The sequence below is a fragment of the Streptomyces sp. 5K101 genome, assembly GCF_046506645.1.
GTDB lineage: Bacteria > Actinomycetota > Actinomycetes > Streptomycetales > Streptomycetaceae > Streptomyces.
In genome coordinates this window covers 1-57,061 of sequence record NZ_JBKFFO010000027.1, presented here as the reverse complement: position 1 = coordinate 57,061, position 57,061 = coordinate 1, and the positions used below count along the sequence as shown (strand labels likewise).

Sequence of the window (57,061 nt, the reverse complement as noted above, 5' to 3'; positions counted from 1 at the left end):
GGGGCCGGCTTCAGGTCGAGGTTCGGACCGAGGGCCGCAGCGAGATTGTGCAACCGGCGGGTGAGCTGGATCACCACACCGCCGACCTGCTGCGTGCGCCCTTGGACGAGGCGATCGGACGAGGTCGTGTACGCCTGGTGATCGACTGCTCACGCCTCGATTTCTGCGACTCCACCGGGCTCAATGTTCTGCTGAGTGCCCGGCTCAAGGCCGAGGCCGGTGGGGGAGGGGTCCATTTGGCCGGGATGCAGCCCGTGGTGGCGAGGGTTTTCGAGATCACCGGAGCCGAGGCGGTCTTCACCGTGCACGACTCCCTCGAAGCGGCCCTGTCCGACTGAGTCCGGGCCGGCCGTCCGCCCCTGTAGTCGGCGTCACGTATGACGTGCCGACCCAGGGGGTGTTGTCACGATTCGGCCGGGCAGGAGAACCCCGCAGAATGTTGAACGTCTGACACTCTGCGTACTGAATCCATGGCGAACCGGTGAATCGGTGAGGTGAAGCGCTGATGAGCACCACCCGGCAGGAACAGCCGGGCGATCTCGGCCCCGAGCCGGGAGCCGCCGCCGCGGCGCCGACCGTGCCCGTGTCCGGCGCACCGGTCGGCGGTGCGCTGCGCAGCCTCGCGCTCGGCAGTGCCAGCGGGATCGTTCCGCTCGCCCGCGACTTCACCCGGCAGGCGCTCCACGACTGGGGCTGGCTTCCTGCGGGGACGGCGGATCGCCGGGCGGCGGCCGAGGACGTGCTGCTCGTCGTCTCCGAACTGGTCACCAACGCCTGTCTGCACGCCGAGGGCCCCGAGGAGCTGCGCATCGGCTGCGACGGGAAGGTCCTGCGCCTGGAGGTCACCGACCGCGGCACGGGCCAGCCCGCGCCGCGCACCCCGCACCGCGCGGGACGGCCCGGTGGTCACGGAATGTTCATCGTCCAACGACTCTGCCTCGACTGGGGAGTTGTGCGGAGGCCCGGTTCACCGGGGAAGACGGTCTGGGCCGAACTCGCCGCGCCCGCGTGAGCGTTCGCGGGCCGTAGCCGCATCTCTTGTGGAGCACGCCGATACGGCGTGCTCTTTGTCTTCCCTCCCCAGGGCCCCCGGCGTACCTTGAGCCCCCCGATCTGATGTGCCGTCAGTAACGGCGTCAGTCCATGTGCGCACGAGGGGAACCGAGGTGTCGTACCGGAACCGCAAGCGGACAGCTCTCGCGGCGGCAGCCGCCGTGGCGGGCTCGGCGGTGCTGATCGCCGCCCCCGCCGCGCAGGCCGCCGTCGTCGACGTCGACTACCAGTGCCGGACCCCGATCGGCCCCAAGGGCGCGGTCTCGCCGATCGACATCAGAGCCGAGAAGAGCGGCAGCGCCTACCGGCTCACGATGTCCTTCCGCAAGGGCGTCTCGTCCAGCCCGATCGAGCTGGGCAAGGGCGCGATGAACCCGAGCGCGGTCATCGAGGTGGGCGGCGCGGACCCCGGAGAGGTGCGGGTGTCGGGTCCGGCCAACGCCGCGGCCATCCCCGCCGAGACGCCCATCAAGATCAACGATCTGTCGGGCACCTACACGCCGCGCAGGAGCGGCAAGGTCACCTTCACCGCGGGCGTGCTGACGATCAAGGCGCTCGGCACGACGACCACGTGCACGCCGCGCAACAACCCGGGACCGTCACTGGAACTCGACGTCACGGCGGCGGGCGGTCCGGCGTCCGCGTCCTCGCAGCTCCCGAGGACGGGCCCGCTGGACTCTGCCATGGCGCTCGGCACGCTCGGCGGGACGGTGCTGCTCACCGGTGCCGCGGGAGTCCTGTGGCTGACCCGGCGCGGCGGCGGCCGGGCCGCGGGCTGACCGTGCGGGCCGCGCTCGCGCTCGTCCTCGCGCTCACGGCGGCGCCGCCACTCGTCCCGGCGGCACCTCCGGTGGCGCTTGCGGCCGCACCGTCCGCTGCACCTGCTGCCGCAGCTCCGTCCGCCGGACCTCCGGGGACGGCGGCGTCGGAAGCACCCCCCGCGACGGCGGCGTCCACCGTACCTCCCGCGACCGCGGCGTCCGGGGCATGGGCGCCGGACCGCGCGTACCTGTACCTGGAGGGTGCGCCCGGCGCCGTCCTGGAGGACCGGCTCGCGGTGAGCAACCGGGCCGCCGAGCCGCTCACCCTGCGCCTGCGGGCCCACGCGGCCGGGCCGTGGATCGCGCTCGCCGCCCGTACGGTCACCGTCCCCGCCCGCACCCGTGCGGAGGTCCCCTTCACCGTCACCCTCCCCGCGACCACCCCGCTGGGCGGGCAGACGGCGACGATCACGGCGTCCGGCGCCGGGCGCGAGGAACCGGTACTGCTCCATCTGCGGGTGCAGGGGCCCCTGTTGGCCGCCCTCACCGTCGAGGACGTGTCGTACGAGGAGGGCTCGATCCGCTACGCCCTCGTCAACAGGGGCACCACGCCGCTGAGGCCACGTGTGGCGTTCCGCGCGGACGGGCTGTTCGGCGAGGTCCTCAGCCGCCCCGCCCGCGTACGGGCCGAACTGCCCCCGGGCCGCCGGGTCACCCTTTCCGAACCCTGGTCCGACCCGCCGCGCCTGGACGCGGTGGACATCCGCGTGACGGCGAGCGCGCCGGGAGCCGTGCGGGCCGAGGCGACCGCCTCGCGGACGTTCGCGGCCGGGCCGGCGCCGGCGGCGCTGCTGACGAGCGCGGTGACGGCGGCCCTGGTCCTCGGACGCCGCGTGCTGCGCCGCCGCCGTGGCCGTACCGACCCCGAACGCCGACCGGCGGGAGCAGGAGCCTGACCATGCAACGTGCCGTGCCCACCGCCCTGTTGGCCGCCCTGCTCCTGATCCTGCCCGCCGCCCCCGCCCTCGCCGCCCCCGCGCTCGGTGCGTCGACCGTGCCCACGCCGACCGTCGAGCTGTCCGCGTCCCAGGCCGGCAAGGGCGGGGACCTCACCGTCAGCGGTGCCGGGTGGCCGGCGAAGACCCTGCTGATCCTGCTGATCTGTGGAAAGTCGTCGCCCGGCACGGGTGTCATCGGCGGCACCAACTCCTGCGCCAACGCCGACGGACGCGCGGTCACCACCGACTCCGAGGGCGCCTTCGAGAAGAAGCTGCCGGTCGCCGAGCCGCCCGAGCCGTGCCCCTGTGTCGTGCACGTCGCCACGGTGACGGGTGAACAGCGGGTGGTGGACGCGGAGTTCGTCGTCGCGGGCCACCCCACCGCACCGCTTCCCGAGCAGACCGGCGACGGCCGCCTCGCCGTCCTCACCCCCACCGGTCTGCGGGGCGCATCGGGCCTGCTGGTCCTCTTCGGCGCACCGCCCTCCCGCACGCTCGAGTTCACCGTCGGCAATCTCGGCACGACGCCCGTGAAGGACCCCGTCTTCCAGGTCGGCACGGCCCACGGGGTGTTCGCGCCCCAGTGGGAGGAGCAGCAGTGGCGCGGCACGATCAAGCCGGGGGAGAAGGCGCGGATCGAACTGCCCGTCCAGCTCGCGGCAGGTGCCCACGGCGACTACGCGGTCTCGGTGAAGTACGGCGGCAAGGTCGTCGCCGAGCAGCCCTGGGGCGTCGGCCGGCCCTGGGGCGTGACCGTCTTCTGGGTCCTGCTGGCACTGGTGGTGCCCACGGCGCTGTTCCGCATCGGCATGGCGGTCGTCGACCGCGTCCGGCCGCCGGGCTCGCGGCACGCCCGCCGCACCGGCCGGGCCCATCCGCCTGCCGCCCCCTCGACCACCACGGCGGCCCCGCCGTGGTGCACCGCTGACTCCGCACCGTCAGAGAACCGGACCGACCGGCCCACGACGAAGGGACATTCGTGAGTACGCAACGGAGGATGAGCGCGGCCGGGATCGCGTTGATGCTCGGCGGCGCGGGGATCCTGCTGGCCGCGAGCCCCGCACAGGCCGCCGAGGTCTCGTACGCGACGGAATGCATTCCGCCGCCGATCTCCGGCCTGCCACCCGTCCAGGGCACGACCACGGTGCAGATCACCGCGCCGGCGGAGGCCAAGGTGGGCGACCAGGTCGAGGTGATCTGGAAGACGGTCCAGGCCGCCTCCAAGAACCCGGACGTCCTGGATCTGGAGAAGGACACGGTCAAACCGACCGGCACGATCACCCTCGGTGGCGCCGCCACGGGCGAACTGGCGATGGAGGGCCCCCGGCAGAACCCGCCGATCCCCAAGAACAGCCCCATGGTGCTGCCCGAGATGAAGGGCACGCTGAAGCTGGAGAAGGCGGGCGAGGTCACGCTGACACCGGGGCCGTACGCCATCAACGTCTCGAAGCCGATCCCGACGGACACCACGTGCGCGCCGAAGGAGACGGTCCAGGTCGGAGCGACGATCACGGTGTCGGACGGCAGCGGCTCGACATCGGGCGGCACGAGCTCCGGCGGCACGACCTCCGGTGGCACGACCTCCGGCGGGACGACGAACGGCGGAACGAGTTCGGGCGGAACGAGCTCCGGCGGCACCACGAGCGGCGGAGACTCCGGCGGCTCCGGCGGTACGTCGGGCGGCTCCGGCGGTACGTCGGGCGGCTCCGGCGGTACGTCCGGCGGCGGAGGCGGTGGCCAGACGGACTTCGAGGGCAAGGAGGTCCAGGTCGCGTACGAGTGCAAGACCCCCATCGGCGACAAGAACGCCGTCTCCCCGGTGCGTATCAACGCCGAGAAGAACGGCGGCGACTACGGCATCACCGTGAAGTTCTCGAAGTCCGTCATGGACAGCCCGGCCGACATCCCCAAGGACTCGGTCAAGCCGTCCATGGAGGTGAAACTCGGCGGCGCCGACAAGGGCTTCGTCCATGTCGAGGGGCCGACGAACAAGGAGCCCATCAAGGCGGGCGACCCGATCGAGATCCCCGACCTGACGGGCACGTACAAACCCGGTGCCACGGGCCGGACGACGCTGAGTCCCGGCGTCCTCACGGTCAAGGCGCTCGGCACGACCACGACCTGCACCCCGCCGGCCGACGTGCCGTTCTCCCTCGAACTCGACACCTCGGCCCAGCCGGGCGGAGCGGCCGGCGGCGGCTCCACCGGTGGCTCCGCGGGCGGCGGCACCAGCGGCGGGGGCGGCACGAGCGGCGGCCTGGCCCAGACCGGCGCCGAGGACACCGCGACCCTGCACGCCCTGGGCCTGGTGGCCGGCACGGTGATCCTGCTGGGCGGCGCGGTGTTCACGTTCACGCCGTGGCAACGCCTGCGCGGCGCCCGCTGAACGACGGAGGGCCGCCGCACCGAATCGGTGCGGCGGCCCTCCGTGCGCGTACGGGGCGTGTCAGTGCACGCCGCCCATGAGCGGCTGCACCTTCCTGCGGTACATGAAGATCGCGACACCCGCGAGCACCGCGAGCGCACCCTGGCTGGCGAACCACCACTCGGTGTCCGTCGGCGCGCCCAGCAGCTGGAGCAGGGCGATGACCGAGTCGCCGGCGGTGACGGCCAGGAACCAGACACCCATCATCTGGGACGCGTACTTGGCGGGCGCCAGCTTCGTCGTCAGCGACAGGCCGACCGGGGAGAGGGTCAGCTCACCCACGGTCTGGATCAGGTACACGGAGCACAGCCACAGCGGGGTGACCATGACACCGCCCGCGGAGGCGGCCTGGGCCAGCATCATCACGAAGAACGAGGCGCCGATGAGCACCAGGCCCTGCGTGAACTTGACCAGCGTGCTCGGCTCCTTGGAGCGGCGGGCCAGGGCGACCCACAGCCACGCGAAGACCGGGGCGAGCGCCATCACGTACAGCGGGTTCAGCGACTGGAACCAGCTGGCCGGGAAGTCGAAGCCGAACAGGGTGCCCGAGGTGTTGTTGTCGGCGAACAGGCTCAGCGTGGAACCGGTCTGGTCGTAGATGCCCCAGAAGACGGCGGCGGCGACGAAGAACCAGACGTACGCCGACATCCGGGAGCGCTCGACGGGCTCCAGGTCGGGGTCGCGCTTGACGCGGAACAGGTACCAGGCGGGCAGGACGAGACCCAGGATGGTCAGCGGCCACAGCACCCAGTCGATGCTGAACGAGCCCGAGAGGCCCACGACGCCGTAGGCGGCGGCCGCGACGGCGAGCCAGATCAGGGCCTTCTTGATGATGCCGGCGCGCTCGGCGTCGGACAGCGGGGCGGGCACCCGGCTGGACTCCGGGGCCAGGTTGCGGAAGCCCAGGAAGAAGAAGGCGAGACCGAAGGCCATGCCGATACCGGCCATGGCGAAGCCGTAGTGCCAGTTGATCTTCTCGCCCACGTAACCGATGGTCAGCGGGGCGACAAAAGCACCGAGGTTGATGCCCATGTAGAAGATCGTGAAGCCGCCGTCACGGCGCGGGTCGTTCTTGTCCCGGTAGAGGTGGCCGACCATCGTCGAGATGTTGGCCTTGAGCAGTCCGGAACCGGCGGCGATGAGCGCCAGGCCGATGAAGAACGAGACCTGCATGGGCAGCGCCAGCATGAAGTGGCCGATCATGATGATCGTGCCCGAGACCGCCACGGTCTTCCGCGCGCCCCACAGCCGGTCACCGAACCAGCCGCCCGGCAGGGCGAGCAGGTAGACCATGGCGTTGTAGACGGAGTAGATGGCGACGGCGGTAGCCGTGTCGAAGCCGAGTCCGCCCTTGGCCACGGAGGCCGACAGGTAGAGAACGAGCAGAGCCCGCATGCCGTAGAAGCTGTAGCGCTCCCACATCTCGGTCATGAAGAGATTGGCCAGACCGCGGGGGTGGCCGAGGAACGTCTTCTCGTAGCCAGCGTTACTGGCCGAGTCCCTCGTCAGGCTGGACGCCATGTCGATCCTTGCTTGCTCGGGACGCGGCGCTTCGTGAGCGGGGACGCGCCCGGTGAGGTCACTTCTCGCTGCCGTCAAGGCGGCAGAACAACCCTTTGCAGAATTGAGACCTTTGGCACACGGGTGATGCCAAAGGTCCCCAGTCGCTACTTCAGGCGTCTCGCCACCATACGGCACGACAGTGTGGCATATGGAAGGACTTGAGAGATGGATCACAGGCGAACAGGGAACCATCTGCCCTGAATCGAAGGTCGCAACCAGGATCGCATCCCTGAGTCGGAGCCCTTGTGGATCACGCCCCGGCGGCTGCTCCATGCGGACTACCATCACCTTCATGACCCGTGTACTGCTCGCCGAGGACGACGCATCCATCTCCGAGCCACTGGCCCGAGCCCTGCGCCGCGAGGGCTACGAGGTGGAGGTGCGCGAGGACGGTCCGAGCGCGCTCGACGCAGGACTCGCGGGCGGGGTCGATCTCGTCGTGCTCGACCTCGGACTGCCCGGCATGGACGGCCTGGAGGTCGCCCGGCGGCTGCGCGCCGACGGGCACACCGTGCCGATCCTGGTGCTGACCGCGCGCGCCGACGAGGTGGACACCGTGGTCGGTCTCGACGCGGGCGCCGACGACTACGTCACCAAGCCATTCCGCCTCGCCGAACTGCTCGCCCGGGTCCGGGCCCTGCTCCGGCGCGGCGCCACCGAGCCCGCGCCCGCCCCCGCGACGCACGGCGTGCGGATCGACGTCGAGTCGCACCGCGCCTGGATGGGCGAGGAGGAGCTCCAGCTCACCGCCAAGGAGTTCGACCTGCTGCGCGTCCTCGTGCGCGACGCCGGCCGGGTCGTCACCCGCGACCAGCTGATGCGCGAGGTCTGGGACACCACCTGGTGGTCGTCGACCAAGACCCTGGACATGCACATCTCCTGGCTGCGCAAGAAGCTCGGCGACGACGCGGCCAACCCCCGGTACATCGCGACCGTGCGCGGCGTCGGCTTCCGTTTCGAGAAATCCTGATACGCAAGACTCCATGAGTCCTGACCCGCAGACACCATGCGCCGCCGTCTGATCAACTCCACGCTCGCCGTGGTGCTCGTCGTCATCGCCGTCTTCGGCGTCTCGCTGGTCCTCGTCGAGACCCGCACCATCAGCAGCAGCGCGCAGGAGAGCGTGGACTCGGAGGCGCTGCGTCTGGCCAGCATCGTCGACAGCAGGCTGGTCGGCGGCGAGCCGGTCAATCCGGACATCATCGCCCAGCAGGGCGATGTCACCCGCTACGCCGTGATCCGCATCGCGGGCCGCGACCCCATCGAGATCGGCAAGCGTCCCGGCGGCAGCGTCATCCGCGGCACCGCCGAGGGCGAGCGGAACTTCACGGTCACCGTGGAGGAGTCCCGCTCGGTGGTGACGCGCGAGGTCGGCCGGTCGCTGCTGATCATCGGCGCCGTCGCGCTGGTCGCCGTCGTCGCGGCCGTCCTGCTCGCGGTACGGCAGGGAAACCGGCTCGCCGCGCCCCTCACCGATCTCGCCGAGACCGCCGAGAGACTCGGCTCCGGCGACCCCCGGCCCCGCCACCGGCGCTACGGCGTCCCCGAACTGGACCGGGTCGCCGACGTCCTGGACGCCAGCGCCGAGCGGATCGCCCGCATGCTCACCGCGGAGCGCAGGCTCGCCGCGGACGCCTCCCACCAGCTGCGCACCCCGTTGACCGCGCTGTCGATGCGGCTGGAGGAGATCACGGTCACCGACGATCCCGAGACCGTGAAGGAGGAGGCGAGCATCGCGCTGAACCAGGTCGAGCGGCTCACCGACGTCGTGCAGCGGCTCCTGACCAACTCGCGCGACCCCCGGATCGGTTCCGCCGTCGCCTTCGACCTCGACGAGGTCGTCAAGCAGCAACTGGAGGAGTGGCGCCCGGCCTACCGCAGCGCGGGCCGCGCGATCGTCCACTCCGGGCGGCGCGACATGCGGGCCGTCGGCACCCCGGGCGCGGTCGCCCAGGTGCTCGCCGCGCTCATCGAGAACTCGCTCATGCACGGCGGCGGCACGGTCGCGGTACGGACTCGGGTGACCGGCAACCAGGCCGTCGTCGAGGTGACGGACGAGGGGCCCGGCGTCCCGGCGGACCTCGGGGCCCGCATTTTCGAGCGGACCATCAGCGGCCGCAACTCCACGGGCATCGGCCTGGCCGTGGCACGGGACCTCGCGGAGGCGGACGGCGGCAGGCTGGAACTGCTCCAGCTGCACCCGCCGGTCTTCGCCCTGTTCCTGAGCAGGGTCGCGCGCAACCGCAAGGACGAGGGCAGACCGACGGTGCGGTGACGCGGCCGGACGGTGAGCCGGATCGGACGGTGAGCCGGGGCCGGACGGTGCGGCGACGCGGCCGGACGGTGAGCCGGATCGGACGGTGAGCCGGGGCCGGACGGTGCGGCGACGCGGCCGGGGGTCAGCGGGCGACGCGGTCCGGCACCGGGTCCGCCACGGGCTCCTGCCCGCTCCGCGCCGGCCGCCGCTCCACGAGCGCCCCGGGCTGCTGCACGGGCAGCGCCCGGAAGACCCAGGTGCGGTACGACCAGAACCGGAACAGCGTCGCTATCCCGATGCCGAGGAACTTGAACAGGTTGTTCTGCAGCGTGGTGTTCCAGCCGAAGCCGTACGTCGCCGCGTACAGGATGCCGTGCTCGATCACCAGGCCGACCCCGCTGAACGCCAGGAACAGCGTGAGCTCCCGGGTCCGGCCGCTCCGGTCGCGGTCACGGTAGGTGAAGTGGCGGAAACCCAGGTAGTTGAAGCAGATCGCGACGAGCGTGGCGATGATCGACGCCCGGACGACCGGGATCTCGGTCGTGCTCCGCACCAGGTTGAAGACCCCGAGGTTGACGAACACGCCCGCGCCGCCCACCGCGCCGAACTTGGCGACCTCACGCGCGAGCTGCCGCACCTGCCCGCGCAGTCCTCCGCCTCGTTCACTCATGGGGGGATCAGCCTCATCGGATCGGCAGCGTCGAGCGGCAGCGTCGACACCGCCATGCTAACCAGCGGCTCCCCGGGCCGCCCGGGAGTCCTGAGAAGGGTGTGACGGCCGCTACACCGGTTGTCGGAACATACGGCGGACAGGGCCGGTCGGCTCGGCGGATACCCTGAAGGGGTGACGTTCCCGGTAGTCGGCATGGTCGGCGGCGGTCAGCTCGCCCGCATGACCCACGAGGCGGGTATCCCCCTCGGCCTGAAATTCAAGCTCCTCAGTGACACTGCCCAGGACTCGGCGGCCCAGGTCGTCAGCGATGTCGTCATCGGCGACTACCGCGACCTGGACACCCTCCGTGCGTTCGCGCGCGGCTGCGACGTGATCACGTTCGACCACGAGCACGTGCCCTACGAGCACCTGCGAGCCCTGGAGGCCGACGGCATCCCCGTCCGGCCGGGCTCCGAGGCGCTGGTGCACGCCCAGAACAAGGGCGTGATGCGCGCGAAGCTCATGGAGATCGGCGCGCCCTGCCCACGCCACCGCATCGTGACGGATCCCGCCGACGCGGCCGCGTTCGCCGAGGAGGGCGCGGGCTTCCCGATCATTCTCAAGACCGTGCAGGGCGGCTACGACGGCAAGGGCGTGTGGTTCGTCCGTACGCAGGCGGACGCCGAGGCCCCCTTCAAGGCCGGTGTGCCGGTCCTCGCCGAGGAGAAGGTCGACTTCGTCCGCGAGCTCGCGGCGAACATCGTCCGCTCCCCGCACGGCCAGGCCGTCGCCTACCCCGTCGTCGAGTCGCAGCAGGTCGACGGCGTCTGCGACACGGTGATCGCGCCCGCCCCCGGCCTGTCGGACGAGCTGGCCGGCGAGGCGCAGCAGCTGGCGCTGCGTATCGCCACGGAGCTCGGCGTCGTCGGCCATCTCGCTGTCGAGCTGTTCGAGACGACGGACGGGCGGCTGCTCGTCAACGAGCTCGCGATGCGCCCGCACAACTCCGGCCACTGGACCCAGGACGGCGCGGTCACCTCGCAGTTCGCCAACCACGTCCGCGCCGTGCTCGACCTGCCGCTCGGCGACCCGCGCCCGCGTGCCACGTGGACCGTGATGTGCAATGTTCTCGGTGGCGACTACCCCGACATGTACGCGGCCTATCTGCACTGCATGGCGCGGGACCCGCAGCTGAAGATCCATATGTATGGCAAGGACGTGAAGCCCGGCCGCAAGGTGGGGCACGTCAACACTTACGGCGACGACCTGGACGACGTGCTCGAGCGCGCCCGCCACGCCGCCGGCTACCTGCGAGGAACGATCACCGAGTGAGCAGCATGAGCCCCGTCGTCGGCATCGTCATGGGATCCGACTCCGACTGGCCCGTCATGGAACTGGCCGCGCAGGCCCTCGACGAGTTCGAGATCGAGTACGAGGTCGACGTTGTCTCCGCACACCGCATGCCCCGCGAGATGATCGCGTACGGTGAGGAAGCCGCCGGCCGGGGGCTCAAGGCGATCATCGCGGGCGCCGGGGGTGCGGCCCACCTGCCGGGCATGCTCGCCTCCGTCACCCCGCTGCCCGTCATCGGTGTCCCCGTTCCGCTGAAGTACCTGGACGGCATGGACTCGCTGCTGTCGATCGTGCAGATGCCGGCCGGCGTCCCCGTCGCCACCGTCTCGGTCGGCGGCGCGCGCAACGCCGGCCTGCTGGCCGCCCGCATCCTCGCCACGCAGGACGAGGAGCTGCTCGGCCGGATGCGCGAGTTCCAGCAGGAGCTGAACGACCAGGCCACGGAGAAGGGCAAGCGGCTGCGCGCCAGGGTCGGAGGTGCGGAGTCCTTCGGCTTCGGGAAGTAACAGCCCATGGACACCCCCACCGACCACCTCCGCCGGGCGCGGGAGCTGCTCGCCGCCCACCCCGTCGTCGACGGCCACAACGACCTGCCGTGGGCGCTGCGCGAGCGCGTCCGGTACGACCTGGACCGGATGGACATCGCCGGTGACCAGACGGGCCGCCTGCACACCGACATCCCGCGGCTGCGCGCCGGCTGCGTCGGCGCGCAGTTCTGGTCCGTGTACGTGCGCAGCGACATGGCGGGCGACGAGGCGGTCAGCGCCACGCTGGAGCAGATCGACGTCGTCGACGAGCTGATCACCCGCTACCCGGCGGACCTCGTGCGGGCGCTCAGCGCCGAGGACATGGAGATCGCCCGCGCGGAGGGCCGTATCGCCTCCCTGATGGGCGCCGAGGGCGGCCACTCCATCAACAACTCCCTCGCCACACTGCGCGCCCTGTACGCGCTGGGCGTGCGCTACATGACGCTCACGCACAACGACAACGTCGCGTGGGCGGACTCGGCGACCGACGAGCCGGGTGTGGGCGGCCTGTCCCCGTTCGGCCACGAGGTCGTCCGCGAGATGAACCGCCTCGGCATGCTCGTCGACCTCTCGCACGTCGCCGCGACGACGATGCGCGACGCGCTCGCCACCTCGGCGGCGCCGGTGGTCTTCTCGCATTCCTCGTCCCGCGCGATCTGCGACCACCCCCGCAACGTCCCCGACGACGTGCTGGCCCTGCTGCCCGCCAACGGGGGCGTCGCGATGGCCACCTTCGTCCCGAAGTTCATCCTGCCCGCGGCGGTCGAGTGGACCCGGGCCGCGGACGAGAACATGCGGGCGCACGGGCTGCACCACTTGGACACCACACCCCAGGCGATGAAGATCCACAAGGCCTTCGAGGCCGCGCACCCGAGGCCGGTCGCGACCGCGGCGACGGTCGCGGACCACCTCGACCACATGCGCGAGGTCGCCGGCATCGACCACATCGGCATCGGCGGCGACTTCGACGGGACGGCCTTCACTCCGGCCGGCCTCGACGACGTGGCGGGCTACCCCAACCTGATCGCGGAGCTGCTCGGCCGCGGCTGGTCGGACGCCGACCTGGCCAAGCTGACCTGGAAGAACGCGGTCCGCGTGCTGCGCGCCGCCGAGGCCGTGGCCCGCGATCTCCAGGACCGGCGCGGCCCGTCCCACGCGACGATCGACCAGCTCGACGGGGAATGACGGACGGGGGCGCGCCGCCGCTCGGCGGCGCACCTCCGAACGCACCCTCCGCCGCGACGGGTGGGGTCTTGTGCCACGGCCGGCGTACGGCACGGGCCGACGAACCGGGGCCCGACGCCGTACGAAACGGACGCAGAGGACTCCGGACTCAGCAGGCGCAGAGACAGAACGGGTGCCCGGCCGGGTCCGCGTACACCCGCCAGGTCCGCTTGCGGTCCGCCGCGTCCAGCACGGTCGCGCCGATCGCCAGGACCTGCTCCTCCGCCGCGTCCATGTCCTCGACGGTCACGTCGAGGTGGAACTGCTGCGACTCCGTGGGCGACGGCCACTTCGGCGGCACGTGTCCGGGCGACAGCTGAAAGGCGAGGGGCGCGCCCGGCACACCCTTCAGGTCGACCCAGCCCTCGCCGTCGTCCTCGATCTCCCCGCCGAGCAGCTCGGCGTAGAAGCGCCCGAGCGCGACCGGGTCGGGACAGTCCAGGACGACGGCTCCGAGTTTCGCGATGCTCATGCTTCCTCCTCGATGTTACCTCTATGCGCCTTCAACCGGTAACGGTTACTGCATGGTCCCGCATAGGGGGTAACGTCGCAAGCATGAATGACAGGCCCCCCGCACCCGGCGGCCTCGCGCTGATCGAGGCCCTGGTCAACACGCTGGACGTCGAGAGCGGTGCGGACAGCCTGGAGACGCGGGAGGCTCTTGCGCGATTCGCCCTCACGCCGCAGGACGTCCCCGCGGCCCGCGTCCTGCGCGAGGCGCTGCGCGAGGCGTGCCTGGCCCACGCGGGCCACGGGACGTCGACGGCACTCGACGCCCTTCTCGCCGACGCGCCCCTGCGCGTCACGGTGTCCCCGTCCGGCGAGGCCGCGCTGCGCCCGTCGGGACCGACGACCCTGCTCACGCGCGTCGCCGAGGCGGTCGCGGCGGGGGCGGCGGACGGCACATGGCTGCGGCTCAAGGCGTGCGAGGCCGAGGACTGCCAGTGGGCGTATTACGACCGCAGCCCGGCGGCCCGCAGCCGCTGGTGCTCCATGGCGGTGTGCGGCGCCCGCACCAAGATGCGCACGTACCGCGCGCGCCGCGCAGGTGCGGAGTGACGGGGGTCAGGCCCGCGCCCGCCGTACTCGGCGCATGAACTGACGGGGGCTCAGCCCGCGCGCTGTGCAGCGGGCGTGGGCCGACTGGGCGCGGCTCGCGCCCGCCGCGCTGCGGGCGCGAGGCTCGCCCCCGGACCCGGTCAGGCCCGCGGGCGGCCCATGGCGCGGTACGTCCAGCCGGCGTCGCGCCACTGGTCGGGGTCGAGGGCGTTGCGGCCGTCCAGGAGGATCGGGGTCGTCACGACCGCCCCCAGCTCCACCGGGTCGAGGTCGCGGAACTCGCGCCACTCGGTCAGGTGCAGCACCACGTCCGCGCCGCGCACCGCCTCCAGCGCCGAGTCGGCGTAGCCCAGCGTGGGGAAGAGCCGACGGGCGTTGTCCATGCCCTTGGGGTCGTAGACGGTGACCTGGCCGCCCTGGAGGTGGATCTGGCCGGCGACGTTGAGGGCGGGGGAGTCGCGGACGTCGTCGCTGTCGGGCTTGAAGGTGGCGCCCAGCACCGCCACCCGCTTGCCGAGGAACGAGGTGCCGCCGACGGCCTCCCGGGCCAGCTCGACCATGTGGCCGCGGCGGCGCATGTTGATGGAGTCGACCTCCCGCAGGAAGGTCAGCGCCTGGTCCGCGCCCAGCTCGCCGGCGCGCGCCATGAACGCCCGGATGTCCTTGGGCAGGCAGCCGCCGCCGAAGCCGACACCGGCCCGCAGGAACTTCCTCCCGATGCGCTCGTCGTGCCCGATGGCCTCCGCCAGCTTCGCCACGTCACCGCCGGCGGCCTCGCAGACCTCGGCCATGGCGTTGATGAAGGAGATCTTGGTCGCGAGGAAGGAGTTGGCGGCGGTCTTGACGAGTTCGGCGGTGGGGAAGTCGGTCACGACGAAGGGCGAGCCCTCGGCGACGGGCGTCGCGTAGACCTCGCGGAGCAGCTTCTCGGCGGCTTCGCTGCGCACGCCGACGACGATGCGGTCGGGGTGCAGGGTGTCGTCGACGGCGAAGCCCTCGCGCAGGAACTCCGGGTTCCACGCCAGCTCCACGTCGCCCGGGGCCCGCTCGTCGAGCAGGGCCGCCAGCCGGTCGGCGCTGCCGACGGGCACCGTGGACTTGCCGACGACCAGGGCGGGACGGGTCAGCCGGGGGGCGAGGGAGGCGAAGGCCGCGTCGACGTAGGACATGTCACAGGCGTACTCGCCGTGCTTCTGCGGCGTGTTCACGCACACGAAGTGGACGTCGCCGAACTCGCCGACCTCCTCCCACGACGTGGTGAACCGCAGCCGCCCGGTCGAGCCCTCGATCCCGGCGACGTGCTTGCGCAGCAGCTCCTCGAGACCGGGCTCGTACATCGGCACGCGCCCCGCCGCCAGCATCTCGATCTTCTCCGGGACGACGTCCAGCCCGAGGACCTCGAATCCCAGCTCCGCCATTGCCGCGGCGTGCGTGGCACCGAGGTAGCCGGTGCCGATCACCGTGATCTTGAGGGCCATACGGAAGCTCCAGTGCTGATGCGGGCGAAGGTCCGCGCCCGAGCATATCGGCCGGGCCGGCGGTCCCCCCGTCGCCGGATCACCGCGCTGTCGGCAAACTCACGTAGGCCACGGTCGCCCTCGGCGTCTAAAATTGGGTTACTTAACGGTAGTTAGCTCTTGGGGAGTGAGAGACCTTGGCTGGATCGGCCGATTTCGATCTGTACCGCCCGTCCGAAGAGCACGACATGCTCCGCGCAACGGTCCGCTCCCTCGCCGAGGCGAAGATCGAGCCGTTCGCCGCCGCCGTCGACGAGGAGGCGCGCTTCCCGCAGGAGGCGCTCGACGCGCTCGTCGCCGCCGACCTGCACGCCGTGCACGTACCGGAGACGTACGGCGGCGCGGGTGCCGACGCGCTCGCCACGGTCATCGTGATCGAGGAGGTGGCCCGCGCCTGCGCGTCCTCGTCCCTGATCCCCGCGGTGAACAAGCTGGGCTCGCTCCCCGTGATCCTCTCCGGCTCCGAGGAGCTGAAGAAGAAGTACCTGGGCCCGCTCGCCAAGGGCGACGCGATGTTCTCCTACTGCCTCTCCGAGCCTGACGCGGGCTCGGACGCGGCCGGCATGAAGACCAGGGCGGTGCGCGACGGCGACTTCTACGTCCTCAACGGCGTGAAGCGCTGGATCACCAACGCCGGCGTCTCCGACTACTACACGGTCATGGCCGTCACCGACCCCGAGAAGCGCTCCAAGGGCATCTCCGCGTTCGTCGTCGAGAAGTCCGACGAGGGCGTGTCCTTCGGCGCGCCCGAGAAGAAGCTCGGCATCAAGGGCTCGCCGACGCGCGAGGTCTACCTCGACAACGTCCGCATCCCCGCGGACCGCATGATCGGCGCGGAGGGTACGGGCTTCGCGACGGCGATGAAGACCCTGGACCACACCCGCATCACGATCGCGGCCCAGGCGCTCGGCATCGCGCAGGGCGCGCTCGACTACGCCAAGGGCTACGTCAAGGAGCGCAAGCAGTTCGGCAAGCCGATCGCGGACTTCCAGGGCATCCAGTTCATGCTCGCGGACATGGCGATGAAGATCGAGGCCGCTCGGCAGCTGACCTACGCGGCCGCCGCCAAGTCCGAGCGCGGCGATGCCGACCTGACCTTCCAGGGCGCGGCGGCGAAGTGCTTCGCCTCCGACGTGGCGATGGAGGTCACCACGGACGCGGTCCAGCTGCTCGGCGGTTACGGCTACACCCGTGACTACCCGGTCGAGCGGATGATGCGCGACGCCAAGATCACGCAGATCTACGAGGGCACGAACCAGGTCCAGCGCATCGTGATGGCGCGCAACCTGCCGTGACCCGCTGCCAACGGACGACGGCCCCGGCAACGCGCCGGGGCCGTCGGCGTGTCCGGTCCCGCTAGCCCTCGTCCTGCGGGAGGTGGGACTTGGCGTCCTCGTCCGAGCCCTCGCCCGGCTGCTCGGCGGGGGCGTAGAAGAGGTGCAGCACACCCGTCTCGAAGGTCTCGGAGGAGAGCAGCTTCAGGGGGATCGGAGTGTCGCCCTCGTCGAAGAGGCGCATGCCCTTGCGGACGGCGATCGGGTGCACCAGCAGCTGCAGCTGGTCCAGCAGCCCCGCGGCCAGCAACTGCCGGACGACGGAGACGGAACCGCTCATCGCGATGGCGCTGTCGCCCGGCTCCTTCTTCAGCGCGGTGACCGCCTCGACGAGGTCGCCCTTGACCAACTCGGAGTTCCGCCAGGTGAATTCCAGCTGCTGCCGCGACACGACGATCTTCCGGGCGTCACCGAGGATCTTGGCGAAGTGCGCGTCCTCCCCACCGGCCGCCTCCCGCTCGGGCCAGGCACCGGCGAAGCTGTCGTAGGTCCTGCGCCCCAGGATCAAGGTGTCGGCCTTACCGAGGACGGAGTCGACGGCGGCGCCCATCTCGTCGTTGAAGTAGGGGAAGTGCCACTGGTCGGGTGCCTCCACGACACCGTCGAGCGAGATGAACAGCTGCGCGATGATCTTCCTCATGCCGGCCTCCACGCCAGTCGTCATGCCTCTCGTCCCAGTAGACGCCCTACCCCGCGAAAACTCATCGGCGACGCCTCGACGACCGGTCCAGGGATACCGGGGAACTCCATGCACCTCCGCGCCGTCATGGCCTGTTCGCCACCGCCGGGCGTGCCGTACAGCAGGTGCCACACCTCCACGAAGGCCCGCCGTGCGAGCGCGGCGGGCCTCTCATGGGGCGTCACTTGTCGGTCACGGTGACCTTCTCGTCGTTCTGGATCTGCTGCACCAGCTGCCGCACCTTCGCCTTGTCCCAGACCAGGTTCCCGCCGCGGCTGCCCGACGTCGGCATGTTCAGCGACGTACCGCTGCCGTCCGTGATGCCCTTCATCGCGAAGAACATCTCGCCCAGGTCCCACAGGGACATGTCCTTGTCCACGATCAGGGTGTCCAGGCCCGCGCCCATCGTCGGGTACAGCTTGAACGGGTTGAGGATCGTGCCCGGCGTCGCCGCCTGGTTCGCCATCGCCGACAGGAACTTCTGCTGGTTCTTGGTGCGCGCCAGGTCCGACTCCGCGAACGCGTACCGCGTGCGGACGTACGCCAGGGCCTGCTCGCCGTCGAGCGTCTGCTTGCCCGCCTGGAAGTCGGCGCCGGACTTCTTGTCCTTGAAGCCCTTCTCGATGTTCATCTCGACACCGCCGAGCGCGTCCACGATGTTCGCGAAGCCCGCGAAGCCGATCTCGGCGTAGTGGTCGATGCGCAGACCGGTGTTGTGCTCGACCGTGCGCACCAGCAGCTCGGGCCCGTCCTCCGCGTACGCGGCGTTCAACTTCACCCGCCGGCCCGCGCCCTGGAACGTCTTGCCCGACTCCGAGCCCACGAAGGTGGGTATCTCCACGTCCGAGTCACGCGGCAGGGACACCATCGTGTTCCCGCTGCCGCAGGCCGCGAGGATCATCATCGAGTCCGTGCGCTTGCCCTCGGCGGAGCCGGTGTGCAGCTTCTTCTTCTCCTCGGCCGTCATGCCCTCACGGCTGTCCGAACCGACGATCAAGTACGTCGTGCAGTCGCCCTCCTGCGGGCGCTCGATCACCTTGGAGAGGTCGACCTCGCGCCGCACCTTGGAGTCGGCCCAGAAGTACGTGCCGATCGCCGTGCCGAGCACCGCCACCAGCACCACGACCGAGCCGACCTTGAACCGGCGACGCCAGTCCGGGGCCGGTCCGGGCTGCCGGTACGGGCCGCCCTGCTGCGGCGGGATACGGCCGCCTCCGCCGGGGGTGCCGTAGACCTGGCCCGTGTTGTAGCCGCTGTCGTACCCGGGCTCGGCATAGCCCTGGTCGTAGCCGCGCTGCTGCGGGGGCACCGAGCCGCGCTGAGGTGCGGCCGGGCGCTGGACATGGCGCATCACGCGCGCACCTTCGGGCTGTTCACCGGCGCTGCCACGCCCGTAGCCACGCCTCGTGCCGCCGTCGTCGGTCCATCCTTCGGGCCAGTCGTTCATGCGGAACAGTGTGCCGGTGCGGCCCGGGGCGCCGACAGGGCGGGTGGGACATCACACCCCGGCTGTAGCGAACCTGATGCATTGCGGCCCCGGCATATGGTGGAGGGCATGACAGATCAGGCCCAGCGCCCGGAGGACGAAATTCCGGGCAAGCCCACTTCGGCGTCTCGTACCACGCTCAGCCACATCATGACCGGCAGTGACACGAATCTCCTCGGTACCGTGCACGGCGGCGTGATTATGAAGCTGGTGGACGACGCCGCGGGCGCCGTCGCGGGCCGGCACTCCGGCGGCCCGGCGGTCACCGCCTCCATGGACGAGATGGTGTTCCTGGAGCCGGTCAGGGTCGGCGACCTGGTCCATGTGAAGGCCCAGGTCAACTGGACGGGCCGGTCCTCGATGGAGGTCGGCGTACGCGTCCTCGCCGAGCGCTGGAACGAGTCGACGCCCGCGACCCAGGTCGGCAGCGCCTACCTCGTCTTCGCCGCGGTCGACGCGGACGGCAAGCCGCGGCCCGTGCCTCCGGTGCTCCCGGAGACCGAGCGGGACCAGCGGCGCTACCAGGAGGCGCAGATCCGGCGCACCCACCGGCTGGCCAGGCGCCGCGCGATCAAGGAGCTGCGGGAGAAGCGGGCCGCGGAGGGCATGGAGGACTGAGGGAGAGGTCGCCGGAGGCGGCGGGCCGCGCACGGAGGACTGACGGCGCGAGGACACCAGAGCGGCGGTCGCGCACGGAGACCGACGCGGCGCGCGACACCGCTACGGGCACACCACCTGATCGCCCGTGACCGCACCGAACTCGCCCTGGTACGCGTCCTCCGCCCGTACCGGCGTGACGCCCTTGTAGTCGGCGCCCGCCACCACCCGCAGCGTCGGCCCTTGATTCTTGACGGGCCGCAGTTCGCAGCCCGGCAGAGCCGCCCGGAGCGACTTCGCCGACCGGTCCCAGCGCGGGTCGTACGTCACATAGGTGCGCCGCACCTGGCCCTTCCCGGTGTCGAGCGGGGCCTGGGTGGTGCGGAAGCCGGTGCCGCGCAGGGCCTTGTCGACCCGGTCGCCGAGGCCGTGGACCCGGGTGCCGTTGTAGACCTGCACCCGGATCTGCTGCGGCGAGACGTCGACCGGCACCGCGCTCGGGCGCTTGGGGCGGTGCGGGGCCAGTGGCTTGTCGTCCCGCAGCAGCTGGAACAGCTTCTTGGACTGCACCGGGTCCCACTTCACCGTGGAGCCGACGCCCTTCACGAGGTGGCCCACATCACCGATGGGCACCGAGGTGAACTCCGAGGAGGCCGGCGTGAAGCCCCGCATCGCCCTGCCCAGCGCGAGCATCTGCTCGGGGCCGAAGCCCTTGTCGGCCCGCACGGAGCCGACCATCGCCGAGGTGACCTGGCGGAACTTCACCGGGTTCAGCAGCACCCCGCTGCTGGTCGCCCGTTGGACGAGGGCCGCCAGGAACCGCTGCTGGCGCTGCATGCGCCCGAGGTCCGCCGCCCCGTCGATGTGGCGGGAGCGCACGTACTGCAGGGCCTGGCCCCCGTTCAGCTTGTGCGTCCCGACGGGCAGGGTCAGGCCGGTGTGCGAGTCCTTCATCGGGCGGGCGGTGCAGATCTCCACGCCGCCGACCGCGTCCACGGTCTTCATGAAGCTGGTGAAGTCGATCTCCAGATAGTGGTGGATCTTCACCTTGGTCATGTGCTCCACCGAGCGCACCGTCAGCGCCGGACCGCCCTTGGAGTACGCGGCGTTCAGCTTCACCGGGTGAGACTTGTGGTGCTTGCCGGTGGTGGCGTCGGTGTACTCGGGGATCTCGGCATAGCTGTCCCGCGGCAGGCTCACCACGCTCGCGCGCTCCCAGTCCTCCGAGAGGTGCACCAGCATGATCGTGTCGGTGCAGCGACAGCCCGTGCCGCCGAGCCGGTACTTCTTCTTCTGCTCGCGCGTGATCTTCTGCCTGCCGTCGGTGCCGACGACCAGGATGTTCATGCCGTTGCTGGCATCGGGGCGGTTCTTCATGTCGAGGAACGGGTCGACCCGCTCGATCCCGGTGCCGAGGCTCGTCACCACCGCGTGCCCGACCCCTCCGACCCCGAGCACCAGCATCGAGAGCGACGTCACCACCCGCACCCCCCAGCGCGGCTTCGCACGTCGGACCGGTCGGGCCGGTCGCGCGGCCGGACGCCGTCTGACCTGCCTCGCCGCGATCGGTGCCGGGCGAGCCGGGATCTGTGCCGGGCGAGGGGGGCGGGGCGGTCGGGGCAAGGGGACACCTCCGCGACGACAGGGGATGCTGAGCAACCGTAGGCCCATACGATCTGCGACACCGGCCGCCGCGCCTGGGCGTCCCCCGTTCGCGGTAACGTGGCGGGCGATGAACGCCACGCCCGCTGTCTCCGTGATCATGCCGGTCCTCAACGAGGAACGGCACCTGCGCAACTCGGTCCGTCACATCCTCGAGCAGGACTACGACGGTGAGATGGAGGTGGTGATCGCGCTCGGACCGTCCACGGACCGCACCGACGAGATCGCCGCCGAGCTCGTACGGGAGGACCCCCGGGTCCACACCGTGCCGAACCCGACGGGTCGCACCCCCGCCGCGCTGAACGCCGCCATCAGGGCCTCCCGCCATCCGATCGTGGTGCGCGTCGACGGCCACGGCATGCTGTCGCCGAACTACATCGCGACCGCGGTCCGTCTCCTGGAGGAGACCGGCGCTCAGAACGTCGGCGGCATCATGCACGCCGAGGGCGAGAACGCCTGGGAGGACGCGGTCGCCGCCGCCATGACGTCGCGGATAGGGGTGGGCAACGCCGCCTTCCACACCGGCGGCGCGGCGGGCGAGGCCGAGACGGTGTACCTGGGCGTCTTCCGCCGCGAGGCCCTGGAGCAGCAGGGCGGGTACAACGAGGAGTTCATCCGCGCCCAGGACTGGGAGCTGAACTTCCGCATCCGCGAGGCGGGCGGACTGATCTGGTTCTCGCCGGAGCTGAGGGTGCGCTACCGCCCCCGGCCGTCCGTGCGGGCGCTCGCCAAGCAGTACAAGGACTACGGCCGCTGGCGCCACGTCGTCGCCCGCTACCACGAGGGCTCCATCAACCTGCGCTACCTCGCCGCCCCGACCGCGCTGTGCGCGATCGCCGCCGGCCTGGTCCTGGGCGCGGCCGTCACCCCGTGGGCCCTCGTCGTGCCCGGCGGCTACCTGGCCGCGATCACGGCCGGCTCGGTTCCCGCCGGCAAGGGCCTGTCCCTGAAGGCCCGGGTGCAGATCCCCGTCGCGCTGGCCACGATGCACATGGCGTGGGGGTACGGCTTCCTGACGAGCCCTCGCTCGCTGGCGAAGAAGGTCATCGCGAGCCGCCGCCCGTCGGTGAAGACCATGAAGGTCTGACCCACCCGCGCAGTACGCCGGAAGCCGGTCCGCCCTTGGGGGGACCGGCTTCCGTCATGAGCGCGGGGACTCAGAAGCGGTACGGCGCGTAGATGTCCATGCACGCGTCCCTGTCGTCGCCCATCACCGTCTCGGTGTTCTTCGGCGGCCCCGAGGCCGGCTCGGACTTGGGGAAGGTGTTCCCGGCCCGCCAGTCGGAGCCGACCACCAGGGTCACGCCCGAGACGTCCGTCGACCTCTTCACCGCACTGGTGGGCACTCCGAGCGCCTTGGCGACCGCATGCGCGTCGCCCTCGAGGTCGGCGCTCGGGAACAGCACCTGCGTGCGCTTCTGCGGGTCGGGAGTCGAGTCCACCTGCGCTCCGGTGAACCCCTTCTGCGCCAGCACGCCCGTGACGGCGGCGGCCCGCTCGTACGTGGCCGGCCCGTCGGCCCCTGTGCCGTTGCGGACCATGACGCCGATGTCGGCGGGGTCGGCGGCCGGGTCCTTCGGCGCGGCCGGCGTCTTCGGCTTCGACGTCGGGGCCTTGCCGTCCACCGGGACGTCATCGCGCAGCATCTCCCAGAGCCGCTCGGCCTCGCCCGGCGCGGGCAGCACGTGGTTCTTCGGGTTGGCCGGGTCGGGGATGCGCGGCATGGTGAGCATCGCGATCCGGTCGGTCGGCACGTCCTTGAGGGTCATGCCGAGGTCGAACAGCTTCCTGACCGTGCCGATCTCCTCGGAGACCTGGAGGGCCTTGGTGGCTGTCTCGGCCAGGTCCATGAGCCGGCCGCCGTCGGTGAAGGCGTTCTGGTCCTTGAGCTTGCGGATCACCGAGTTCATGTACATGTGCTGGGCCTCGGAGCGGCCGAAGTCGCTCTCGAAGGCGTGCCGTGTGCGCAGCCACTGGAGGGCCTTGACGCCCTGGATCTCGTGCGAGCCCTTGGTCAGCCTGAGGCCCGAGCCGCCGGGCACACCGGGCTTGGGGCCGTCGTACACGTTGTGGTTGACGCAGATTTCGGCGCCGCCGATCGCGTCCGCCATGTCCACCACGCCGGCGAAGTCGACCATCATCCAGTGGTCGATGTAGACGCCGGTGAGCTCCTGCCAGGTGGCGAGGGTGCAGCCGGGGCCGCCGCGTCCGAGCGTGGTGTTGATCAGGTCCCGCGTGGCGACGTACTTGTCCCCGGTCTTGGGGTCGGTGCACGCGGGTATGTCGACCTTGGTGTCACGCGGGATGGAGACCACCGAGGCGTTCTTGCGGTCGGCCGAGACGTGCAGCAGCATCTGCACGTCCGCGAGCGGAGGCGCTCCGACACTCTTCCTGGAGCCGCCCAATTCGAGGTTCTCGCTGGAGTTTCTGCTGTCGGAGCCGATCAGCAGGACGTTCAGCGGGGTCTGCCCCGCCGCGTTCGGAGCCGACTTCTTCACGTCGGAATTTGCCGAACTGCGTTCGCCCTTGCGGATGTTGCTGTTGAGGTGCTCGTAGTACAGGTACCCCGCCCCCGCCGTACCGAGGACGATCACGGACAGGGTCAGCGTGATCCCGCGCAGTATGCAGCGTTTGCCGCGTTTCGCTCGCCGGGCGGGCGTCCGGTGGCGGTCCAGGCCGGAGCCCTCCGCCGCCGAGTCCCGCTCGCTTCCTCGGTCCTGCTCGTCGTCGGGGGCCGTACGGGCCCCCGGTACGCGCCCGGCCGTGTCTTCGTAAAGGCTGTCGTCCCAGCCCCGCGCCGCCGCGTCCCGGACGCCCGCGCTCGTTCTCTCCCCGCCCACCGTGCTGCTTCCCATGCCCCCCCGTTCTGTTACGAGCCCGCGCACACCTGTTTGTCGGCTTCTACCTTGTCCACTTTCGGCGGCTTCTGCGGACCGACGATGGGCACCCCCGCGCCCTTGAAATCGGGCCCGAGCGTCAGCGTCATCGCCTCCAGGTCCTCCGCGTCCTCCGTACCCGGCTTGAGCGCCGATGCCGGCAGACCCATCAAGTCCGCGAGCTTGCGCGCCTGGTCGGCCTGGTTGGGCGCGTACTCCAGCTGAGTCTTGGCGACCTTGGCCTCGGCGTTGCCCTTCTTGCTGGACTTGAGCACGCCCTGGGAGTTCTGCAACCAGTCCAGAGTCTTCTGCGCGGAGCCCCCGGGACCGCCGCCGTTGAGGACGTCGACGCGTACGTCGGACGCGTCGGCCCTCGGCCCCTTGAGGAGCTCGGCCTGCTTGTCCTTGGCGGCCTGTTCCTTCTCCTTCTCCTTCTTCTCCACCTCGGTGAAGGAGACGTCGTTCTGGATCATGCTGAAGACCTGCGGGGCCTTGACCGGGTCCGGGACGACGGTCGCCTTCTGGCCTTCCGGCTCATCGGGGTTGTCGACCACAGGCACGGTCATGAAGGAGATGTTCTTCAGGTCGATCTTGCCGAGCTCCTTGGCGAGAGCCACCAGCTTCTCGGCTTTGCCTATCCCCGTGTCCACCGTGAGGGCCTTGGTCGCCGCGTCCGCGACATCGAGCATCTTCGTGGGACTACCCAGCGTTTCCTTCTTCAACTGGCGGATCATGGACGCGACGAACTGCTGCTGCTGCTTGATCCGGTCCAGGTCACTCTCGTTGGCGAGACCGTGCCGGTTGCGGAGGAAGGCGAGGGCGACCTCGCCCTGGATTTTCTGCTTCCCGGCCGGGAGATCGAGCTTGGAGTAGTCCTTGTCGTGGATGGGCTTGTTCAGGCAGACCTCCACGCCTCCGACCGCGGTGGACAGCGTCTTGACCGCGTTGAAGTCGACCATCATGAAGTGGTCGACCTCCACTCCCGTTATCTCCTTGACCGTACGCATGGTGCAGCCCGGATCACGGCCGTTCACGCCGAGGGACTCGTTGAACCTGGTGGTGCCCGTCGAGCCGGGGATGACCTTGGTGGAGCCATCGGCCTGCTTGGTGGGGCAGTCCGGGATTTCGATCTTGAGGTCCCGAGGAATGCTCATGGCGGTCGCGTTGGTGCGGTCCTCCGAGACGTGAAAGAGGATCGTGGTGTCGGCGTGCCCGGTGACGTTGTCCTTGTCGCCGTAGCTCTCGTTGCCCTCGCCGGTGCGTACATCGTTGCCGATGACCAGGATGTTGAGCGGTCCCTCGTCCAAGGCGCCGCCGTTGGCCGCGTCGCCGACGTCGATGGAGGAAATGTTGCCGTCGAGTCGCTGGTACAGGTAGTACGCGCCGGCCGAGGCACCGACGAGTACGAAGGCCATGGTGCCCCCGGTCCACAGCAGGACCTTCTTCTTGCGCGACGTCGGCTGCTTGCGCTTGCGGCGGCCGGTCTGCTGCTGCGGGATACGGCCCGAGGCGTCGCCGCCGCGGCGGCTGCGCTGACCGGGTACCTCGGGGGCCGGGGCGGCCGACCTGCGGCGGGTGGCGGTGCCGGCCGCCGGCGTCGCCGTCTCGGCGGGCTCGGCGGAGCGGCGAGACCTTCTTGCGCCCGCGGCTCCGGTGCGGGAGGCTGGTGAATGCGGTGCGGATTGGTCCAGTCGCAGTTCGTAGTTGCCGGTTTGCGGGTTCATGACCCACTGGTCGGCGGGGTCGATCTCGTCCGCCCGTCCACGGCCTTGTGCATCCACGGTTGTTTGAGTCCTCCGTCGGTGCCACGCGACGCGCCGCCCCCGGCAGGCGCTCGGTCCTTCGATCCAGCAGTGCGCGACACGGGGTCGGGTGCACCGGATCGCGTCACACTATCCGCCCAGTTCAACTGGGAGCGACGCCCGTGACAAATTCCACGTCCCTTACAAGCGGGCATTCCGCCCAATCCGCCTGAGCTGCGGTCTTCGTTTGGCCATTGCTTTACTCACACATTCCCTCGGCCGCGTTGGTTCCCGGGAAGGTCGGCGTCGGAGCGGGGCTGGCGTCGCCGCCCGTGTCCCGGTCCGTCCTCCGCTCGGGCACGACCCGGACATCGGCGTCCTTCCTGAGCTGCTCGAAAAGTTCACTTGCCGTCGGCTGCACCAGCTCGTCCCTGTTCGGATCGAGACGGTAGGGCTTGCGCGGAACAGTCAGGAACTGCACCTTTTCCGTCGGTACGTTGCGAAGTGCCCGGGTCAGGTCGTAAAGGTCCTTGAGCGAGTCGAGTCCGGCGTCCGTGGTGACGGACTTGGTCGCCGCGTCCAGCACCGGGTAGAGCCGGGTCGGATTGAGCAGCACACCGTTGCTCTGCACCTTCTTGACCAGCGCGCCGAGGAACTGCTGCTGGCGCTCCATGCGCTCGGTGTCGCTGCCGTTCCCCAGCGTCTTCCGCGCCCGTACGAACCCGAGAGCCTCCTCGCCGCGCAGCGTCTGGCGGCCCGCGGGCAGTTTGAGCCGTGCGGCCTTGTCGTCGATCGGCTCGGTCAGGCACACCTCGACGCCGTCCACCGCCTCGACCATGTCCTTGAAGCCCCGGAAATCGATCACCATGTGGTGGTCGACGCGGATTCCGGTGAACTTCTCGACCGTACGGATGGTGCAGGCCGCGCCGCCGAACTGGAACGCCCAGTTGAACTGCGCGATCTGCTCCCGGGTCCGCTTGCCGCCGGGCCTGCCGCAGCTGGGGATCGTGACCATCAGGTCGCGCGGGACGGACATGGCGGTCACGCTCTGCCGGTCCCCGGCGATGTGCAGCAGGATCGTGGTGTCGGAGCGCTGGCTGTTGTGCGCGTCCTTGCCGTACCGGTCGTTGCCCTCGCCCTCCCGGGTGTCGGAGCCGAGCAGCAGGATGTTCTGCGCGCCGGTGACGAGCGCGCTGGGGCGCTCCTTCTCGTACGCCTCCAGCTCCGCCGCGGCCGAGGTGTCGGTGGTGATGTTGCCGTCGAGCTTGTGGTAGAGCCACCAGCCGGCGCCCGCGGCGGCGAGCACCGCGGCCGACGTGCCGAGCGCGGCCCAACGCAGCACGTGCCGCCTGCGGTTGGCCCCGGAGCCGGCGTCCGCGCGCGCGCCCGCGGTCCCGGAGCCCGCATCCTCGCCCGCGGTCCCGGAACCGCCGTCCGCGCCCTCCGGAGCCCCGGCAGCGGCGTCCGGGCGGGAGCCCGCGTCCGTGGCGGCAGCGTCCGACGGCTCGGCCCCGTCCCCGGTCGGGCCGTCCGGTTCGGCGGGCGTACCAGCCTTGTCCGTCACGTGGTCGTCCATCCTTCATGGCATCGGCGGCGCGCTGGGCCGCCGGGACACCCGGCTAGACCGCTGAACCCGGCGCTTGGTTGTGCGTGGAAACACGCTTGTCGCCGATCATCCATCGGAGTTGACGCCCGGGCCGGGAGGGCTCGGCCCGGGTGTGCGCCACTTGAGTGGACTTCAGCGGCTCGTCATACCGCGGTGCCGGTGACCCGCTCGCTCTCGATCCGCTTCGCCAGCCCGTCCTCGGACAACTCACCCAGGTTGCGGCACAGTACGACGGAGCCACCGGCCACCAGCGGAGCGAACAGCCCGGCGGACAGTCCCTCCCAGGTGTCGTACGGCAGGCCCGACAGCAGCCGGGAGCCCGGGCCGAGCCCGAGCCGGTCCGCGTCCGCGCGCGCCCGCTCGACGAGTTCGGCGCCGGTCAGCTCGAGACCGCCCACCGCGAGGGCGGCCTCGTCCGGGTCCACCGGCGCGTAGGGGGCGAAGCGGTCGCCCTGACTGGGCACCTCCACCGCGTAGTCGGCGTAACCGGCCGGCGGGACAGGGAAGCGACGGCCGAGCGGTTCCAGCGACAGCGCGATCCGCTCGCCCCGGCACGCGAGCCCGGCGTCGAACTGCCCCGGGCCCGCGACCACGTGGTCCGCGCCGGCCGGATCGCCGCCCACATCCGCGACGACGCCCACCGACGAACAGGCCAGCAGCCACACGGCGGTCTGCCAGTGCGCGGGCAGCAACAGCGCCAGGCGTTCGCCCGGTTCGGCGGCGAGTTCCCCCTGGAGGAGATTGGCGGTCTTGGCCACCCAATTGGCGAAGGTCGCGACGGACAATTCCACGCGCTCACCGGTGGCATCGTCGTAGAAGGTGACCAAGGGGCGTGCGGGGTCCGCGGCGAGCGCGGATCGCAGCAGGTCGGCAGGGGTACGGTCGCTGGCGTTCACCCGCGCAAGCGTACGCCGGGGCGTCCGGCGGGGCCTCCGTACCGGTGAACGGGGTCCTCCGGTCGGCCGGGCGCGGGGCCGGTTTTCCCGGCAGGCGGTCGCCGTGCGCCCGTCCCAGGATTTCTGCCATGCGTGGATACCTTGCATCTTCGATCACCGTGGCGTGCGCGGCCGCGCTCGTCCTTCCGCTCTCGCTCACCTCCGGCGCGCTCGCCACGTCCCCGGGTGACGTGCCGGACGTGCCCGGCAGCACGCGGTCCCTGCCGCTGCGGCCGCTCGGCACAGCACCCGCCGACCGCACGCCGAGGGCCGCGGTCCAGGGCCTGCCGCCCCAGGACGTGGAGCCGTTCTCCCTGGTCGGCATCGTCTGGGACGACGGGTCCGCCGTACTGGACGGCACCGTCGAGATCCGCACCCGCGACATCGTCTCGCGGACCTGGTCGGCCTGGCAGGAGGTCGAGACCCACAACGAGGACCACGCCGCGGACCCCGGCACCGCGGAGAGCAACTCGGACCGGGTGCGCGGAGCCACGGTGCCCCTGTGGGTCGGCGCGTCCGACGGCGTGGAGGTGCGCGTGACGCAGGCCGACGGCCGGGCGGGCCGGCTGCCGGACGGCATGCACCTCCACCTCGTCGATCCCGGTGACGACCCCGAGGGCACCGGCTCCGTCACCTCCGGCCCCGGGACCGAGGGCTCCGAAGGGCGCGCCCCGGCCGGCGGACTGGAGATCCCGGCGCTCGACCGGCAGGACACGGAGACGGAGGCGGCCGCGGCGGGCGACCTCGTCTTCGACACCCTGACGGCCAGGCCCTACATCGGGCCCCGCCCGCGCATCATCACCCGCAAGGGATGGGGCGCGGACGAGAGCCTGCGGGAGCCGGGTTTCGTCTACACGGACTCCGTGCAGGCCGCCTTCGTGCACCACAGCGACACCGGCAACAACTACACCTGCCAGCAGGCGCCCGCCGTTCTCCGCGCCATCTACCGCTACCACGTCGAGAGCACCGGCTGGCGCGACATCGGCTACAACTTCGCCGTCGACAAGTGCGGAAACATCTACGAGGGGCGGGCAGGAGGCGTGGCCAAGCCGGTGCAGGGCGCCCATACCCTCGGCTTCAACGCCAACAGCACCGGAATCGCCGTCCTCGGCTCGTACAGTTCGTCCAATCCGCCGGGAGCCGCCGTGACCGCGGTCGCCAAACTGACGGCATGGAAGCTCGGCCTGTACGGCGTCAATCCGAAGGGCAAGGTCACACTCACCTCCGGAGGCAGCGGCAAGTACGCGGAAGGCGCGAAGGTCTCCCTCAACGCCATCGCCGGACACCGCGACGGGTACCTCACCGACTGCCCCGGCGGCAAGCTCTACGGCAGGCTCGGCACCGCCCGTACGGCATCGGCCAAATACCAGGGCCGATGACAGCCGGCCCGGGGCCGTGCGCGTCGAGACCGCCGCACCCACTGCATAAACTGGCCGGTCCAACCAGCGACCGCGCCCGGCCCCAGCAGGAAGCAGAGACCGCAGTGAACCAGGCTCCAGAAGCGATTCTCCTGGTCGGAGGCAAGGGCACCCGGCTGCGTCCGCTCACCGTCCGCACACCGAAGCCGATGGTCCCCGCGGCCGGTGTCCCCTTCCTGACCCACCAGTTGGCGCGGGCGCGGTCCGCAGGCGTCGAGCACATCGTGCTCGCCACCTCCTACCTGGCCGAGGTGTTCGAGCCGTACTTCGGCGACGGCTCGGCGCTCGGACTCCACCTGGAGTACGTGACCGAGGAGGAGCCGCTCGGCACCGGCGGCGCGATCCGCAACGTCGCCTCCCGGCTGACGTCCGGGCCCGACGACCCCGTGCTCGTCTTCAACGGCGACATCCTCACCGGCCTCGACATCGGGGCCCTGGTCGGCACGCACCGCGCGACCGGCGCGGACGTCTCCCTCCACCTCACCCGCGTGGACGACCCGCGCGCCTTCGGCCTCGTGCCGACGGACGACACCGGACGCGTCACGGCCTTCCTGGAGAAGCCGCAGACGCCGGAGCAGATCGTCACCGACCAGATCAACGCCGGCGCATACGTCTTCCGCCGCTCGGTCATCGACGCGATCCCCGCCGGCCGGCCCGTCTCCGTCGAACGCGAGACGTTCCCGGAGCTGCTGCGTTCCGGCGCCCACCTGCAGGGCATGGTCGACTCCACGTACTGGCTGGACCTCGGCACCCCGCACGCCTTCGTGCGCGGCTCCGCCGACCTGGTGCTCGGCCGGGCTCCGTCCCCGGCGGTGCCCGGCCGGCGCGGCGACCGGCTGGTCCTGCCGTCCGCGCGCGTGGCGGCCGGCGCGAAGCTGACCGGCGGCACGGTCGTCGGCGAGGGCGCCGTGGTGGGCGAGGGCGCGCGCATCGACGGCAGCACGGTGCTCGCGGGCGCCGTGGTGGGCGCGGGCGCGGTGATCTCCGGCTCGCTCGTCGGCGAAGGCGCGCGCATAGGCGCCCGTACGGTCCTGTCCGGCGTGGTCGTCGGCGACGGCGCGGTCGTCGGGGAGGACAACGAGCTCAGGGACGGTGCGCGGGTGTGGTGCGACGCGGTTCTCCCCGCGGGCGCGGTCAGGTTCTCCTCCGACCAGTAGCCTGACCGCATGGCAGGACGCTTCGAACCGGGGGCCGGGCGCGCGATGACGCGCGGCGGCGCGACACGCGTACCCGCCGCCATACCGCGTCAGGTGTCGGCCGACCGTACCCGCCGGTGGACGCCGCCCGGGCCCCTCGATCTGGGCCTGGTCCTAGGTCCGCTGCGCCGTGGCCCCGCCGACCCCACCTTCCGCACCACGCCGGACGGCTCCGTCTGGCGGGCCAGCCGCACGCCCGAAGGCCCCGGCACGCTGCGGGTCGCCCTCCGGGGCGGCACGGTGGAGGCCGAGGCATGGGGCGCGGGCGGCGAGTGGCTGCTGGACCGGCTGCCCGATCTGCTCGGCGCGTCCGACACACCCGAGGACTTCACGCCGCACCACCGCCTGGTCGCCGCCTCCCGCCGCCGCAGGCCGGGGCTGCGGCTGGTGCGCACGGGGCTGGTGATGGAGTCCCTGATCCCCTCGATCCTCGAACAGAAGATCACGACGGACGAGGCGTACCGGGCGTGGCGGCTGCTGGTCCGCCGGTACGGCGAGCCGGCGCCCGGCCCCGCCGAGCGGCTGCACGTCATGCCGGACCCGCGCGGCTGGGCGATGATCCCGTCCTGGGAGTGGCACCGCGCGGGCGTCGACAACAAGCGTGCCTCGACGATCCTGCGGGCCGTGAAGGTGGCGCGCCGCCTGGAGGAGGCAGCGGCCATGGAGCCCGAACAGGCCAGGGACCGGCTGGAGTTGATCCCCGGCATCGGCCCGTGGACGTCGGCCGAGACGGTGCAGCGCAGCAACGGCGCGGCCGACGCCGTGACGGTGGGCGACCTCCACCTGCCCCGGATCGTGGGCTACGCCCTGGCGGGCGACCGCAATGCGGACGACGCGGCGATGCTGGAGCTGCTGGCCCCTTACGAGGGCCAGCGCCACCGCGCGGCCCGGCTGATCCTCCTTGCGGGCCGCGTGCCGCCCCGCCGCGAGCCCAAGATGCGCCGGGTGGACATCGCGGCGTGGTGACCCCGGGCGGGTGCGGGTGGTTGCCCACGCACACACGGACCGGGTCACGCCTGGAGGCGTAACCCTGTCCGCCGCCCTCCCAAGGGCTACCGCACTTCGATGAACGCCGCCGCGTCCCGCGCCGGACGTGCCGCCGGCGCGGCCGCCGGGTGACCGATCGCCACCGCGCCCATCGGGTCCCACGTGGACGGCAGCTCCAGCACCTCCCGTACCACCTCGCGGCAGAACATCGTGGACGACACCCATGCCGACCCCAGCCGCTCGCCCGCGAGCGCGACCAGGAGGTTCTGGATGCCCGCGCCCACCGCGGTCACGAACATCTCGCGCTCGGCGGTGTCCCGGCGCCGGTCGCCGTACGTGTGGGCGCCGTCGGCGACCAGACAGGGGACCACCAGGTAGGGGGCACGCCGCAGGACGTCCCCGCGCCGTACGCGCTTGGCGATCGCCTCCTGCGACCTGCCGTCGCGCTGCAGATCCGCGACCCACGCGTCGCGCATCGCGTCGAGCAGCCGGATGCGCGAGGACTCGGACTCCAGGAGGACGAAGCGCCACGGCGTGGTGTGGTGCGGCGCGGGCGCCGTCACCGCCGCCGCGACCGCGCGCCGCACCGCCCCGCCGTCCACCGGCTGGTCCGTGAACGCGCGCACCGTACGCCGCTGCGTCACCGCCTCGCGCACCGCCTCCGACGTCCCCAGCCGGAACATGTCGTCGGCCGCGTTCCGCACGAGCGCCCGCGCACCTGCCCCGGTGTCGTCGACCACGTGCGCCAGCCCCCGCACGACGGCGACGGGCAGCCCCTCGGCCTTGCCCTTCACCAGGTCGCCCGCGGCGGCGAGCTCGTCGGCCGTGGCGACCACCGTCGCGGTCAGCGGATTGCCGTACGCGTCCGTGCCGCCCCGCAGGTCGTCCAGCACGCGCACGCCCGCAGCGCCGATCGCGACGTCGGTCAGTCCGCTGCGCCACGGCCGCCCGGACGTGTCCGTGACGACCACGCCGATGTCGACGCCCAGTTCGTCGCGCAGTCCCTCGCGGATCGCGCGGGCCGAGGCGTCGGGGTCCTCGGGTAGCAGCAGCACGGTGCCCGCGGGGGTGTTCGAGGCGTCGACCCCCGCCGCGGCCATGACCAGGCCCTGGCGGTTCTCGACGATGCGCAGGGCGCCGCGCCGCGCGACCACCCGGACCGTCTCGGCGTCGATCGCCGCCTCGCGGTCCGCCGCCTCGACGATCCGGCCCTCGGCCTTGCTGACGATCTTCGAGGTGACGAGCAGGACGTCGCCGTCGACGAGTCCGGGCGCGGTCGCGGCGATCAGCTTGGCCAGGTTGTCGCCCGGCCGCACCTCGCCGATACCGGGCAGCGCCCAGACCCGGTAGGAGGGCGAGCTCACCCGCGTACCTCCTCGGCCAGCGCCAGGGCGGCGCGGGCCATCTCCGCGGTCGCCTCGGCGCCGGTCATCATCAGCGGCACGGCGCGGCAGCGGATGCCCGCCGCCTCGACGTCCGGGACGGAGGCCGCGTCGACCGTGTCGACGAGCCAGCCGTCGAGCAGCCCGGAGCCGTAGTGCCGGGCGACGGCCGCCGCCGTCGCCTCCACGCCCACGGCGGCGAGCACCTTGTCGGCCATGCCGCGCACGGGCGCGTCGCCGACGATGGGGGACAGGCCCACGACCGGCACGCCCGCGTCGGCGATCGCCTCGCGGATGCCGGGCACGGACAGGATGGTGCCGATGCTGACGACGGGGTTGGACGGGGGGAAGAGGACGACGTCCGCCTCGGCGATCGCCTCCAGCACACCGGGCGCCGGCTTGGCCTGGTCGGCGCCGACCGGCACGACGGCCTCGGCGGCCACGGACGCCCGCAGCCTGACCCAGTACTCCTGGAAGTGGACGACCCGCCGCTCTCCGTCGAGGGTGACGACGACATGCGTCTCGACGCGGTCGTCGGACATCGGCAGCAGCCGTACGCCAGGCTGCCACCGGTCGCACAGCGCCTCCGTGACGGCGCTGAGCGGGTAGCCGGCGCCGATCATCTGGGTGCGGACGATGTGCGTGGCGAAGTCGCGGTCGCCGAGACCGAACCACTCGGGCCCCACGCCGTACGCGGCCAGCTCGCTCTTGACCTGGAACGTCTCGTCGCTGCGTCCCCAGCCCTGCTCCTCGTTGATGCCACCGCCGAGGGTGTACATCACGGTGTCGAGGTCGGGGCAGACCTTCAGCCCGAACAGATGGATGTCGTCACCGGTGTTGCCGATCACCGTGACGTCCGCCTCGGGCGCGGCCTGCTTCAGACCGCGAAGGAAACGGGCGCCGCCGATACCGCCGGCCAGAACCACAATGCGCATGCGCCCATCTTGGCAGGCGTGCCGACGGCCCCTCAGGCGGGAACGGACTCCTGCGCGCACCGGGCGGAGGCGTGCATCGGCATCTCGGTCAGGCCCGGGTAGTACACGTGCAGGCTGACGGCCGGCTCCAGGGAGTCGTTGACGACCTCGTGCACATATCCGGGGGCGAAGACGCTCCCCCAGGCTCCGTCCGGGGCCCCCGCGGCCAGGGTGCGACGCTCGCCGCCCGCCGTGCGCTCGGTCAGCTCGCCGTCGAGGACGGTGAACACGCCGGACGAGGGGCCGTGGCCGTGCATGCCGCTGCCCTGGCCGGGGACCCAGCTGAGCAGCCAGACCTCGTAGCCGGGGCCGGTCTGCAGGCGGTGGTACCAACGGGAGGTGGCGTCGTACTCGACGAGGTGCTCCCAGCGCGCGCGGTCGGCGGCGATGGAGCGGGCGAGCCCGGCGAACTCGGCCACGGTGGCGGGGTGCTCGCGGGCGGGCTGGAGCAGGTGCTGGACGGCGAGGATGTCGCCGGCGATCTGGAGGTCGCTGTCGCTGTTCATGGGTGCGGGGGTTCCTCGGCAGGAAGTGCTGGGGTGTCGCAGAGCAGGCGGTACGGGGCGATGCGAGAGATGAAGCTGGAGCTCGTGGGCGTCAACAGCTGGAGCAGCAACAGCAACAGCGCGTCTGGACAGCGCTGCGGAACCCGCGGAGGCGGGTCGCGTGGGGCGCTGAGGTCGCTGGCATGGGATCAAAGGTGACTGCTCCCCTTACCCGATGTCAACCCAATGACCGATTTGGCGGCAATGTTTCATCACATCCGGTTACCGCAACCGGAGAAAGGTTTGTGCAGTCGCGGGCCGGGAGACATGCGCCAGCAACCGTGCTCGCAAACGCCGTTGGGGCGCCGTGACCGTACTGTGATCCGGATCGCTTCGGTGGCTTGATCGCAACATGATCGATGTTTGCGACGTCTTCCCTCTGTGAGGGGAGACGTGGGGAACAGGCCACCGGCATGTGTCAGGTTTTTGGTGATTTGAACACTTTCCGCATAGCCTTGGTTCCGCAGAGTGAATACCGGGCCCGATAGCAGATCGTGGCTTGACTGGCCTGGAGCTACACACTTGTAATTTCACTCGTGTCGTTCGGCCGAAACGATCGCGGCAACATCACGGGGACGTAAAGACAGACGAGGGGCGCACATGACCGAGCTGTTCCAACAACTGCTGGTCGAGGACGCGGACGAAGAACTCGGCTGGCAGGAGCGTGCGTTGTGCGCCCAGACCGATCCCGAGTCCTTCTTCCCCGAGAAGGGCGGTTCCACCAGGGAGGCCAAGAAGGTCTGCCTCGCCTGCGAAGTCCGCTCCGAATGTCTCGAGTACGCCCTCAACAACGACGAGCGATTCGGAATCTGGGGCGGCCTCTCGGAGCGCGAACGCCGTCGGCTCAAGAAGGCCGCGGTCTGATCGCCGGTCGCTGACCCCCGGCAAAAAGTACAACCGACCACAAGATGACCACAAGGCGAACGGTCCGCCGTCTGTGCCCCGGGCACAGACGGCGGACCGTTCGCCTTCCGTCGCCCGCCGCCCCTCGACATGGCCGCCCCCTCGACATGGCTGCCCCTCGACGTGGCTGCCCCAGAGCCCTCGGCCCGGGGGTTACCCCCGCCGCGCCGCAGCGTTTTGCTCGTGCCGTTAGTGTGGGGCCCCGTCCGTGACGCACCAACGCCCCTGCGGGGCGACCCTGGCCGGAGGGCCCGTACCTCAATGTCCGCCACCACAGCCGCGTTTGTCCCGGCACACGCGCCCGAGTTCCCTCGGCACGTCGTCACCGCCGTGCTCGTCTCCCACGACGGCGCACGCTGGCTGCCCGACGCCCTCGCCGGACTGTTGGGCCAGGAACGCCCCGTACAGAACGTCGTGGCCGCCGACACCGGCAGCGCCGACGACTCGGCGCAGATGGTCGCCGACGCCCTCGGCGCCGACCGTGTCCTGCACCTCGCCCGGCGCACCGGCTTCGGCGCCGCCGTCGACGAGGCCGTCCGCACCGCCGGGGTGCTCACCCCCGACGACCTGCCCTATCTGAAGCGCCCCAGCGGCTGGGACCCCGTCACCAGGACCTGGCACGACGAGGCGTACGACATGCCCGAGCTGCCGCACGGCGAGCCCGTGCAGTGGCTGTGGCTGCTCCACGACGACTGCGCGCCCGAGCCCACGGCACTCGCCGAGCTGCTGCGGGTCGCCGACTCCGACGAATACGCCGCGGTCGTCGGACCCAAGCTGCGCGGTTGGTACGACCGCAAGCAGCTCCTCGAAGCGGGTGTCTCCATCGCCAACAGCGGCCGCCGCTGGACCGGACTCGACCGGCGCGAACAGGACCAGGGCCAGCACGACCAGGTCCGCTCGGTCCTCTCCGTATCCTCCGCGGGCATGCTCATCCGCCGCGACGTGTACGTGGAGCTCGGCGGCTTCGACCGACGGCTGCCCCTGATGCGCGACGACGTCGACCTGTGCTGGCGCGCTCATGCCGCCGGGCACCGCGTCCTCGTCGCACCCGGGGCCGTCCTGCGCCACGCGGAGGCCGCCGCCCGCGAGCGGCGCACCGTCGACTGCGTGGGCCGGTCCGTCGCGAGCCCGCACCGCGTCGACAAGGCCGGCGCCGTCTACACCCTGCTGACCAACACCCGCGGCATCGCCCTGCCCTGGATCCTGCTGCGTCTCGTCGTCGGCACCCTGCTGCGCACCCTGGCCTGTCTCGTCGGCAAGGTGCCGGGGCAGGCCGTCGACGAGGTCATGGGCCTGTTCGGCGTCCTGCTGCGGCCCGAGCGCCTGCTCGCGGGCCGCCGCAGACGCTCGCAGCGGGCCGTCGATGCGAGCGAGCTGCGACCGCTGTTCCCGCCGCCCGGTGCCACCGTCCGCGCCACCGTCGAACAGGTCGTCGCCGACTTCGGCGGCTCGCAGGCCGACTCCGGCGGCTCGCGGCACGGCGTCGTCGAGTCGGGGCCCGGCGACGACGACGCGGACTTCCTGGAGATCGAGCAGTTCGCGCGGCTGAAGAAGATCGCCCGCAAGCCGGGACCGCTGCTCTTCGCCGTACTCCTCCTCGTCTCCATGGTCGCCTGCCGCGGACTGTACGGCGGCGGCGCGCTGGCGGGCGGGGCCCTGCTGCCCGCCCCCGCCGACGTGTCCGACCTGTGGAGCCGTTACGCGGACGGCTGGCACCCGGTCGGCAGCGGCGGCACCCAGACGGCGCCGCCCTACCTCGCGGTCCTCGCCGTCCTGTCCGCGCTGTTCCTCGGCTCCACCGGGCTCGCCCTGACCGTGCTGCTCGTCTGCTCGGTCCCGCTTGCCGGTGTCACCGCGTACTTCGCGTCGCGGCCCCTCGTCGAGTCCCGCCTGCTGCGGGCCTGGACGAGCATCGCGTACGCCTTCCTGCCCGCCGCGACCGGAGCGCTCGCCACCGGCCGGCTCGGCACCGCCGTCCTCGCGATCGTGCTGCCGCTGCTCGCCCGTGCCGCCGTCGCCGCACACGGACTGCGGATCAGCGGCGGCGGGCGCGGCAGCTGGCGGGCCACCTGGGCGTACGCCCTGCTGCTCACCTTCGCGATGGCCTTCACGCCCGTCGTGTGGCCGCTCGCCGTGGTCACCGGCATCGCCGTCCTCGTCCTGCGCCGGAACGACATCACCGCCTACGCGCTGCGCTTCCTCGCCGCCGTCGGCACCCCGATGCTCGTCCTCGCCCCCTGGTCGCTCTCCCTGCTGACCAACCCCTCGCGGTTCCTGCGCGAGGCCGGTCTGGAGTTCGGCAGCGGGTCGGCCGACGCGCTGGACCTCCTCGGCATCAGCCCCGGCGGACCGGGTGCCGCCGGCGGCATCCTGATGCTCGGCATCGTGCTCGCCGCGCTCGCCGCCGTGCTGCGCGAGGAACGGCAGTTCGCCATCCGCGTCTCCTGGGCCGTCGCCCTGGCCGCCCTGGTCCTCGCGACCCTGACCAACGGCTCCGGCTGGGCCGGGCCCGCCACGCTCGTCTACGGCATCGCGCTGCTGTCCGCGGCCGTGCTCGGCGCCGAGGGCGGCCGTACCCGCGTCGCCGCCCAGAACTTCGGCTGGCGCCAGCCCGTCGCCGCCCTCGTCGCGCTCGCCGCGGCACTCGCACCGGTCGCCGCAGCGGCAGCCTGGATGATCGACGGCGCCGCGGGCCCGCTCACCCGCCGCGATCCCGTCCAGGTGCCCGCGTTCGTCGCCGAGGAGAGCGACACCCGCGACCAGCCCCGCACCCTCGTCCTCGGCGGCACCTCGGCCGCGAAGGTCTCGTACACCCTGGTGCGGGGCTCCGGCGGTCGGCTCGGTGACGCCGAACTCGCCGAGGCGGGCGGCGGCGACACCCGCCTCGACAAGATCGTCGCGCACCTGGTCGCCGGCTCCGGCGCCGACCAGACCGACCAGCTCAGCGGCTACGCGATCCGCTACGTGCTCGTACGCGACGGAGTACCCCGCCAGACCAGCCGCGTCCTCGACGCCACCCCCGGGCTGAGCCGGCTCAGCCGGCTCGACGGCAGCGCGCTGTGGCGCGTGGACCGCCAGGTCGCCCGGGCCACGATCGTCGACGGCAGGAGCGATCCGCTGCCCGTCGGCTCCGACGCCGTCGAGGCGCACACCGAGATCCCCGCCGGCGGCTCCGGCCGCGTCCTGCGCATCGCCGACCGCGCCGCCGAGGGCTGGCAGGCGACGCTCGACGGCCGCGCGCTGGAGAAGACGACCGTCGACGGCTGGGCGCAGGGCTTCGAGCTGCCCGCCGAGGGCGGCCGGCTCGACCTGACCTACGAGGACCCGGCGACGCACACGGCGTGGATCTGGGTCCAGGCGTTCCTGGCGCTCGTCCTGGTCGTCCTCGCGCTGCCGGGCCGCCGCCGTGAGATCGACGACGACCTCCCCGAGGAGGAGATCACCGTTCCGCGCCAGCCGGAGGCCGGCGAGGGCCGCAGGGCGCGGCGGCTGCGCGCCCAGGCCGAGGCCGAGGCGGCAGCCGTGGAGGACGGCGCGCCCGACCCCGAGCCGTACACCCAACAGCCGGGTGCGGCCGGCGTCTTCACCGCCGGGCAGGACACACAGGCCGCGCCCTACGCGCCGGTTCCCGAGCAGGGGTACGGCGACTGGCAGGGCCGGCAGCCCTACGGCGACGGCGGCTACGCGTACGGCACCGAGCAGTACCCGGGCGGCCAGTACGCCGGCGAGCAGACCTACGGCTCCGAGCAGCCCCACGGCTCCGAGCGGCCTTACGCCGACGGCGCGTACCAGCAGCCCTACCAGGGCGGCCCGTACGGGACGACGCCCTACGGCGGCGACCAGTACGCGCAGGACGCGCGCGACCCCGATCCGTACGGATACGGCGAGCAGTACCCCGAAGGCGGCCAGTACCCCGAGCCGCCCTCCCAGGCCCCCGGCACGACGCGAGGCGAGTGAGAGTGAAGCGCACGACCATCTCCCTGATCGCGGTCACCACCGCCCTTACGGCGGTCACCGGATTCGCCTCGCTGACCGTCCCGGACGGGACCGAGCCGACGCGCGGCGACCTCGCGCTGCCGCTGCCCGTGGAACGCTCCAGCCTGCTCTGTCCGGCGCCGAGCAGCTCCGAGATCGCCGAGACCCGGTACACCTCCTTCACCCCCGTGCGGAAGCAGGCCACGGGGCAGAAGGACACCGACGCACAGGCGGACTCGGCCGAACTGCGGCCGTCGGCGGCCGTGTTGGCCGACACCGAAGCCGCGCCGGCCAAGGACGGGAAGAAGAAGGACGCGGACGAGGACGGCGCGGAGAAGCCCGCTCCCGACAAGCCCGTCGTCGCCGTGAAGGAGCCCGGGAAGCCGGTCTCCGCCGAGGCGGACGGCGGCGAGGCCCCCGCCCTCGTCGGCACCGCCACCGGCTCCCTCGCGCCCGGCTGGACCACCCAGCAGACGACGTCGGTCGCCGCGGGCAGCGGCCGGGGGCTGCTCGGCGTCAGCTGCACCGGACCCGACACCGACTTCTGGTTCCCCGGCGCGTCCCTCGCCGAGGGCCGCCAGGACTACGTGCACCTGACCAACCCCGACGAGGCCGGGGCCGTCGCCGACATCGAGCTGTACGGCAAGGACGGGGCGCTCAAGACGACGGTGACGGAGGGTATCCCCGTCCCGGCCGGCTCCAGCGTCCCGGTGCTGCTCCCGACGCTCACCGCCGACAAGGCGGACGAGGTGACCGTCCACGTCACCACCCGCACCGGCCGCGTGGGCGCGGTCGTACGGGCCGCCGACGAGGCCGACGGCAGCGACTGGCTCGCCGCCTCGGCCGACCCGGCCGGCACCGTCGTCCTGCCCGGCATCCCGTCGGACGCTACGTCGGTGCAGCTGGTGGCCTTCGCCCCGGGCGACGACGACGCCGCGCTGAACGTCCGGCTCGCGGGCCCCACCGGGACGATCACGCCGGCCGGCCACGAGAGCCTGCACGTGAAATCCGGCATGACGGCGAGCGTCGACCTCGCCGACGTCACCAAGGGCGAGGCCGGCTCCCTGATCCTCAGCCCCGCGGAGAAGGACCGTGCCACGCCCGTGGTGGCGGCCCTGAGGGTGGTGCGCGGCAAGGGCGAGAAGAAGGAGATCGCCTTCGTGCCCGCCGCCGCGCCGGTCGGCGAGCGGGCCACCGCGGCCGACAACCGCGCGAAGGGCTCGGTCCTCTCGCTCACCGCGCCCGGCGAGGCGGCCGAGGTCAGGGTCACGGCGTCGGCGGGCACGGAAGGGGGCGCCCAGGCCGTCAAGACGTACAAGGTGAAGGCCGGTACGACCCTGGCGATCACGCCGCCGGTGCCGGCCGGGCTGAAGGGCTCCTACGCGGTGACGGTCGAGACGCTCTCGGGCGGCCCGGTGCACGCATCGCGGTCGCTGGAGATCGCGGACGACGGCATCCCGATGTTCACGATCCAGAATCTCCCGGACGACCGCGGCACGGTGGTCGTCCCGGAGGCGGAACAGGACCTGTCCGTGCTCGACGACTGACGACACGCCGGTGCCGCGCGGACTCGCCGGGCCATGAGCGCCCTGCCTGGCGGGTCCGGCCGGTGGTCGGCCGGGAGCGGCTTTGTGCGGCCTCGGTCTCATTGGCCGGAGGGGCCTTCGGTGGGCGGCCGGGGCGGTCGTGGTACCTCCTTTGGAGGCGGCCGGTCGGCGACCGTCGGCCCCGGCGTGACCTCCGGCGGGTCCGGCCGGTGGTCGTCGGCCGGAGCGGACTTCGGTGGGCGGCCGGGGCGATCGTGGTGCGGCGTGTCGGGCGGGCTCGGCCGGGCGCGGGGCCGGTCTCATCGGCTCCGGAGGGGCCCTCGGCGGCGGGTCAGTCCTGGCCGTAGCGGGGGTCGACCGACTCGGGCGAGAGGCCGAGCAGTTCCGCGACCTGCTCGACGACAACCTCGTGCACCAGCAGCGCCCGTTCGTCGCGGTTCTTCGTCCGGATCTCGACGGGCCGGCGGTAGATCATGATCCGCGCCGGACGGTCCTTCGCCGCCGGCTCCGCACTCCCGAGCGGCACCGAGTCGTCCGGTGAGCCCGGTACGTCCAGCACCAGGAAGTCGACGTCGGCCAGCTGCGGCCAATGCCGCTCCAGGCGTTCCACGGAGTCCTGCACCAGGTCACGGAAGGTCTCCGCGCGGCTGGCGGCGAGAGGGACCTGCGGCGGGGCAACGGGCCCGCGCATGCCCCGGCCGTGCCGGTCACGGCGGCGCGGTCTCGGCTCGGTCGGGCGCGGCGGTACAGGACTGTCCATCACTGACGCAGGGTAACTCTCCGGCGCGAGCGGCGACCGGCGCGCGGCCCCGGCCACGCCGCTTGTCGCCAATTGACCATTCCGGCCAACGTTCGGCTCGATTGCGCGACCCGGGAGACCGGTGATCTCGGCCCGATTGACATTATTCACCCCAAGTCGTGACCGTCCCCTGCGCGACCGTCGCCCGTGTGGTTCTCTTTCCGTGCAGGTCAGGCCAGTTGCAGGAACAGCCGTTTTGTCGGATGTCACACCACGACACGGGGGGTGACCTGGTGGAGAGTCGTCGCAGCCCGCTCAAGAGTGCGGTACCGTCCAACGTCGTGAGCCCTGTACGTCGATGTTCGCGCACCGCGTGCGGCCGCCCTGCCGTCGCGACACTGACGTACGTCTATGCCGATTCGACCGCGGTCCTCGGCCCGCTCGCCACCTACGCCGAGCCCCACTGCTACGACCTGTGCGCCGAGCACAGCGAGCGGCTGACGGCCCCGCGCGGCTGGGAGGTCGTGCGGCTCACGGACGGCTCGGCCCCGGCACGCCCCAGCGGCGACGACCTCGAAGCGCTGGCGAACGCGGTGCGGGAGGCGGCCCGGCCCCAGGGACGCACCGCGGAGGCGGGCGGACAGGGCGGCCGCCGCTCGGCGGACCCGATGGAGGTCGCGCGCCGCGGCCACCTGCGGGTGCTGCGCTCCCCGGACAACTGAGCCGCACACTCCCCGCGCCACCGCCTCCGCCGAACTCCCGGCCCAGCTCCCCAGGAGCCCCCGACCGCCCCTCCCGGACACCTCGCCGGTGTCCCGCCCACTCCCGTCCGCACCCGCCGCGTCCTCCGACGCCCGGCAACTCGCCCCCGTCGCCGCTCCCTTGACCCGTCACCGCCCTCCCCGGCCGCCGCGCCCGTCGCGTACGGCACCCCGCCGGGCGGGCGGGCCGCAGAGGATCACGCCGCCCAAGTCCGATCCGGGCACGATGCGCCCACCTCCGGCGGGTAGTTTGATGCGATCGCCAAGACTTCAGGAGGACTGGGCCCGTGGCTGCTGATCTGTCGCAGATCGTGAAGGCGTACGACGTCCGCGGAGTGGTGCCGGATCAGTGGGACGAGCGGCTCGCCGAGCTCTTCGGCGCCGCGTTCGTCCAGGTGACCGGCGCCGACGCGATCGTCGTCGGTCACGACATGCGGCCGTCGTCGCCCGGCCTGTCCGGCGCCTTCGCGCGCGGCGCCGCCGCCCGCGGCGCGGACGTCACGCTGATCGGCCTGTGCTCGACCGACCAGCTGTACTTCGCCTCCGGGCACCTCGGACTGCCGGGCGCGATGTTCACCGCGTCGCACAACCCCGCCCAGTACAACGGCATCAAGATGTGCCGCGCCGGCGCGGCGCCCGTCGGCCAGGACACGGGCCTCACCGACATCCGCGACCTCGTCACCGCATGGTCCGCCGACGGCGGACCCGAGCCGGCCGCTCGGCTCGGCCGGGTCACCGAGCAGGACACGCTCGCCGGCTACGCGGCCCACCTGCTCTCGCTCGTCGACCTGTCCGCGATGCGCCCGCTCAAGGTCGTCGTGGACGCGGGCAACGGCATGGGCGGCCACACCGTCCCCACCGTCTTCGGTTCCCTCCCCGTCACGCTCGTCCCGATGTACTTCGAGCTCGACGGCACCTTCCCCAACCACGAGGCCAACCCCCTCGACCCCGCGAACCTCGTCGACCTCCAGGCCCGCGTCGTCGCCGAGGGCGCCGACCTGGGCCTCGCCTTCGACGGCGACGCCGACCGCTGCTTCGTCGTCGACGAGCGCGGCGAGGGCGTCTCCCCGTCCGCGATCACCGCCCTCGTCGCCTCCCGCGAGCTGGCCCGGCACCCGGGCGGCACGGTGATCCACAACCTGATCACGTCGTGGTCGGTCCCGGAGGTCGTCCGCGAGCAGGGCGGCACGCCGGTGCGCACCCGGGTGGGGCACTCGTTCATCAAGGAGGAGATGGCCCGCACCGGTGCCGTCTTCGGCGGCGAGCACTCCGCGCACTACTACTTCCGCGACTTCTGGAACGCCGACACCGGCATGCTCGCCGCGCTCCACGTGCTCGCGGCCCTCGGCACGCAGGACGGCGCGCTGTCCCGGCTGGTCGACCGGTACGACCGGTACGCCGCGTCCGGCGAGATCAACTCCCAGGTCGACGACCAGGCCGGGCGGTCGGCAGCGGTACGGGCCGCCTTCGCCACCCGCGACGGCGTGACGACCGACGAGCTGGACGGTCTCACCGTGGCCACCGGCGACTGGTGGTTCAACCTGCGGGCCTCCAACACGGAGCCGCTGCTGCGCCTCAACGTCGAGGCCCGGGACGAGGCGCTGATGACGAAGATCCGCGACGAGGTCCTCGCACTCGTCCGCGCCTGAGCCCCGCCCCGCCGGCTACCCCGGCACCTTTTCTGGCACCACCACGGCCGACCGCGTGCACCACACGGCCGGCCCCCGCACCGCGCGCCAGGCCGCGTGCACCACACGCCCGGCTCGCCCCGGCACGTTCGACCGTCGGGGGCGCGGTCAGAACGCGCCGCAGCCCACTTCCCGGCGGTAGGCTGACGAGGCCTGATCCGCACGATCGTGACCGCACGTCCGGCGCGGCCCGAAACCGCACCCCGGACCTGTGAGACGCCCGAAGGGACACCGCTGACATGCCGCTCGAAGCCGGCCTCCTGGAGATCCTCGCCTGCCCGGCGTGCCACGCACCGTTCGACGACCGCACGGCCGCCGAGACCCCCGAGCTGATCTGCACCGGCGCGGACTGCGGTCTGGCCTACCCCGTACGGGACGGCATCCCGGTCCTCCTGGTCGACGAGGCCCGCCGCCCCGCCTAGCGCGGCCGTCCCGCCCGCGCGGGACCGGCCCGACCACCGACACACCCCCGCACGCGTACGGCGATCGGAGGCCCCACCCCATGCTCGACGAGTCGCTCCTCGACGCCCCGGACGCTCTCGCCCGCATCGACCACCGAGGCCTCCTGCGCGGCGCCGCCGAAGCCGGGGCGCGGGTACGCAGCGCCGCCCGGCACGCGGCCGAGGCCGGAGTCGCCGAGCTCACCCCCGAGGGACGCCCACGGGTCGTGCTCGTCGCCGGGCCCGGCACCGCCGCCGTCGGGGTCGCCGACCTCATCGGCGCCCTCGCCGGGGCGTCCGCCCCCGTCATCGCGCTGCGGCCCACAGGCGTGGCCCACGCCGCCGGCGCCCTGCGCTGGGCCCTGCCCGGGTGGGCGGGTTCGCTGGACCTCCTGCTGGTCGTCACCACCGACGGCAGCGAACCGGGCCTCGCCCTCCTCACCGAGCAGGCGTACCGGCGCGGCTGCACCGTCGTCGCCGTCGCACCCCGCAGCTCGCCGCTGTCCGAGGCGGTCGACGGGGCCCACGGCCTGGTCGTCCCCATGGCCACCGCCCCCTACGAGCTGTACGAGGAGGGCCAGGCGGCGAGCCCCGGTGCCCTGTGGGCCCTGCTGACACCGCTGCTGTCCCTCCTCGACCGCGTGGGGCTCCTCGAAGCGCCCCCCGAGACGCTCTCCAAGGTCGCCGACCGGCTCGACCGCACCGCCGAGCGGTGCGGCCCCGCCATTGCCACCTACAGCAACCCGGCCAAGACCCTCGCCGCCGAACTCGCCGACAGCCTCCCGCTCATCTGGACGGAGGGCGCGGGCGCGGCCCCCGCGGGCCGCCGCTTCGCCGCCGTCCTCGCCGAGCTCGCCGGCCTGCCGGCGCTCGCCGCCGAACTGCCGGAGGCCCTGCCCGCCCACGGCGTGCTCCTGGTCGGCGACTTCGCGGCCGGGGCCGACCCCGAGGACTTCTTCCGTGACCGCGTCGAGGAACCGCAGGCGCTGCGGGCCCGCGTGGTCCTGCTGCGGGACCGGCCGACGGGCGGGCTCACCGCCGCGCCGGCGGCACGCGAACTCGCGCTCGGCCACGATACGCCGATCAGCGAGCTCGAACCGGAGGACGGCTCGGAGCTCGAATCGATCGCCGAGCTGCTCGCCGTGACCGACTTCGCCGCCGTGTACCTGTCGCTCGCGGAATCGGGCGAGCGGGGCCGGGTCGAGCAGTCGTAGGCGATCACGTGCACCGGACACCCGTCGGTCACCGGGCGTCCGCCGCACCGACTCTCCGCGTACGCGGGCCCGCCGTATCAAGGGCCGACGAACCGGAGCAGGTGCCACGTGGCCGGCCGTACGGCCCGCAGCCGCCGTACCGCCCCGTACACAGCCGCACCGCCCGCACACAGACGCACCGACGAAGGACCGAGAAGCCCATGGACCGCCTCGCCAACACTGTGCGCCCCTACGCCTGGGGCTCCACGACCGCCATCCCGGAGCTGCTCGGCGTCGCTCCCACCGGCGAGCCACAGGCCGAGATGTGGATGGGCGCCCACCCCGGCGCGCCGTCACACGTCAGCCGCGGCGGCGAGAAGGCGCGGCCGCTCTCCGAGGTCATCGCCGAGGAGCCCGAGCGGGAGCTCGGCGCGGCGGCCGTCGCCAAGTTCGGCCCCCGGCTGCCGTTCCTGCTGAAGCTGCTGGCCGCCGGCGCACCGCTGTCCCTCCAGGTCCACCCGGACCTCGCCCAGGCGAAGGCCGGTTACACGGCCGAGGAGGAGGCGGGCGTTCCGCTCGACGCCCCGCACCGCAACTACAAGGACGCCAACCACAAGCCCGAACTGATCTGCGCGCTGACGTTGTTCGACGGCCTGTGCGGCTTCCGCGAGCCCATCGAGGCCGCCGACCTGCTCGCCGGTCTCGACGTGGACTCCCTCAAGCCGTACGTGGACCTGCTCCACGCCCACCCCGAGGAGGCCGCCCTCCGCGAGGTCCTCACCGCCGTACTGACCGCCGACCGCGAGGAGATGGCGGCCACGGTCCACGAGGCGGCGACCGCCGCCGACCGGCTCGGCGGCCCCTACGCCCCGTACGCCTCCCTCGCGCGCCACTACCCCGGCGACCCGGGTGTCATCGCGGCGATGCTGCTCAACCACGTCCGACTGCAGCCCGGCGAAGCCCTGTTCCTCGGCGCGGGCGTCCCGCACGCCTACCTGACCGGCCTCGGCGTCGAGATCATGGCCAACTCCGACAACGTGCTGCGCTGCGGACTGACGCCCAAGCACGTCGACGTACCCGAGCTGCTGCGCATCGTCCGCTTCGAGGCGACGGACCCCGGTGTACTGCGCCCGGAGCCCTCACCCACGGGCGAGGAGGTGTACGACACTCCGATCGACGAGTTCCGGCTCTCCCGCTTCGTCCTGGCCGCCGACTCCGCGCCCTGCGACCTGACGGCCCCGACCCCGCAGATCCTGCTGTGCACCGCGGGCGGGGTGACGGTGGGTGAACTGGCCCTGGGACCCGGCGAGTCGGCCTTCGTACCGGCCGGGGAAACCGTGCGGATCACCGGCACCGACGGCGGTCCGGGCACGCTCTTCCGCGCCACCGTGGTGGCCTGATACAGCGCCCCTCGGAGGTGCTGCAACAATGGCGCACCGCAAAGACCGGGCAAAGCCCGGAAGCGATCGACGTCAGTACGAAGGGACACCCGGCACACATGAGCGCGTCAGGCGGCACCAAGGCGATCGTGGCGGCACTCGCCGCCAACCTCGCGATCGCGGCAGCGAAGTTCGTGGCGTTCCTCTTCAGCGGGTCGTCCTCGATGCTCGCGGAGAGCGTCCACTCGGTGGCCGACTCCGGAAACCAGGGACTCCTGCTGCTCGGCGGCAAGCGGGCCCAGCGCGAGGCGACCCCGCAACACCCCTTCGGCTACGGGCGCGAGCGCTACATCTACGCCTTCCTCGTCTCCATCGTGCTCTTCTCCGTCGGTGGCATGTTCGCCATCTACGAGGGCTACGAGAAGATCAAGCACCCCCACGAGATCACCGACTGGTACTGGCCGATCGGCGTCCTCGTCTTCGCGATCATCGCGGAGGCGTTCTCCTTCCGCACCGCCATCAAGGAGTCGAACGCGCTCCGGGGCAAGCTGACCTGGACGCAGTTCGTACGTCGCGCCAAGGCCCCCGAGCTGCCCGTCGTGCTCCTGGAGGACCTGGGCGCGCTCGTCGGTCTGATCCTGGCCCTCTGTGGCGTCAGCCTGGCGCTGGCCACCGGCAACGGGGTCTGGGACGGCATCGGCACCCTGTGCATCGGTGTCCTGCTGATCGTCATCGCCGTCGTGCTCGCCGCCGAGACGAAGTCCCTGCTACTCGGCGAGGCCGCCGGCACGGAAGAGGTCGAGAAGATCAAGGCCGCCCTCGTGGACGGCGACGTGGTCACCCGCATCATCCACATGCGCACGCTGCACCTCGGCCCGGAGGAACTGCTCGTCGCCGCGAAGATCGCCGTCCAGCACGAGGACACGGCCGCCGACGTGGCCGCGGCGATCGACGCCGCCGAGAGCCGCATCCGCGAGGCGGTGCCGATCGCGCGCGTGATCTACCTGGAGCCGGACATCTACGACGAGTCCTTGGCGACGGGTGCCGCCGGCGACAAGACGCCGGGCGGCTCCGGCCACTGAGCCGGTGTCGGCCACTGCGCGGCGGACCCGCACACGCAAGGCCCCGGACCTCACCGGTCCGGGGCCTTTCCCGTGCCCTGCCTTGCGTACTACGGCGTGGCGACCGGCGGAGGGCCGTACGGAGCCCGCTGCCTGCGTCCGGCCAGCCACCCGGCCAGCCCGCATCCCGCTCCGGCCAGCCCGGTCACCACTCCGAGCACCATGGCCGCACCGAGGGCCACCGGCACGTGCCCGTCGACGATCCGGCCCTGCACGGCCGTGAGCGGCACGGCCCCTCCGTCGGCCTCGTCGTCGAAGGACCGGGAGTCGCGGGAGTTGCCCCGGTTGTCCCCCAGCATGTAGAGCCGGTCCTCGGGGACCGTCACCTCGAAGGGCATGCCTCCGACGGGATCGGCGCCCCGGACGTACGGCTCGGACAGCGGCCTCCCGTTGAGCGTGATCGGCCCGCCGTCGACGCGGCCCACGAGCCGGTCGCCGCCGACACCGACCACCCGCTGCAGCACGGGCAGATCGCCGTAGCGGTCCGGCACGCGAACGAGCACGACATCCCCGCGGCGCACCTGAGAGCCGTCGGCCTTCTCGTAGAAGAGCCGGTCACCGACGCGGTACGTCGGGCTCATGCCCTCGCTCGCGACCGTGAGCCCCGAGTAGTTCGCCCCGAAGGTCAGCAGCGCGCCCAGGAACAGCGCCGCACCCAGCGGCGCCAGCACCCATCCGGCCATGCGCAGGCCGCGCCCCGGTCTGCCCGATCCCATCCCTGTCCCCTCCCGAAACCGACCGCCCACCCTGATGACCGCCGTCGGCGGGTGGCGCGGGCACCGCGCTAACTCGGCGCGGCGCCCGACCCTACGGGACGCGGGTCACCCGACCTCGCGCAGCACCTCGAGTACCGCCGACTCGTCCGGGGCTTCGGTCAGCCGGGCCCGGAAATCCGTGTCCATGAGCTTGCGGGACAGCATGGCCAAGATGCGCAAGTGCTCGTCGCCGGCTGCCGCCTCCGGCACAGTGATCATGAAGATCAGCCGGGCTTTCGTCCCGTCCAGCGACCCCCACTCCACGCCGTCGGCGGACCGCGCGAAGCCGACGACGGGGGCTATGACGGCGTCGGACTTGGCGTGGGGGATGGCGATCTCCTCGCCGAGCCCCGTCGTGCCCTGCTCCTCTCGCGCGAACACGGCCGCGACCAGGGCCTCGGCGTCGGCCACCTTGCCGGTCCTGCCCAGCATTGCGGCCATCTCGCGGATCGCGTCGTCCCTGCTGTCTGCGGCGAGCCGCACGGTCACCGTCTGCGCGGTCAGGTACCCGGACAGGACGTCGCCATCACCCTGCATACCGTCGGCGGCCGCGACCGCGCCCGCATCGGTCCCGGCCGGGGCGGGCTCACCGTCCGCGGGCCTGCTGTGGTCAGGCTCCCCGGCCGACGGCCTGTCCTCGGCGGGCTCTCCGGCCGCCGCAGTGCTTGTGGCGGGCACGCCGACGGGTACAGCCCCGGAAGCCGCGCCCTCGCCTGCGCCGCCACCGGCCCCGACCCCCACGAGCACGGGCTCGGCGGCCGGGACCGCAACGCCGGCGGGGGCGAGGGCTCCGCGACCGGTGCGCTCCTTGAGGCCGATCAGGGCGTTCGTGGTGACCGCGGTGACCACCGTGCCCGCGACCACCGCCAGGAAGAACATCGGCACGCCGCCGACCGCACCCAGCACGGCCACGACGGGACCGCCGTGCGGCACCGCGTCCTCGACCCCGGCCAGGCCGGCGATCGCACCGGCGACGGCACCGCCGAGCATGTTCGCCGGGATGACCTGCGCGGGGCGGGCCGCGGCGAACGGGATCGCTCCCTCGGAGATGCCGAACGTCCCCATGAACAGCGCGGCCATACCGGTCTCGCGCTCCTGCTCCGAGTACAGCTTGCGCCGGACGAGCGTGGCGAGGCCCTGGCCGAGCGGCATTACCGGGATCGCCGCGGCGCACATGCCCATGACGGTCTGGTTGCCGGTCGCGATGAGCCCCGCGCCGAACAGGAACGCCGTCTTGTTGACCGGCCCGCCCATGTCGAACGCGATCATCAGGCCGAGGAGTGCGCCGAGCAGGATCGCGCTGGTCCCGGTCATCCCGCCGAGCCAGTCGGTGAGGTGCGTGAACACCCAGGAGATGGGCCGGCCGATGACGTGGATGAAGAACAGCCCCAGCGCCGTCGTCGCCAGGATCGGGATCACGATGATCGGCATGATCGGCTGGGCGAACCGCGGGACCCTGACCTTCTTGATCCACACCACCAGATAACCGGCGAGGAAGCCGGTCACGATCGCCCCGATGAAGCCTGCCCCCGCCTCGGAGCCGTACAGCGAACCCGTGTTGGCCATCCAGCCGCCGATCATGCCGGGCACCAGCGCGGGCCGGTCGCCGATGGCGTAGGCGATGTAGCCGGACAGGATCGGGATCATCAGCTTGAAGCCGATCTCCCCGATGGCGAACACATCGGCCCAGAAGGAGCCCTCGGGTATGGCGTAGCCCGTCGCCGTCGCGTCACCGCCCAGCGCGAGCGAGACGGCGATGAGCAGGCCGCCCACCACGACGAACGGGATCATGTACGAGACGCCGTTCATCAGCGCCTTGTACGCGACACTGCGCTCCCTGCCGCCGCCGGAAGCCCTGGCCGTCGCCCCTGCCGCTCCGGCACCGCCGCCCCCGGTGTGCACCGGCGCGTTGCGTACCTGCTCGATCAGCCGCTCCGGGTGATGGATGCCCTCGGCGACGCCGACGGCCAGCACCTTCTTTCCCACGAAGCGACTGCGGTCCACGTCCTTGTCGGCCGCGATGATGACGCCGTCGGCGTGCTTGACATCGTTGTCGGAGAAGACGTTCTCGGCCCCGATGGACCCTTGGGTCTCCACCTTCATCTCGACGCCGAGCGCCTCCGCGGCCTGCGCCAGCTTCTCCGCGGCCATGTAGGTGTGGGCGATGCCTGTGGGACAGGCCGTCACCGCGAGCAGCCTGACCTTTCGCTGCTCACTCGCTGGACTGGTCACGTGGTTCTCCTCACGCTCGTCGCGCAGATCGTGCAGATGCTCCCGCCGACGCGGGGCCCCCGGTCCGTCGGTCCCGGAACGAGCCAGACCGGACAACAACGCCCGGAGCCAGGACCGGAACACACCGCCGGACGGATCCGGAACGGTCCCGGAGCCGTCTGGAGCGAACCGGAGAGATCCGGAGCATCGTGCACCAAATTCCGGCCACATCAAAAGCGCGGAAAGCGCTGTCGAGCCAGGCCCCGAACCGCTGAATCTGGCCGGAACCAGGGCCCGGGCGGGCTGGGGTGGGCTGGACTGATCGGTGTAGATTCGTAGCCGGTCAGACGTCGCTGCTGATGGCGGTCGGGCGGTCCCGCGCGGACCGGCCGAGGGAGAGAGGGCCTCCGACGGACTGTCCTGCGGACGCCCGGGCATTCGTATGCCCAGGCCGCCGCAGTGCAAGCCGTACCCACCCTCGACCCGAACCACGAGGAGCAGCTCGCATGTCGACTGTCGCCAACGGCCAGGACTTCAAGGTCGCCGACCTTTCCCTCGCCGCCTTCGGCCGCAAGGAGATCACCCTCGCCGAGCACGAGATGCCCGGCCTGATGTCGATCCGCAAGGAGTACGCCGCCGCCCAGCCGCTGGCCGGCGCCCGCATCACCGGCTCGCTGCACATGACCGTGCAGACCGCCGTGCTGATCGAGACCCTGGTCGCCCTCGGCGCCCAGGTCCGCTGGGCCTCCTGCAACATCTTCTCCACCCAGGACCACGCCGCGGCCGCCATCGCCGTCGGCCCCAACGGCACCCCCGAGAACCCGCAGGGTGTCCCCGTCTTCGCCTGGAAGGGCGAGACGCTGGAGGAGTACTGGTGGTGCACGGAGCAGGCCCTGACCTGGCCGAACACCCCCACCGGCGGCCCGAACATGATCCTCGACGACGGCGGTGACGCCACCCTTCTCGTGCACAAGGGCGTCGAGTTCGAGAAGGCGGGATCGGCTCCGGACCCCTCGACCGCGGACAGCGAGGAGTACGCCCAGATCCTGACCCTGCTCAACCGCACCCTCGCCGAGAACCCGCAGAAGTGGACGCAGCTCGCGTCCGAGATCCGCGGCGTGACCGAGGAGACGACGACGGGCGTCCACCGTCTGTACGAGATGCACCGCGAGGGCACGCTGCTGTTCCCGGCGATCAACGTGAACGACGCCGTGACGAAGTCGAAGTTCGACAACAAGTACGGCTGCCGGCACTCGCTGATCGACGGCATCAACCGCGCCACCGACGTCCTCATCGGCGGCAAGACGGCCGTCGTCTGCGGCTACGGCGACGTCGGCAAGGGCTGCGCGGAGTCCCTGCGCGGCCAGGGCGCCCGGGTGATCATCACCGAGATCGACCCGATCTGCGCCCTCCAGGCGGCCATGGACGGCTACCAGGTCACGACCCTCGACGAGGTCGTCGAGACGGCCGACATCTTCATCACCACGACCGGCAACAAGGACATCATCATGGCCTCCGACATGGCCAGGATGAAGCACCAGGCGATCGTGGGCAACATCGGTCACTTCGACAACGAGATCGACATGGCCGGCTTGGCCCAGCTGCCCGGCGTCGTCAAGGACGAGGTCAAGCCCCAGGTCCACACCTGGACCTTCCCCGACGGCAAGGTCCTGATCGTCCTGTCCGAGGGCCGGCTGCTCAACCTGGGCAACGCCACGGGACACCCGTCGTTCGTGATGTCCAACAGCTTCGCCGACCAGACGCTGGCCCAGATCGAGCTGTTCACCAAGCCCCAGGACTACCCGACCGACGTCTACGTGCTCCCCAAGCACCTCGACGAGAAGGTCGCCCGTCTTCACCTCGACTCCCTCGGCGTCAAGCTCACCACCCTGCGCCCGGAGCAGGCGGAGTACATCGGCGTCAAGGTCGAGGGCCCGTACAAGTCCGACCACTACCGCTACTGATCACCACCGCGACATCGATCACCTCCGGTCGTCGCTGATCTGATCGCCGGTCCGCCGCCGGGACCCCGGCGGCGGACATGACCGGCACCAGGCAGGCCCCCGCACCCCCGTGTCGGGGGCCTGCCCCGTACCTCTCCTCGAACGGTCCGGTCAGGGCGTGCCGCCACGCCGCCGAGCCTCACCGCACAAGGACACTCACGCCCCATGCCCCGCGGCCGCTATTCGCTCCACGATCCGCACGATCACACCCCCCTCGGTGAAGAGCACTTCCAGTGCGCCCCCGGCCCGTCCGGCTGGCGCTACGTCTCCCGCACGCTCACCCCTTCCGGCGAGGAGGCCGGCACCGTCGACCTGGCCATCGACGATCTCGGCCGCCCCATCCGCCTCGAACTCCACGCAGCCGGCTGGCAGGTCCGAGGCGCCGCCCTGGACGGCGTCACCTGGGTCCGGACCGACCCCTCCGGCGCCCATGCCACGGAAGGCAATGTGCGCGCCCACGCCTTCACCGGCACTTCCCCCGCCTTCCTCGTCGCGACCGCCCGCCTGCTGCGTCTCACCCCCGCCGCCCCAGCGACCCGCGTACGCATGGTCGCCTTCACGGACCCGGTCCTCGCTCCTCGTACCGTCGACCAGGCCTGGGCCCTGATGAAGAGTGAAGCGCACGCCACTGACAATGGCCCCCTGACCGTGGACGAATACCAGGTCAGCGCCTTGGACACGGGCGAACGGCACACCGTCCACATCGCCGGCGACGTGGTCCTCGCGGCACCGGGCGTCGAGCTCGAAGACCTGGAAAGCCCGCCGTCGGTCTTCCCATGACAGCGTGCTGTCCGGCCGGGCTCGAACCACCGGCCGCAACTGAACGGCCGGCCGGTCGAGCGGGTCAGGCGGGCGGAGCGAACCCGGTCGACGACGGCCGTTCGATGTCGGCGGACCCCGTATGCCCGGCCGCACGGCTCGGCACCGCCGTATCGTGCGGGAGCGCTGTGCCCGCCGCCGCGGCACCGGCTTCGGCCCCGGCCGCCGGCCCAGGACGTGCCCAGGCGGCCCCGCCGCCGGGACCGGATTCCACGGTCTGCCCTGCGGACCCCGGCTCTACGGACCTCTGACCTGCAGACTCCCGCTCCGTGGACCCTTGGCCTGAGCTCGCCCGCCCTTCGTAGCCCGGCCCGGCGAGAGCGGCAGCGACCGCCTCCTGACCCGGCCCCGCACCGACACCGGCCCCGACCGCTTCCGCCCCGGCCGGGCCAGGCGACGGCTCACCCGCACGTGCGCCCGCAGCCGCAGCGGCACGGCTCTCGGCCTCGGCGGACCTGGCCGCCGCGGCGAAGGCACGTCGCGCATCACGTGCCTGCCGCTCGTTCACCACAGCCGCCAGATACGCGGCCGGCTGTACGCCTTCCGGCGCCGGCGTCCCCGTACGCGCCGCCAGGTCCCCCGCGAGCCGCTGCGCCATCGACCAGCTCACGGCGGCGTCCAGCTGCCGCATGCGCGTCAGGTACTGGCGTATGGCGAGCCACAGATCATCCGGCACACCCGACAGATCGACGCCGGAGAACCGGCCGATCAGCCACGGCGGCGGCGGTGGAACAACCAAAGCCCCACGGGCCGCCGGCACCCGCTCCCGTACGACGAGTGTCCCGGCGAAGACGTCACCAATACGCCGCCCACGCGCCGAGACCAATGAAGCGATACAGGCGATGACCCCGAACGACATCAGAATCTCCACCACCCCGATCGCCCCACGCACCAGTGCGTGCCGGAACCGTATGGGCCCGCCGTCGTCCCGCACGACCCGCAGCCCGCAGGCCAGCTTGCCCAGCGACCGCCCATGACTGAGGGTCTCGACAGCGATCGGGGCACCCACGAGTACCAGCAGGAACGTCGCGATCGACACCGCCATGACCGCGGCCTCGTCCAGGGACACCGTGGCCACCGCCAGCCCGATCGACACCAGCAGGTACGCCGTCCACACCACGACCAGGTCGATCACGATCGCGAGCGCCCGGCTCGGCAACCTCGCAGGCTGCAGCCCCAGTACGACCGCGTCCCCCGTCACAAGCCCGCTCACCGCTGCCACCCTCGCGTCCCTCGACCTTCCCTGCCCCTTGGTTCTTCAGTCTGCCAAGCTGAGCGGCAGCGCGCCGCAGTAGTACGGACCGTACGCACCAGTGCCTGGAGCAGCAGCCGACCATGGACCTCGACGTCTTCGTCACCGCCCACCGCGCAGAGTGGGACCGTCTCGACCACCTCCTGCGCCGGGGAGGCCATCTCACCGGAGCCGAGGCCGACGAACTCGTCGCCCTGTACCAACGCACGGCCACGCACCTCTCCCTCATCCAGTCCAGCGCGCCGGACCCGGCGCTCACGGGCAGGCTCACGCAGCTCGTCGCGCGGGCACGCGCCACGGTCACCGGCACCCGGCGGGCCGGCTGGCGGGACGTCGTCACGTTCCTGACCGCGGGCTTTCCGGCGGCGGTCTACCGCTCCCGTCACTGGTGGATACCGACAGCCGCACTCTCCACGCTGCTCGCCGCCGTGATCGGCTGGTGGATCGGCACCCACCCCGAGGTCCAGTCCGCGATCGCCGCCCCCGAGGAGCTGCGGCAGCTGACCAAGCCGGGCGGGGACTACGAGACGTATTACTCCAGCCACCCGGCGGCGTCGTTCGCCGCCCAGGTCTGGACGAACAACGCCCAGGCGGCGGCCATGTGCCTGGCTTTGGGCGCATTCCTCTGCGTGCCGGTCATCTGGATCCTGTTCATCAACGTCCTCAACCTGGGGGTCGGCATCGGCCTGATGGCGTCCGCAGGCCGCCTCGACACGTTCCTCGGCCTGATCCTTCCGCACGGGCTGCTGGAACTGACGGCCGTCTTCGTCGCGGCCGGCACGGGTCTTCGGCTGGGCTGGACCGTCATCGACCCCGGCCCGCAGTCGCGACGGACAGCCCTCGCCCAACGAGGCCGGGCCGCGATCGGCATGGCCATCGGACTGGCCCTGGTCCTCTTCGTCTCCGGCGTGATCGAGGCGTTCGTGACCCCGTCCGGTCTCCCGACCTGGGCGCGGATCACTATCGGTATCGCCGCTGAGCTGGCGTTTCTCGCGTACGTGTACGTCCTCGGCGGCCGAGCCGCCCGGGCCGGAGACATGGGCGACGTGGCTGAGGCGGACCGGAGCGCGGAGCTGCCGTCCGCGGCCTGAGGGGCGGATGTGCAGAGAGGCCCCGTGAGCTGCTAGTCTCCTCTTCGCCCACGGAACCCGTTGACACGGGAGACGTGGGGAGGTAGATTCAGACAGTTGCCTGGGCTGGACAGGTTCGGGCGTGAACATTTAGAGTCTCTCTCGCTTCCGCCGGGACTGGGTTCCCGAGAAGCCACTCCGAATCTTTGTCAGGATCGTCGCGCCGATTTGGTCGGCCGAAAATGCTTCTGATAAAGTCGGGCCCGCCGAAAAGGGAAGCGCGAAAGCGAAGAACTGGAAAGCACCGAGGAAATCGGATCGGAAAGATCTGATAGAGTCGGAAACGCAAGACCGAAGGGAAGCGCCCGGAGGAAAGCCCGACGAGGGTGAGTACAAA

Annotated in this window: 48 protein-coding genes (1 of these 48 cut by a window edge); 30 read left to right on the top strand and 18 right to left on the bottom strand. The window is 71.8% G+C overall.

Translation table 11 applies throughout. The features are described from left to right. The 6 genes from ACLB9X_RS31170 to ACLB9X_RS31145 all read left to right on the top strand — a co-directional run. On the top strand, positions 1-338 hold the 3' portion of the coding sequence (locus ACLB9X_RS31170; protein WP_410363787.1) for an STAS domain-containing protein. It extends 31 nt beyond the left edge of the window; 338 of the gene's 369 nt are visible here — the last part of the coding sequence; its start codon lies off the left edge, out of view; its stop codon occupies positions 336-338. 167 nt (positions 339-505) lie between these two features. Then, a complete protein-coding gene (locus ACLB9X_RS31165; RefSeq protein WP_410363779.1) occupies positions 506-1,012 on the top strand; it encodes an ATP-binding protein in 507 nt (168 codons plus the stop codon). A gap of 154 nt (positions 1,013-1,166) precedes the next feature. Next, entirely contained in the window at positions 1,167-1,832 is a 666-nt protein-coding gene (locus tag ACLB9X_RS31160; protein WP_410363778.1) for a peptidase, read from the top strand. Next, entirely contained in the window at positions 1,793-2,770 is a 978-nt protein-coding gene (locus ACLB9X_RS31155; protein WP_410363777.1) for a hypothetical protein, read from the top strand. The genes ACLB9X_RS31160 and ACLB9X_RS31155 overlap by 40 nt, the downstream gene beginning before the upstream one ends. A gap of 2 nt (positions 2,771-2,772) precedes the next feature. Beyond that, on the top strand, positions 2,773-3,795 hold the full coding sequence (locus ACLB9X_RS31150) for a hypothetical protein (RefSeq protein WP_410363776.1): 1,023 nt from the start codon (positions 2,773-2,775) through the stop codon (positions 3,793-3,795). 14 nt (positions 3,796-3,809) lie between these two features. After that, entirely contained in the window at positions 3,810-5,198 is a 1,389-nt protein-coding gene (locus tag ACLB9X_RS31145; RefSeq protein ID WP_410363775.1) for a hypothetical protein, read from the top strand. A gap of 60 nt (positions 5,199-5,258) precedes the next feature. Here the strand turns inward: ACLB9X_RS31145 and ACLB9X_RS31140 are convergent, their stop codons facing one another. Next, positions 5,259-6,758 (bottom strand): peptide MFS transporter, encoded by a 1,500-nt coding sequence (locus ACLB9X_RS31140; protein ID WP_410363774.1) that lies wholly within the window; start codon positions 6,756-6,758, stop codon positions 5,259-5,261. 334 nt (positions 6,759-7,092) lie between these two features. Between ACLB9X_RS31140 and ACLB9X_RS31135 the strand changes: the two genes are divergently transcribed. Together ACLB9X_RS31135 and ACLB9X_RS31130 are read left to right on the top strand one after the other, a co-directional pair. Further along, positions 7,093-7,770 (top strand): response regulator transcription factor, encoded by a 678-nt coding sequence (locus tag ACLB9X_RS31135; RefSeq protein ID WP_410363773.1) that lies wholly within the window; start codon positions 7,093-7,095, stop codon positions 7,768-7,770. Positions 7,771-7,806: 36 nt separating this feature from the next. Next, positions 7,807-9,075: an ATP-binding protein gene (locus ACLB9X_RS31130; RefSeq protein ID WP_410363772.1), complete on the top strand. Its 1,269-nt coding sequence runs from the start codon at positions 7,807-7,809 to the stop codon at positions 9,073-9,075. Positions 9,076-9,199: 124 nt separating this feature from the next. On the opposite strand, the gene ACLB9X_RS31125 is transcribed toward ACLB9X_RS31130, so the two are convergent. Next, the gene (locus ACLB9X_RS31125; RefSeq protein ID WP_410363771.1) at positions 9,200-9,727 is read right to left on the bottom strand and encodes a GtrA family protein; all 528 of its coding nucleotides are present in this window, start codon (positions 9,725-9,727) and stop codon (positions 9,200-9,202) included. A 174-nt stretch (positions 9,728-9,901) separates the two neighbouring features. On the opposite strand from ACLB9X_RS31125, the gene ACLB9X_RS31120 reads away from it, so the two are divergent. From ACLB9X_RS31120 to ACLB9X_RS31110, 3 genes are read left to right on the top strand one after another with little or no spacing between them, the layout of a single operon-like run. After that, a complete protein-coding gene (locus ACLB9X_RS31120) occupies positions 9,902-11,041 on the top strand; it encodes a 5-(carboxyamino)imidazole ribonucleotide synthase (protein ID WP_410363770.1) in 1,140 nt (379 codons plus the stop codon). 5 nt (positions 11,042-11,046) lie between these two features. Then, positions 11,047-11,568 (top strand): 5-(carboxyamino)imidazole ribonucleotide mutase, encoded by a 522-nt coding sequence (gene purE, locus ACLB9X_RS31115; protein ID WP_410363786.1) that lies wholly within the window; start codon positions 11,047-11,049, stop codon positions 11,566-11,568. A gap of 6 nt (positions 11,569-11,574) precedes the next feature. After that, positions 11,575-12,774: a dipeptidase gene (locus ACLB9X_RS31110; protein ID WP_410363769.1), complete on the top strand. Its 1,200-nt coding sequence runs from the start codon at positions 11,575-11,577 to the stop codon at positions 12,772-12,774. A gap of 148 nt (positions 12,775-12,922) precedes the next feature. Here the strand turns inward: ACLB9X_RS31110 and ACLB9X_RS31105 are convergent, their stop codons facing one another. Continuing rightward, entirely contained in the window at positions 12,923-13,285 is a 363-nt protein-coding gene (locus tag ACLB9X_RS31105) for a VOC family protein (RefSeq protein ID WP_410363768.1), read from the bottom strand. An 83-nt stretch (positions 13,286-13,368) separates the two neighbouring features. On the opposite strand from ACLB9X_RS31105, the gene ACLB9X_RS31100 reads away from it, so the two are divergent. Further along, on the top strand, positions 13,369-13,872 hold the full coding sequence (locus ACLB9X_RS31100; RefSeq protein WP_410363767.1) for a CGNR zinc finger domain-containing protein: 504 nt from the start codon (positions 13,369-13,371) through the stop codon (positions 13,870-13,872). Between the two features lie 140 nt (positions 13,873-14,012). Here ACLB9X_RS31100 and ACLB9X_RS31095 read toward each other — a convergent pair whose 3' ends face one another. Next, positions 14,013-15,350 (bottom strand): UDP-glucose dehydrogenase family protein, encoded by a 1,338-nt coding sequence (locus tag ACLB9X_RS31095; protein WP_410363766.1) that lies wholly within the window; start codon positions 15,348-15,350, stop codon positions 14,013-14,015. A gap of 176 nt (positions 15,351-15,526) precedes the next feature. On the opposite strand from ACLB9X_RS31095, the gene ACLB9X_RS31090 reads away from it, so the two are divergent. Next, a complete protein-coding gene (locus tag ACLB9X_RS31090; protein ID WP_410363765.1) occupies positions 15,527-16,684 on the top strand; it encodes an acyl-CoA dehydrogenase family protein in 1,158 nt (385 codons plus the stop codon). 61 nt (positions 16,685-16,745) lie between these two features. Here ACLB9X_RS31090 and ACLB9X_RS31085 read toward each other — a convergent pair whose 3' ends face one another. Both ACLB9X_RS31085 and ACLB9X_RS31080 read right to left on the bottom strand, forming a co-directional pair. Beyond that, positions 16,746-17,363 carry a dihydrofolate reductase family protein gene (locus tag ACLB9X_RS31085; RefSeq protein WP_410363764.1) on the bottom strand — a complete coding sequence of 206 codons (618 nt, stop codon included), beginning with the start codon at positions 17,361-17,363 and terminating at the stop codon, positions 16,746-16,748. A gap of 220 nt (positions 17,364-17,583) precedes the next feature. After that, a complete protein-coding gene (locus ACLB9X_RS31080; protein WP_410363763.1) occupies positions 17,584-18,849 on the bottom strand; it encodes an LCP family protein in 1,266 nt (421 codons plus the stop codon). A gap of 108 nt (positions 18,850-18,957) precedes the next feature. Here ACLB9X_RS31080 and ACLB9X_RS31075 point away from each other — a divergent pair, with 108 nt between their 5' ends. Next, on the top strand, positions 18,958-19,506 hold the full coding sequence (locus tag ACLB9X_RS31075) for an acyl-CoA thioesterase (protein WP_410363762.1): 549 nt from the start codon (positions 18,958-18,960) through the stop codon (positions 19,504-19,506). Between the two features lie 102 nt (positions 19,507-19,608). Here the strand turns inward: ACLB9X_RS31075 and ACLB9X_RS31070 are convergent, their stop codons facing one another. Next, complete coding sequence (locus tag ACLB9X_RS31070) at positions 19,609-20,973, bottom strand: LCP family protein (RefSeq protein ID WP_410363761.1); 1,365 nt, start codon at positions 20,971-20,973, stop codon at positions 19,609-19,611. 244 nt (positions 20,974-21,217) lie between these two features. On the opposite strand from ACLB9X_RS31070, the gene ACLB9X_RS31065 reads away from it, so the two are divergent. Next, positions 21,218-22,234, top strand: a complete 1,017-nt coding sequence (locus ACLB9X_RS31065) for a glycosyltransferase family 2 protein (RefSeq protein ID WP_410363760.1) — start codon at positions 21,218-21,220, stop codon at positions 22,232-22,234. Between the two features lie 70 nt (positions 22,235-22,304). Here the strand turns inward: ACLB9X_RS31065 and ACLB9X_RS31060 are convergent, their stop codons facing one another. The 4 genes from ACLB9X_RS31060 to ACLB9X_RS31045 all read right to left on the bottom strand — a co-directional run bounded on the left by ACLB9X_RS31060 (position 22,305) and on the right by ACLB9X_RS31045 (position 28,267). After that, positions 22,305-24,002 carry an LCP family protein gene (locus ACLB9X_RS31060; protein WP_410363759.1) on the bottom strand — a complete coding sequence of 566 codons (1,698 nt, stop codon included), beginning with the start codon at positions 24,000-24,002 and terminating at the stop codon, positions 22,305-22,307. 14 nt (positions 24,003-24,016) lie between these two features. Then, the gene (locus ACLB9X_RS31055) at positions 24,017-25,804 is read right to left on the bottom strand and encodes an LCP family protein (protein WP_410363758.1); all 1,788 of its coding nucleotides are present in this window, start codon (positions 25,802-25,804) and stop codon (positions 24,017-24,019) included. A 220-nt stretch (positions 25,805-26,024) separates the two neighbouring features. Further along, the gene (locus ACLB9X_RS31050; RefSeq protein WP_410363757.1) at positions 26,025-27,341 is read right to left on the bottom strand and encodes an LCP family protein; all 1,317 of its coding nucleotides are present in this window, start codon (positions 27,339-27,341) and stop codon (positions 26,025-26,027) included. A gap of 173 nt (positions 27,342-27,514) precedes the next feature. Continuing rightward, positions 27,515-28,267 carry a TIGR03089 family protein gene (locus ACLB9X_RS31045; RefSeq protein WP_410363756.1) on the bottom strand — a complete coding sequence of 251 codons (753 nt, stop codon included), beginning with the start codon at positions 28,265-28,267 and terminating at the stop codon, positions 27,515-27,517. A gap of 128 nt (positions 28,268-28,395) precedes the next feature. Here ACLB9X_RS31045 and ACLB9X_RS31040 point away from each other — a divergent pair, with 128 nt between their 5' ends. From ACLB9X_RS31040 to ACLB9X_RS31030, 3 genes are all read left to right on the top strand, one after another. Next, entirely contained in the window at positions 28,396-29,685 is a 1,290-nt protein-coding gene (locus tag ACLB9X_RS31040) for a peptidoglycan recognition protein (RefSeq protein ID WP_410363755.1), read from the top strand. A gap of 104 nt (positions 29,686-29,789) precedes the next feature. Then, complete coding sequence (locus ACLB9X_RS31035) at positions 29,790-30,881, top strand: sugar phosphate nucleotidyltransferase (protein WP_410363754.1); 1,092 nt, start codon at positions 29,790-29,792, stop codon at positions 30,879-30,881. Between the two features lie 9 nt (positions 30,882-30,890). Continuing rightward, positions 30,891-31,886: a DNA-3-methyladenine glycosylase family protein gene (locus ACLB9X_RS31030; protein WP_410363753.1), complete on the top strand. Its 996-nt coding sequence runs from the start codon at positions 30,891-30,893 to the stop codon at positions 31,884-31,886. Between the two features lie 86 nt (positions 31,887-31,972). Here ACLB9X_RS31030 and ACLB9X_RS31025 read toward each other — a convergent pair whose 3' ends face one another. The 3 genes from ACLB9X_RS31025 to ACLB9X_RS31015 are packed head-to-tail and all read right to left on the bottom strand — an operon-like array spanning position 31,973 to position 34,769. Further along, a complete protein-coding gene (locus ACLB9X_RS31025) occupies positions 31,973-33,271 on the bottom strand; it encodes a coenzyme F420-0:L-glutamate ligase (RefSeq protein WP_410363752.1) in 1,299 nt (432 codons plus the stop codon). Further along, entirely contained in the window at positions 33,268-34,224 is a 957-nt protein-coding gene (cofD, locus tag ACLB9X_RS31020) for a 2-phospho-L-lactate transferase (protein ID WP_410363751.1), read from the bottom strand. The genes ACLB9X_RS31025 and cofD overlap by 4 nt, the downstream gene beginning before the upstream one ends. Before the next feature lie 32 nt (positions 34,225-34,256). After that, positions 34,257-34,769, bottom strand: a complete 513-nt coding sequence (locus ACLB9X_RS31015) for a cysteine dioxygenase (protein WP_410363750.1) — start codon at positions 34,767-34,769, stop codon at positions 34,257-34,259. 639 nt (positions 34,770-35,408) lie between these two features. Between ACLB9X_RS31015 and ACLB9X_RS31010 the strand changes: the two genes are divergently transcribed. The 3 genes from ACLB9X_RS31010 to ACLB9X_RS31000 all read left to right on the top strand — a co-directional run bounded on the left by ACLB9X_RS31010 (position 35,409) and on the right by ACLB9X_RS31000 (position 41,233). Beyond that, on the top strand, positions 35,409-35,672 hold the full coding sequence (locus tag ACLB9X_RS31010) for a WhiB family transcriptional regulator (protein ID WP_018846780.1): 264 nt from the start codon (positions 35,409-35,411) through the stop codon (positions 35,670-35,672). A gap of 300 nt (positions 35,673-35,972) precedes the next feature. Next, complete coding sequence (locus tag ACLB9X_RS31005) at positions 35,973-39,668, top strand: glycosyltransferase (RefSeq protein WP_410363749.1); 3,696 nt, start codon at positions 35,973-35,975, stop codon at positions 39,666-39,668. Positions 39,669-39,670: 2 nt separating this feature from the next. Next, positions 39,671-41,233, top strand: coding sequence for a DUF5719 family protein (locus ACLB9X_RS31000; RefSeq protein ID WP_410363748.1), 1,563 nt, complete (start codon positions 39,671-39,673; stop codon positions 41,231-41,233). Between the two features lie 331 nt (positions 41,234-41,564). Here the strand turns inward: ACLB9X_RS31000 and ACLB9X_RS30995 are convergent, their stop codons facing one another. After that, positions 41,565-41,993: a metallopeptidase family protein gene (locus tag ACLB9X_RS30995; RefSeq protein ID WP_410363785.1), complete on the bottom strand. Its 429-nt coding sequence runs from the start codon at positions 41,991-41,993 to the stop codon at positions 41,565-41,567. A gap of 272 nt (positions 41,994-42,265) precedes the next feature. Between ACLB9X_RS30995 and ACLB9X_RS30990 the strand changes: the two genes are divergently transcribed. The 6 genes from ACLB9X_RS30990 (at position 42,266) to ACLB9X_RS30965 (ending at position 48,515) form a co-directional block, all read left to right on the top strand. After that, a complete protein-coding gene (locus ACLB9X_RS30990; protein WP_392328680.1) occupies positions 42,266-42,694 on the top strand; it encodes a DUF3499 domain-containing protein in 429 nt (142 codons plus the stop codon). Between the two features lie 326 nt (positions 42,695-43,020). Beyond that, positions 43,021-44,382: a phosphomannomutase/phosphoglucomutase gene (locus ACLB9X_RS30985; protein ID WP_410363747.1), complete on the top strand. Its 1,362-nt coding sequence runs from the start codon at positions 43,021-43,023 to the stop codon at positions 44,380-44,382. 278 nt (positions 44,383-44,660) lie between these two features. Continuing rightward, on the top strand, positions 44,661-44,843 hold the full coding sequence (locus tag ACLB9X_RS30980; protein WP_307715181.1) for a Trm112 family protein: 183 nt from the start codon (positions 44,661-44,663) through the stop codon (positions 44,841-44,843). Between the two features lie 80 nt (positions 44,844-44,923). Continuing rightward, on the top strand, positions 44,924-46,075 hold the full coding sequence (locus ACLB9X_RS30975; protein ID WP_410363746.1) for an SIS domain-containing protein: 1,152 nt from the start codon (positions 44,924-44,926) through the stop codon (positions 46,073-46,075). A 200-nt stretch (positions 46,076-46,275) separates the two neighbouring features. Then, a complete protein-coding gene (manA, locus tag ACLB9X_RS30970) occupies positions 46,276-47,454 on the top strand; it encodes a mannose-6-phosphate isomerase, class I (RefSeq protein WP_410363745.1) in 1,179 nt (392 codons plus the stop codon). Positions 47,455-47,552: 98 nt separating this feature from the next. Then, positions 47,553-48,515: a cation diffusion facilitator family transporter gene (locus tag ACLB9X_RS30965; protein ID WP_410363744.1), complete on the top strand. Its 963-nt coding sequence runs from the start codon at positions 47,553-47,555 to the stop codon at positions 48,513-48,515. An 89-nt stretch (positions 48,516-48,604) separates the two neighbouring features. Here the strand turns inward: ACLB9X_RS30965 and lepB are convergent, their stop codons facing one another. Continuing rightward, a complete protein-coding gene (gene lepB / locus ACLB9X_RS30960) occupies positions 48,605-49,270 on the bottom strand; it encodes a signal peptidase I (RefSeq protein ID WP_410363743.1) in 666 nt (221 codons plus the stop codon). Between the two features lie 105 nt (positions 49,271-49,375). Next, a complete protein-coding gene (locus ACLB9X_RS30955; protein WP_410363742.1) occupies positions 49,376-51,541 on the bottom strand; it encodes a fructose-specific PTS transporter subunit EIIC in 2,166 nt (721 codons plus the stop codon). Positions 51,542-52,026: 485 nt separating this feature from the next. Here ACLB9X_RS30955 and ahcY point away from each other — a divergent pair, with 485 nt between their 5' ends. Together ahcY and ACLB9X_RS30945 are read left to right on the top strand one after the other, a co-directional pair. Next, positions 52,027-53,484: an adenosylhomocysteinase gene (gene ahcY / locus ACLB9X_RS30950; RefSeq protein ID WP_410363741.1), complete on the top strand. Its 1,458-nt coding sequence runs from the start codon at positions 52,027-52,029 to the stop codon at positions 53,482-53,484. Positions 53,485-53,688: 204 nt separating this feature from the next. Then, entirely contained in the window at positions 53,689-54,303 is a 615-nt protein-coding gene (locus tag ACLB9X_RS30945; RefSeq protein WP_410363740.1) for a hypothetical protein, read from the top strand. Positions 54,304-54,367: 64 nt separating this feature from the next. Here the strand turns inward: ACLB9X_RS30945 and ACLB9X_RS30940 are convergent, their stop codons facing one another. Further along, a complete protein-coding gene (locus ACLB9X_RS30940) occupies positions 54,368-55,555 on the bottom strand; it encodes an RDD family protein (protein ID WP_410363739.1) in 1,188 nt (395 codons plus the stop codon). Between the two features lie 122 nt (positions 55,556-55,677). Between ACLB9X_RS30940 and ACLB9X_RS30935 the strand changes: the two genes are divergently transcribed. Then, positions 55,678-56,685 (top strand): stage II sporulation protein M, encoded by a 1,008-nt coding sequence (locus ACLB9X_RS30935; protein ID WP_410363738.1) that lies wholly within the window; start codon positions 55,678-55,680, stop codon positions 56,683-56,685. The last annotated feature ends 376 nt before the right edge of the window (positions 56,686-57,061 follow it).

What these genes read in the sequence shown, in the direction of transcription:
- ACLB9X_RS31165 (WP_410363779.1), top strand. Translation starts at nt 506, where the DNA reads ATGAGCACCACCCGGCAGGAACAGCCGGGCGATCTCGGCCCCGAGCCG.
- ACLB9X_RS31150 (WP_410363776.1), top strand. Translation starts at nt 2,773, where the DNA reads ATGCAACGTGCCGTGCCCACCGCCCTGTTGGCCGCCCTGCTCCTGATC.
- ACLB9X_RS31145 (WP_410363775.1), top strand. Translation starts at nt 3,810, where the DNA reads ATGAGCGCGGCCGGGATCGCGTTGATGCTCGGCGGCGCGGGGATCCTG.
- ACLB9X_RS31140 (WP_410363774.1), bottom strand. Translation starts at nt 6,758, where the DNA reads ATGGCGTCCAGCCTGACGAGGGACTCGGCCAGTAACGCTGGCTACGAG.
- ACLB9X_RS31135 (WP_410363773.1), top strand. Translation starts at nt 7,093, where the DNA reads ATGACCCGTGTACTGCTCGCCGAGGACGACGCATCCATCTCCGAGCCA.
- ACLB9X_RS31130 (WP_410363772.1), top strand. Translation starts at nt 7,807, where the DNA reads ATGCGCCGCCGTCTGATCAACTCCACGCTCGCCGTGGTGCTCGTCGTC.
- ACLB9X_RS31125 (WP_410363771.1), bottom strand. Translation starts at nt 9,727, where the DNA reads ATGAGTGAACGAGGCGGAGGACTGCGCGGGCAGGTGCGGCAGCTCGCG.
- purE (WP_410363786.1), top strand. Translation starts at nt 11,047, where the DNA reads ATGAGCCCCGTCGTCGGCATCGTCATGGGATCCGACTCCGACTGGCCC.
- ACLB9X_RS31110 (WP_410363769.1), top strand. Translation starts at nt 11,575, where the DNA reads ATGGACACCCCCACCGACCACCTCCGCCGGGCGCGGGAGCTGCTCGCC.
- ACLB9X_RS31105 (WP_410363768.1), bottom strand. Translation starts at nt 13,285, where the DNA reads ATGAGCATCGCGAAACTCGGAGCCGTCGTCCTGGACTGTCCCGACCCG.
- ACLB9X_RS31100 (WP_410363767.1), top strand. Translation starts at nt 13,369, where the DNA reads ATGAATGACAGGCCCCCCGCACCCGGCGGCCTCGCGCTGATCGAGGCC.
- ACLB9X_RS31095 (WP_410363766.1), bottom strand. Translation starts at nt 15,350, where the DNA reads ATGGCCCTCAAGATCACGGTGATCGGCACCGGCTACCTCGGTGCCACG.
- ACLB9X_RS31085 (WP_410363764.1), bottom strand. Translation starts at nt 17,363, where the DNA reads ATGAGGAAGATCATCGCGCAGCTGTTCATCTCGCTCGACGGTGTCGTG.
- ACLB9X_RS31080 (WP_410363763.1), bottom strand. Translation starts at nt 18,849, where the DNA reads ATGAACGACTGGCCCGAAGGATGGACCGACGACGGCGGCACGAGGCGT.
- ACLB9X_RS31075 (WP_410363762.1), top strand. Translation starts at nt 18,958, where the DNA reads ATGACAGATCAGGCCCAGCGCCCGGAGGACGAAATTCCGGGCAAGCCC.
- ACLB9X_RS31065 (WP_410363760.1), top strand. Translation starts at nt 21,218, where the DNA reads ATGAACGCCACGCCCGCTGTCTCCGTGATCATGCCGGTCCTCAACGAG.
- ACLB9X_RS31060 (WP_410363759.1), bottom strand. Translation starts at nt 24,002, where the DNA reads ATGGGAAGCAGCACGGTGGGCGGGGAGAGAACGAGCGCGGGCGTCCGG.
- ACLB9X_RS31050 (WP_410363757.1), bottom strand. Translation starts at nt 27,341, where the DNA reads ATGGACGACCACGTGACGGACAAGGCTGGTACGCCCGCCGAACCGGAC.
- ACLB9X_RS31040 (WP_410363755.1), top strand. Translation starts at nt 28,396, where the DNA reads ATGCGTGGATACCTTGCATCTTCGATCACCGTGGCGTGCGCGGCCGCG.
- ACLB9X_RS31030 (WP_410363753.1), top strand. Translation starts at nt 30,891, where the DNA reads ATGGCAGGACGCTTCGAACCGGGGGCCGGGCGCGCGATGACGCGCGGC.
- cofD (WP_410363751.1), bottom strand. Translation starts at nt 34,224, where the DNA reads ATGCGCATTGTGGTTCTGGCCGGCGGTATCGGCGGCGCCCGTTTCCTT.
- ACLB9X_RS31015 (WP_410363750.1), bottom strand. Translation starts at nt 34,769, where the DNA reads ATGAACAGCGACAGCGACCTCCAGATCGCCGGCGACATCCTCGCCGTC.
- ACLB9X_RS31010 (WP_018846780.1), top strand. Translation starts at nt 35,409, where the DNA reads ATGACCGAGCTGTTCCAACAACTGCTGGTCGAGGACGCGGACGAAGAA.
- ACLB9X_RS31005 (WP_410363749.1), top strand. Translation starts at nt 35,973, where the DNA reads ATGTCCGCCACCACAGCCGCGTTTGTCCCGGCACACGCGCCCGAGTTC.
- ACLB9X_RS30995 (WP_410363785.1), bottom strand. Translation starts at nt 41,993, where the DNA reads ATGGACAGTCCTGTACCGCCGCGCCCGACCGAGCCGAGACCGCGCCGC.
- ACLB9X_RS30980 (WP_307715181.1), top strand. Translation starts at nt 44,661, where the DNA reads ATGCCGCTCGAAGCCGGCCTCCTGGAGATCCTCGCCTGCCCGGCGTGC.
- ACLB9X_RS30975 (WP_410363746.1), top strand. Translation starts at nt 44,924, where the DNA reads ATGCTCGACGAGTCGCTCCTCGACGCCCCGGACGCTCTCGCCCGCATC.
- manA (WP_410363745.1), top strand. Translation starts at nt 46,276, where the DNA reads ATGGACCGCCTCGCCAACACTGTGCGCCCCTACGCCTGGGGCTCCACG.
- ACLB9X_RS30965 (WP_410363744.1), top strand. Translation starts at nt 47,553, where the DNA reads ATGAGCGCGTCAGGCGGCACCAAGGCGATCGTGGCGGCACTCGCCGCC.
- lepB (WP_410363743.1), bottom strand. Translation starts at nt 49,270, where the DNA reads ATGGGATCGGGCAGACCGGGGCGCGGCCTGCGCATGGCCGGATGGGTG.
- ahcY (WP_410363741.1), top strand. Translation starts at nt 52,027, where the DNA reads ATGTCGACTGTCGCCAACGGCCAGGACTTCAAGGTCGCCGACCTTTCC.
- ACLB9X_RS30945 (WP_410363740.1), top strand. Translation starts at nt 53,689, where the DNA reads ATGCCCCGCGGCCGCTATTCGCTCCACGATCCGCACGATCACACCCCC.
- ACLB9X_RS30935 (WP_410363738.1), top strand. Translation starts at nt 55,678, where the DNA reads ATGGACCTCGACGTCTTCGTCACCGCCCACCGCGCAGAGTGGGACCGT.